The 57671-nt window shown below is 29.7% G+C and carries 50 protein-coding genes and 1 pseudogene (2 of these 51 running past the window's edge); 28 read left to right on the top strand and 23 right to left on the bottom strand.

Features of this window, described 5'->3' with window-relative positions; translation table 11 throughout:
* Nucleotides 1-906: the 3' portion of an SRPBCC family protein gene (locus DAD81_RS01115; protein ID WP_111706382.1), read on the top strand. Its footprint begins 105 nt before the window's first position; 906 of the gene's 1011 nt are visible here — the last part of the coding sequence; its start codon lies off the left edge, out of view; the stop codon is at nt 904-906.
* A gap of 12 nt (nt 907-918) precedes the next feature.
* Here the strand turns inward: DAD81_RS01115 and DAD81_RS01110 are convergent, their stop codons facing one another.
* Nucleotides 919-1482: a DNA-3-methyladenine glycosylase I gene (locus DAD81_RS01110; protein WP_111706381.1), complete on the bottom strand. Its 564-nt coding sequence runs from the start codon at nt 1480-1482 to the stop codon at nt 919-921.
* Nucleotides 1483-1668: 186 nt separating this feature from the next.
* Here DAD81_RS01110 and DAD81_RS01105 point away from each other — a divergent pair, with 186 nt between their 5' ends.
* On the top strand, nt 1669-2070 hold the full coding sequence (locus tag DAD81_RS01105) for a DUF6146 family protein (RefSeq protein WP_111706380.1): 402 nt from the start codon (nt 1669-1671) through the stop codon (nt 2068-2070).
* An 80-nt stretch (nt 2071-2150) separates the two neighbouring features.
* Here DAD81_RS01105 and DAD81_RS01100 read toward each other — a convergent pair whose 3' ends face one another.
* From DAD81_RS01100 to DAD81_RS01085, 4 genes are all read right to left on the bottom strand, one after another.
* Nucleotides 2151-4526, bottom strand: coding sequence for a sodium-translocating pyrophosphatase (locus DAD81_RS01100; protein ID WP_111706379.1), 2376 nt, complete (start codon nt 4524-4526; stop codon nt 2151-2153).
* Nucleotides 4527-4651: 125 nt separating this feature from the next.
* Complete coding sequence (locus DAD81_RS01095; RefSeq protein ID WP_111706378.1) at nt 4652-5203, bottom strand: inorganic diphosphatase; 552 nt, start codon at nt 5201-5203, stop codon at nt 4652-4654.
* A 69-nt stretch (nt 5204-5272) separates the two neighbouring features.
* Nucleotides 5273-7765, bottom strand: coding sequence for a DUF5686 and carboxypeptidase-like regulatory domain-containing protein (locus tag DAD81_RS01090; protein ID WP_111706377.1), 2493 nt, complete (start codon nt 7763-7765; stop codon nt 5273-5275).
* A 60-nt stretch (nt 7766-7825) separates the two neighbouring features.
* Complete coding sequence (locus DAD81_RS01085; RefSeq protein ID WP_111706376.1) at nt 7826-8806, bottom strand: pyruvate dehydrogenase complex E1 component subunit beta; 981 nt, start codon at nt 8804-8806, stop codon at nt 7826-7828.
* Between the two features lie 175 nt (nt 8807-8981).
* Here DAD81_RS01085 and DAD81_RS01080 point away from each other — a divergent pair, with 175 nt between their 5' ends.
* From DAD81_RS01080 to DAD81_RS01050, 7 genes are all read left to right on the top strand, one after another.
* Nucleotides 8982-9728, top strand: a complete 747-nt coding sequence (locus tag DAD81_RS01080; protein ID WP_111706375.1) for an electron transfer flavoprotein subunit beta/FixA family protein — start codon at nt 8982-8984, stop codon at nt 9726-9728.
* A 98-nt stretch (nt 9729-9826) separates the two neighbouring features.
* Complete coding sequence (locus DAD81_RS01075) at nt 9827-10792, top strand: electron transfer flavoprotein subunit alpha/FixB family protein (RefSeq protein ID WP_111706374.1); 966 nt, start codon at nt 9827-9829, stop codon at nt 10790-10792.
* A gap of 90 nt (nt 10793-10882) precedes the next feature.
* A complete protein-coding gene (locus DAD81_RS01070) occupies nt 10883-11494 on the top strand; it encodes a bifunctional nuclease family protein (protein ID WP_111706373.1) in 612 nt (203 codons plus the stop codon).
* A 13-nt stretch (nt 11495-11507) separates the two neighbouring features.
* Nucleotides 11508-12902 (top strand): NupC/NupG family nucleoside CNT transporter, encoded by a 1395-nt coding sequence (locus DAD81_RS01065; RefSeq protein ID WP_111706372.1) that lies wholly within the window; start codon nt 11508-11510, stop codon nt 12900-12902.
* Between the two features lie 66 nt (nt 12903-12968).
* A complete protein-coding gene (locus DAD81_RS01060) occupies nt 12969-13793 on the top strand; it encodes a thymidylate synthase (protein WP_111706371.1) in 825 nt (274 codons plus the stop codon).
* Between the two features lie 52 nt (nt 13794-13845).
* Nucleotides 13846-14241, top strand: a complete 396-nt coding sequence (locus DAD81_RS01055) for a 2TM domain-containing protein (RefSeq protein ID WP_111706370.1) — start codon at nt 13846-13848, stop codon at nt 14239-14241.
* Nucleotides 14242-14249: 8 nt separating this feature from the next.
* Nucleotides 14250-14732 (top strand): dihydrofolate reductase, encoded by a 483-nt coding sequence (locus tag DAD81_RS01050; RefSeq protein WP_111706369.1) that lies wholly within the window; start codon nt 14250-14252, stop codon nt 14730-14732.
* A gap of 62 nt (nt 14733-14794) precedes the next feature.
* Here the strand turns inward: DAD81_RS01050 and DAD81_RS01045 are convergent, their stop codons facing one another.
* Nucleotides 14795-15388: a hypothetical protein gene (locus DAD81_RS01045; RefSeq protein WP_111706368.1), complete on the bottom strand. Its 594-nt coding sequence runs from the start codon at nt 15386-15388 to the stop codon at nt 14795-14797.
* A 692-nt stretch (nt 15389-16080) separates the two neighbouring features.
* Between DAD81_RS01045 and DAD81_RS21210 the strand changes: the two are divergent.
* Nucleotides 16081-16209: pseudogene (locus DAD81_RS21210) on the top strand (dihydrofolate reductase); the annotation flags it as partial.
* Nucleotides 16210-16353: 144 nt separating this feature from the next.
* Here the strand turns inward: DAD81_RS21210 and DAD81_RS01035 are convergent.
* Nucleotides 16354-16947 carry a hypothetical protein gene (locus DAD81_RS01035; RefSeq protein WP_111706367.1) on the bottom strand — a complete coding sequence of 198 codons (594 nt, stop codon included), beginning with the start codon at nt 16945-16947 and terminating at the stop codon, nt 16354-16356.
* A 345-nt stretch (nt 16948-17292) separates the two neighbouring features.
* Between DAD81_RS01035 and DAD81_RS01030 the strand changes: the two genes are divergently transcribed.
* Nucleotides 17293-18174, top strand: coding sequence for an AraC family transcriptional regulator (locus DAD81_RS01030; RefSeq protein ID WP_111706366.1), 882 nt, complete (start codon nt 17293-17295; stop codon nt 18172-18174).
* A gap of 334 nt (nt 18175-18508) precedes the next feature.
* On the opposite strand, the gene sppA is transcribed toward DAD81_RS01030, so the two are convergent.
* Nucleotides 18509-20263 (bottom strand): signal peptide peptidase SppA, encoded by a 1755-nt coding sequence (gene sppA / locus DAD81_RS01025; RefSeq protein ID WP_111706365.1) that lies wholly within the window; start codon nt 20261-20263, stop codon nt 18509-18511.
* A 96-nt stretch (nt 20264-20359) separates the two neighbouring features.
* Between sppA and folK the strand changes: the two genes are divergently transcribed.
* The gene (gene folK, locus DAD81_RS01020; RefSeq protein ID WP_111706364.1) at nt 20360-21487 is read left to right on the top strand and encodes a 2-amino-4-hydroxy-6-hydroxymethyldihydropteridine diphosphokinase; all 1128 of its coding nucleotides are present in this window, start codon (nt 20360-20362) and stop codon (nt 21485-21487) included.
* A 145-nt stretch (nt 21488-21632) separates the two neighbouring features.
* Here the strand turns inward: folK and gldC are convergent, their stop codons facing one another.
* Together gldC and gldB are read right to left on the bottom strand one after the other, a co-directional pair.
* Complete coding sequence (gldC, locus tag DAD81_RS01015) at nt 21633-21968, bottom strand: gliding motility protein GldC (RefSeq protein ID WP_111706363.1); 336 nt, start codon at nt 21966-21968, stop codon at nt 21633-21635.
* Nucleotides 21968-22927 carry a gliding motility lipoprotein GldB gene (gene gldB, locus DAD81_RS01010; RefSeq protein WP_111706362.1) on the bottom strand — a complete coding sequence of 320 codons (960 nt, stop codon included), beginning with the start codon at nt 22925-22927 and terminating at the stop codon, nt 21968-21970. The genes gldC and gldB overlap by 1 nt, the downstream gene beginning before the upstream one ends.
* Nucleotides 22928-22987: 60 nt before the next feature.
* Here gldB and nadE point away from each other — a divergent pair, with 60 nt between their 5' ends.
* Nucleotides 22988-23776: an NAD(+) synthase gene (gene nadE / locus DAD81_RS01005; protein ID WP_111706361.1), complete on the top strand. Its 789-nt coding sequence runs from the start codon at nt 22988-22990 to the stop codon at nt 23774-23776.
* A gap of 9 nt (nt 23777-23785) precedes the next feature.
* Here the strand turns inward: nadE and DAD81_RS01000 are convergent, their stop codons facing one another.
* Nucleotides 23786-24616, bottom strand: a complete 831-nt coding sequence (locus DAD81_RS01000) for a universal stress protein (protein ID WP_111706360.1) — start codon at nt 24614-24616, stop codon at nt 23786-23788.
* 157 nt (nt 24617-24773) lie between these two features.
* Between DAD81_RS01000 and rimP the strand changes: the two genes are divergently transcribed.
* The 3 genes from rimP to infB are packed head-to-tail and all read left to right on the top strand — an operon-like array spanning nt 24774 to nt 29491.
* Nucleotides 24774-25238 (top strand): ribosome assembly cofactor RimP, encoded by a 465-nt coding sequence (gene rimP, locus DAD81_RS00995; protein WP_111706755.1) that lies wholly within the window; start codon nt 24774-24776, stop codon nt 25236-25238.
* 12 nt (nt 25239-25250) lie between these two features.
* The gene (gene nusA, locus DAD81_RS00990) at nt 25251-26510 is read left to right on the top strand and encodes a transcription termination factor NusA (protein WP_111706359.1); all 1260 of its coding nucleotides are present in this window, start codon (nt 25251-25253) and stop codon (nt 26508-26510) included.
* 56 nt (nt 26511-26566) lie between these two features.
* Nucleotides 26567-29491, top strand: a complete 2925-nt coding sequence (gene infB / locus DAD81_RS00985) for a translation initiation factor IF-2 (protein ID WP_111706358.1) — start codon at nt 26567-26569, stop codon at nt 29489-29491.
* Between the two features lie 46 nt (nt 29492-29537).
* Here the strand turns inward: infB and rlmN are convergent, their stop codons facing one another.
* The 7 genes from rlmN to DAD81_RS00950 all read right to left on the bottom strand — a co-directional run bounded on the left by rlmN (nt 29538) and on the right by DAD81_RS00950 (nt 34940).
* Nucleotides 29538-30578, bottom strand: a complete 1041-nt coding sequence (gene rlmN / locus DAD81_RS00980; protein ID WP_111706357.1) for a 23S rRNA (adenine(2503)-C(2))-methyltransferase RlmN — start codon at nt 30576-30578, stop codon at nt 29538-29540.
* 70 nt (nt 30579-30648) lie between these two features.
* The gene (queA, locus tag DAD81_RS00975) at nt 30649-31698 is read right to left on the bottom strand and encodes a tRNA preQ1(34) S-adenosylmethionine ribosyltransferase-isomerase QueA (protein WP_111706356.1); all 1050 of its coding nucleotides are present in this window, start codon (nt 31696-31698) and stop codon (nt 30649-30651) included.
* Nucleotides 31699-31865: 167 nt separating this feature from the next.
* Nucleotides 31866-33080, bottom strand: coding sequence for a 3-phosphoshikimate 1-carboxyvinyltransferase (locus tag DAD81_RS00970; RefSeq protein WP_111706754.1), 1215 nt, complete (start codon nt 33078-33080; stop codon nt 31866-31868).
* Nucleotides 33081-33224: 144 nt separating this feature from the next.
* On the bottom strand, nt 33225-33467 hold the full coding sequence (locus tag DAD81_RS00965) for a hypothetical protein (protein WP_111706355.1): 243 nt from the start codon (nt 33465-33467) through the stop codon (nt 33225-33227).
* Nucleotides 33467-33793: a nucleotide pyrophosphohydrolase gene (locus tag DAD81_RS00960; RefSeq protein WP_111706354.1), complete on the bottom strand. Its 327-nt coding sequence runs from the start codon at nt 33791-33793 to the stop codon at nt 33467-33469. Before DAD81_RS00960 ends, DAD81_RS00965 begins: the two co-directional genes overlap by 1 nt.
* Before the next feature lie 53 nt (nt 33794-33846).
* A complete protein-coding gene (aat, locus tag DAD81_RS00955) occupies nt 33847-34482 on the bottom strand; it encodes a leucyl/phenylalanyl-tRNA--protein transferase (RefSeq protein ID WP_111706353.1) in 636 nt (211 codons plus the stop codon).
* An 83-nt stretch (nt 34483-34565) separates the two neighbouring features.
* Nucleotides 34566-34940 carry a DUF3127 domain-containing protein gene (locus DAD81_RS00950; protein ID WP_111706352.1) on the bottom strand — a complete coding sequence of 125 codons (375 nt, stop codon included), beginning with the start codon at nt 34938-34940 and terminating at the stop codon, nt 34566-34568.
* A gap of 224 nt (nt 34941-35164) precedes the next feature.
* Between DAD81_RS00950 and DAD81_RS00945 the strand changes: the two genes are divergently transcribed.
* Complete coding sequence (locus DAD81_RS00945; RefSeq protein WP_111706351.1) at nt 35165-36313, top strand: sensor histidine kinase; 1149 nt, start codon at nt 35165-35167, stop codon at nt 36311-36313.
* A gap of 92 nt (nt 36314-36405) precedes the next feature.
* Here DAD81_RS00945 and DAD81_RS00940 read toward each other — a convergent pair whose 3' ends face one another.
* Together DAD81_RS00940 and greA are read right to left on the bottom strand one after the other, a co-directional pair.
* Nucleotides 36406-36795, bottom strand: a complete 390-nt coding sequence (locus DAD81_RS00940) for an HIT family protein (RefSeq protein WP_111706350.1) — start codon at nt 36793-36795, stop codon at nt 36406-36408.
* A gap of 80 nt (nt 36796-36875) precedes the next feature.
* On the bottom strand, nt 36876-37349 hold the full coding sequence (gene greA / locus DAD81_RS00935) for a transcription elongation factor GreA (RefSeq protein WP_111706349.1): 474 nt from the start codon (nt 37347-37349) through the stop codon (nt 36876-36878).
* A gap of 48 nt (nt 37350-37397) precedes the next feature.
* On the opposite strand from greA, the gene DAD81_RS00930 reads away from it, so the two are divergent.
* The 6 genes from DAD81_RS00930 (at nt 37398) to DAD81_RS00905 (ending at nt 43007) form a co-directional block, all read left to right on the top strand.
* Nucleotides 37398-37886, top strand: coding sequence for a hypothetical protein (locus tag DAD81_RS00930; RefSeq protein WP_157961050.1), 489 nt, complete (start codon nt 37398-37400; stop codon nt 37884-37886).
* A gap of 49 nt (nt 37887-37935) precedes the next feature.
* A complete protein-coding gene (locus DAD81_RS00925) occupies nt 37936-39081 on the top strand; it encodes a 5-(carboxyamino)imidazole ribonucleotide synthase (RefSeq protein ID WP_111706347.1) in 1146 nt (381 codons plus the stop codon).
* 7 nt (nt 39082-39088) lie between these two features.
* Nucleotides 39089-39580 (top strand): 5-(carboxyamino)imidazole ribonucleotide mutase, encoded by a 492-nt coding sequence (gene purE / locus DAD81_RS00920; RefSeq protein ID WP_111706346.1) that lies wholly within the window; start codon nt 39089-39091, stop codon nt 39578-39580.
* Nucleotides 39581-39833: 253 nt separating this feature from the next.
* Nucleotides 39834-41864, top strand: a complete 2031-nt coding sequence (locus DAD81_RS00915) for a M3 family metallopeptidase (protein ID WP_111706345.1) — start codon at nt 39834-39836, stop codon at nt 41862-41864.
* A 404-nt stretch (nt 41865-42268) separates the two neighbouring features.
* A complete protein-coding gene (locus DAD81_RS00910) occupies nt 42269-42769 on the top strand; it encodes a CAP domain-containing protein (protein WP_111706344.1) in 501 nt (166 codons plus the stop codon).
* Between the two features lie 55 nt (nt 42770-42824).
* The gene (locus DAD81_RS00905; protein WP_111706343.1) at nt 42825-43007 is read left to right on the top strand and encodes a hypothetical protein; all 183 of its coding nucleotides are present in this window, start codon (nt 42825-42827) and stop codon (nt 43005-43007) included.
* Between the two features lie 239 nt (nt 43008-43246).
* On the opposite strand, the gene DAD81_RS00900 is transcribed toward DAD81_RS00905, so the two are convergent.
* The 3 genes from DAD81_RS00900 to DAD81_RS00890 are packed head-to-tail and all read right to left on the bottom strand — an operon-like array spanning nt 43247 to nt 50154.
* Entirely contained in the window at nt 43247-45163 is a 1917-nt protein-coding gene (locus DAD81_RS00900; RefSeq protein WP_111706342.1) for an OmpA family protein, read from the bottom strand.
* A 20-nt stretch (nt 45164-45183) separates the two neighbouring features.
* Nucleotides 45184-46107 (bottom strand): PorP/SprF family type IX secretion system membrane protein, encoded by a 924-nt coding sequence (locus DAD81_RS00895; protein WP_111706341.1) that lies wholly within the window; start codon nt 46105-46107, stop codon nt 45184-45186.
* Between the two features lie 12 nt (nt 46108-46119).
* A complete protein-coding gene (locus tag DAD81_RS00890; RefSeq protein ID WP_111706340.1) occupies nt 46120-50154 on the bottom strand; it encodes a T9SS type B sorting domain-containing protein in 4035 nt (1344 codons plus the stop codon).
* Nucleotides 50155-50610: 456 nt separating this feature from the next.
* On the opposite strand from DAD81_RS00890, the gene lpdA reads away from it, so the two are divergent.
* From lpdA to DAD81_RS00865, 5 genes are all read left to right on the top strand, one after another.
* On the top strand, nt 50611-52011 hold the full coding sequence (gene lpdA, locus DAD81_RS00885) for a dihydrolipoyl dehydrogenase (RefSeq protein WP_111706339.1): 1401 nt from the start codon (nt 50611-50613) through the stop codon (nt 52009-52011).
* A gap of 67 nt (nt 52012-52078) precedes the next feature.
* Nucleotides 52079-53383 (top strand): aminodeoxychorismate synthase component I, encoded by a 1305-nt coding sequence (gene pabB / locus DAD81_RS00880; protein ID WP_111706338.1) that lies wholly within the window; start codon nt 52079-52081, stop codon nt 53381-53383.
* Nucleotides 53384-53395: 12 nt separating this feature from the next.
* Nucleotides 53396-54742, top strand: a complete 1347-nt coding sequence (gene tilS, locus DAD81_RS00875; protein ID WP_111706337.1) for a tRNA lysidine(34) synthetase TilS — start codon at nt 53396-53398, stop codon at nt 54740-54742.
* Nucleotides 54743-54798: 56 nt separating this feature from the next.
* The gene (locus DAD81_RS00870; RefSeq protein WP_111706336.1) at nt 54799-55167 is read left to right on the top strand and encodes a hypothetical protein; all 369 of its coding nucleotides are present in this window, start codon (nt 54799-54801) and stop codon (nt 55165-55167) included.
* A gap of 379 nt (nt 55168-55546) precedes the next feature.
* Nucleotides 55547-57671, top strand: partial view of a sialate O-acetylesterase gene (locus DAD81_RS00865; RefSeq protein WP_111706335.1) — the 5' portion only. It continues 1121 nt past the right edge of the window; 2125 of the gene's 3246 nt are visible here — the first part of the coding sequence; its start codon is at nt 55547-55549; its stop codon lies beyond the right edge, outside the window.

Raw genomic sequence — 57671 nt, 5'->3', positions numbered from 1 at the left:
ACCATAAAAGCGCCAAAAGAATTAATTTTTAACACAATAAACGACTATAAAACTTGGCAACATTGGGGACCTTGGTACGAGATAGACCCAACAATTGTTGCGTCATATCCTGATGTTACTTCTGGCATTGGAGCCAGTTATAGTTGGATAGGTAAAGAAGGAAATGGATCTATGAAAACACTTTCTTTAGTTCCAAACAAAGAGATTATTCAACAAATAGATTTTGGAACAGGTAGTACGCCTGAAATATATTGGGATATTAATTATACTGAAAACGGAAATAAAGTTACCTGGGGAATGCGTGGTAAAAGCACCTTTACAGAAAAAGCATATTGGCTAACCCAAGGTGGTATAGAAAAAAACATGACTCCAATGTACAATAGAGGTCTTGAATTACTTGAAACCTACCTTTTAAAGGAAATGGATAAACATTCTTTTAAAATTATTGGCGAAGTTGAGCATGGAGGTGGGTTTTATTTATATCAAAAAACAACTTGTAAAACAACTGAAGCTGACATATTAATGGGTAAAATGTTCACTGAAGTACAAGAATATATGACATTGAATTCTATTGACTCTGCTGGTAAACCATTTCTATTAACTCATAATTGGGATGAAACTAACAATTCAACAACGTTTTCGACTTGTATACCTGTTAGTGAAAAAATTAATACTTCGTCTTCTATTCTAACTGGTCTTTTAGAGCCTCAAAAAACTTTTAAAACCATTTACAAAGGAAGTTACCAATATTCCTACAAAGCGTGGGAAGCAGCCTATAAAGCACTTTCTGAACAAGGATTTACCCAATTGGAAAATGGAGAACCATATGAAGTTTATAAAATAAGACCTATTGATAATCCAAACCCTGCAAGTTGGATTACAGAAATTTATATTCCAATAGAATAGAGGCTCATTTAACTAAACTTGATTGTATCTAAAACAACTGGAAACGTGATCATTAATCATTCCAGTTGCTTGCATATGTGCATAAATTACTGTTGAACCAACAAATTTAAAACCTCTCTTTTTTAAATCTTTTGAAATTAAATCAGAAATCTTAGTAGTTGCAGGCACATCATTTAAATCTTTCCAATTATTTTTTATTGATTTTCCATTGGTGAAACCCCAAATATATTTTGAAAACGAGCCAAATTCTTTCTGAATTATCATAAAAGAACTAGCATTGGCTATTGTTGCTTTTATTTTAAGTTTATTTCTGATAATTCCGGCATTATTAATTAATTCTTCAAACTTATCTTCCTTATAATTTGCTATTATTTTATAATTGAAATTATCAAAAGCAGCTCTAAAATTTTCTCTTTTCCTTAAAACAGTTATCCAACTTAATCCAGCTTGAAATGTTTCTAAAATTAAAAACTCAAATAATTTCTCATCATCATAAACCGGAACTCCCCATTCTTTATCGTGGTATTCAATATAAAGTGGGTCATTTCCACACCATGCACATCTAGTTTTATTCATACTTATACAATAATTTATAATGTTTTTTAATCTAACTCAGAAAACAACTAATATTTAGATAGATAAATTTAATTTAAATATACGTACCTTAATATCATATTAAAATACCCAGCTAATTATTTTTAAATAATATACTTCTTTACTGGAACGATTTTTGTTGAAATTAAATAGTTAAATACCATAGTCATGAAAAAAATAATATCATTTATTGTAATCCTATCATTCATAATTAGCTGTGGTTCAACCACCAAAACCGCACCCAGCGAAAAACAACTTCCGGAAGGAGCGGTTAGAATAGCAAATGATAAATTAGAGTACGAAATAATAATTATAGATCCTGGTTTTCAAACATATTTAATTTCTATTGCTAAACCTAAAAATTTCTATTCTCAAAATTATTATGAAATAAGAAATAATTTTTATGTTACCGAATGGAATATTAGACATAAAAATCCTTTAAAATTTAATAGTAACATTTATGAAAATGAAATAAACTATGATGTACATACAGATTATGGATTAGAAGTGAATTATAAACTCTATAATTATTTTAAATTTGTTGAATACAAATACAAACAAGTATTCTAAAAATAGCATAAAAAAGACCCACAAATTGTGGGTCTTTTTTATATTGAATAAAACCTAACTAGTTAAAATGAAAATTTCAATTAAACTTTTTCAGCAACTGAAACTTTAACATTCTTTAAAGCTTTTATTTGTTTATTTACAACCTCCTCAGGTCCTTCAAACACTTGTTTTTCAACTATAGATTTACCATTTTCAGTAATAGAAGTTATGACAGTAGCTTTTACTGTTCCATCAACATTAGACTCCATTTCTACTTTAATATCTTTTGTAATTTGCTCAGACACTAATTCAGTAGCTTCACTTTCAGATGAATATTCAGCTAAATCAGTTGAACTAATAGCGATACTTGGTGCAATTACCAAAGCTACAACAGACATTAACTTTAACAAAATATTTAATGACGGCCCTGATGTATCTTTAAATGGATCCCCAACAGTATCACCAACAACAGACGCTTTATGAGCATCCGTTCCTTTTCTACCATCTTCTTCTATTGTTTTTTTAGCATTATCCCAAGCACCTCCTGCATTTGACTGAAAAATAGCCATTAAAACACCACAAGTTGTAACTCCAGCCAGTAATCCTCCAAGCATTTCAGCACCACCAATAAAACCTACCGCAACTGGAACTAATATTGCTAATAAACCAGGTAATACCATTTCTCTAATAGATGCTTTCGTAGAAATATCAATACATTTTCCGTAATCTGCAACACCATCAGCAGCATCAAAAATTGCTCTATCTTCTTTAGAAGCTTTTGTCATATCAGAATCATACTTACGCATAACTCCTAAGGCTGCTTTTAACTCAGGAATATCTCTAAATTGGCGGCGCACTTCCTCAATCATTGCCATTGCAGCTCTACCTACAGCATTCATTGATAATGCAGAAAATACAAATGGTAACATTCCACCAACTAGTAAACCTGCCATAATTTGAGGCTGAGATACATCAATAGCAGTAACATTAGCCGTTTTCATAAAGGCAGCAAATAAAGCCAAGGCAGTTAACGCTGCAGAAGCAATAGCAAACCCTTTTCCAACTGCTGCGGTTGTATTACCAACAGCATCTAATTTATCTGTACGTTCACGAACTTCCTTAGGTAATTCTGCCATTTCAGCAATTCCACCAGCATTATCACAAATAGGACCATAAGCATCAACTGCTAATTGAATTCCTGTATTTGCTAACATACCCACTGCTGCAATTGCAATACCATATAATCCTGCAAAATAATGTGAAACCATAATTGCTGCTGCAATTAAAAGAATTGGAATAGCTGTACTCATCATACCAACACCTAATCCTGCAATAATATTTGTAGCTGCTCCTGTTTCAGATTGCTTTACAATTGACATTACTGGTTTTTTACCAGTAGCCGTATAATATTCTGTTATTTTTCCAACACCCAAACCTGCAACTAAACCTGCTATGGTTGCCCAAAACACACCCATTGCTCCAAAAGGCAAACCTTCTACAGCTTCTGGAATTAATGCATTAATTATAAAGTAAGATGCTACAACCATTAATGCTGCTGATCCAAACTCTCCTATATTCAAAGCTGTTTGAGGATTACCACCATCTTTTACTTTTACAAAGAATGTTCCTAATATAGACATTAAAATACCTACAGCGCCAAGTACTAAAGGCAAGTATACGGCTCCTAACCCATCCAAATTAGGTGTTAAAATAAAAGCTCCCAATACCATAGTACCAATAATTGAACCTACATATGATTCAAATAAATCAGCTCCCATACCCGCAACATCTCCTACATTATCTCCTACGTTATCTGCAATAGTAGCAGGGTTTAACGGGTGATCTTCAGGTATCCCAGCTTCTACTTTACCCACTAAATCTGCTCCAACATCGGCCGCTTTGGTATAAATACCACCACCCACACGAGCAAATAAGGCTATAGATGAAGCTCCCAATGAAAAACCTGAAAGCACATTTAAAACCATTGATAAATTTTCAGCTCCAGGCCATAAGCTTTGGTATAACATAAATAAACCACTTAAACCTAAAATACCTAAACCTACAACACCTAAGCCCATTACAGCACCACCAGCAAAAGCAACTTCTAGTGCTTTCCCTAATGATTCTTTAGCAGCTTGTGTTGTTCTAACATTTGCTTTAGTTGCGACTTTCATTCCTATGAATCCAGCTAAAGCTGAACATACAGCTCCAATAATAAATGATACTGCTACCATTCCGTTTGAACCTACTTCATTTGATCCTTTAAAAAATAACAATATGGCAACTGCTACTACAAAAATAGCAAGTACTTTATATTCTGCTTTTAAAAAGGCCATTGCTCCTACAGCAATATTTTTGGCTATTCTAGCCATTTTCGCATCTCCTCCGTCTTGTTTTGATACCCAATTATTTTTGAGAAAAACAAACGCAAGAGCAACAACCCCAAATAAGGGTAAATAATTTACTAATAAATTCATTTGATTATTTTGTTAATTTAATTAATTAATTTTGGTTGGTTAAATGTAACAAAATGGAATTAATAAAAAAAACCACCTTTAAAAATTAAAGATGGTTCAATGTTATTTGTAAATTCTTAGGAATCTTATATTGTAAAGGTTCTTTTCTTTTTGTGTTCACTATTTTCATAGCGTTCAATACATTCATGATAAATTTTAATCGCTGCCTCTGCATCTCCCCAACCACCTGTATCAACTTTCTTTTCCTCTAAATCTTTATAAACTTGAAAAAAATGTTCTATTTCTTTTAATCTATGAGGGTTTATATGAGATATATCTAGTCTTTTACTCCAAATAGGGTCAGAAACGGGTACACAAATTATTTTTTCATCTGGTCCTTTTTCATCAGTCATATAAAAAACTCCAATTGGTCTAACTTCCATAACAACCATAGGGTAACTTGGCTCAGAACATAAAACTAATACATCTAGTGGATCTTTATCCAATGCTAAAGTTTCAGGAATAAATCCATAATCTCCAGGATACATCATTGATGAAAATAACATTCTATCGAATCTAATTTTGTGTAAAGTAAAATCATATTCATATTTATTTCTACTTCCTTTTGGAATCTCTATTAGTACATCAAATGTTTCAGCTTTCTTTGTTTTTACTTGCTCTTTTTCTTTACCACTCATATTTCTTATGATTTAATTTCTGCAAAAATACAAAAACGTTACATTTTCTTTGTTAATAAAACTTAAATTTTAAAAATGAAATCCAAAAGCTCCTTTGATTGCAAAATTATTGGCGCCAGGCACATCTTTATAATTACCTCTCCAGCTAAAATCAATTCTAAAAACTTTTAATATATTACCAATACCTACGCTATATTCGTAATAACCATCAGTTGGGGCTACATAATTTATGTTTGAAGCATTTAAAGCTAAATTTTCTTTTGAAATTTCTCCCCAAACACCTTTTACACCTACTATTTCTCTTAAATTTAATTTTCTTAATAATGGAATCCGTGACAAAAACCTACCATTAAAACTATGCTCAATATGAAGAGAAGCATACGTATCTGTTACAAATTCGTAATAATTTAATAATGAATAAGTATTTTCAATTGTAAAATATGATTGATTTCCTGGAACAACATTTAATAAACCTAGAGGAACTTCTCCAAAGGTTTTACCAACTTCAAAGGTTGTGAACATTCTTCCAAAACCTCCAATTAATATTGGCTGTCTATAATAAAATTGTAATTTTTGATAATCAAAATCACTATTAATAACCCCTTTAATTCCTTGAGAATAATTTAAAAATAATGTTGAGTAAGTATCTGAAACTTCATTACGTTCTACCCCATAACCTATGGTTTTTCTATTTGGTGTAAATTTAATTGAAAAATTAACTTCAGATTGAATTAAATCTGATCTACTTATGTTATTTACTTTATCAACCCAATAATCCAAATTAAAGGTATCTGACGATGCCGATTCTAAAGTTCTATATGATGCTCCTAATTTAAATTTAAGGTTCTTGCTTGGCTCAATAGACATAAAAACATTTGATAAATTAATTGAAGTTAATTTACTATTGTCTCCACTTGCAAAAAATGAAGATGAAGCAAAACTTCTTCCTAAAATATCATTTGTAGTGGTTAAACTTACTCCTATTTGTTCAACATCTCTCCTATTCCCACCTCCAATGGTAAACCTACTTTTTGGATTTACCATCCATTTACCAGACATTCCATATTTAAACTTATTATCATCAAAACCATAAGCCGTATAACCTTGTAACCTCCAAGGTTCATTTCCCCCTAAATAGGTTCGCCCACCTGCTCTTAGTCTTAAACCTTCAACATCATTTTTTCCAATTGTTGAATAAATTGATCCAAAATCAAAGTTATTAAACTCTATATATCCAGAGCCCAATATTGAAATTGTGTTGTATATTTTTTTAAATTTAGGAACTGTTGTTAGTGTATCTAACATTTTATAAATACCTAATTCATTTTTATTTAGCTTTTCTTGCCTATTTTCGCTCCAATAATCATTGGCTTTATTATATATTTTTTTATCGTAAACATCTACCTTCTCAGCATAAAATTTTGAAGGTTTCTCTTCATTAAATTTATAATCCTTATACATTGTTGTTCTCCTACCGTAGACTCCTTTTGATTTATCTTTTTTATTAAGACTAAAATCAGAAAGCATATGATCTCTTTTCAATAAAAAAACTGAATCGTTTAAAACATCAAATTCTTGCTCTATATAAATATCCTTTACCCAGTTAATGTTTGCACTTCTGGTAGCTTGCATATTAATTTCTTTAACTGCAAAAGTTGAATCGTTTACCCAAAAATCTCCTTTAAACGTTAATTCTCCTTTCCTTCTAGGATAATACAAAATGTTATAACACCATTTATTATCTATATAAGCACTATCTGTTAAAACGTAATTATAAGTAGAAATACCAGAAGCCTTAGAAATTGGACTCACAAAACTTTTATCAAAAATTTTAATATAGCTATCGTAAATATCATAATCTACATATAAATCTTTTATAAAAGCAATAACATTTTGATTAGAATTAAACCCTGAATTTTTATTTGCTTTTAAATCTTCTCTTAACTTATGCCCTCCCTTATTTTTACCATAAGAATCATAAACAGATTCATTTATAAAAATTGGTAAAAAAGCTTTACCGGTAATTCGTGAAGTATCAATACTTTCAAAAATAAACTCCATACCTTTAAACAGCTTTTTCTCCATCATTACACTGTCTATATTATTCATATCAAACTCTAACTTCTCGTACTTTTCGTACTGATATTGATCGAATAAATGAATACCGTTTTTACGCTGCTTCTCCCAAATTTTCTTAAGAATTGCAATGGCTGGATTCCCTTTTTTCTTTACTTTCCCTGAATAAATAAAAACTTCTTTTAATTGAGAAGCTGCCTCTTCAAGTGTAATTACCATTTTAAAATCTCTACTTTTTACAGGGATAATTTTAGTTTCGTACCCTAAAAAAGAGACTTCCACTTCATTATATGTTTTGTTAGATTCTAGATAAAATTTTCCATTCTCATCAGATACGGTACCAATAGTTGAACCTACAAATAAAATATTTGCAAATGGAATAGATTCATTTTGAGCATCTATTACTGTTCCACTAATTTTCACCTGAGAGAAAACTGTTGCACTAACTACAAACAGTATACAAAATAAGTAATATTTGTTTTTCATAATAAAAAAATTCCTTCCAAGATTAACTTGAAAGGAATTATTAACGCAAATTTTATGCCTTTATTTTAAATACATTACATCTTTTACCGCTTTAACAACATCGTTAAAGTTTGGCAACCATTCTTCCATTAAAACAGGAGAATAAGCTGCTGGAGTATCTGCAGTTGTAATTCTTCTAACAGGTGCATCTAAATAATCAAATATATTTTCTTGAACTTGAAAAGTAATTTCTGAAGAAATACTAGCAAACGGCCAAGACTCTTCTAAAACAACCAAACGATTTGTTTTTTTAACTGAAGTAAAAATAGCTTCAAAATCCATTGGTCTAATAGTTCTCATATCAATAATTTCACAAGAAATTCCTTCTTTTTCTAAAACGTCAGCTGCTTTATATGCTTCTTTAATAATTTTCCCCCAAGAAACTATGGTAACATCTGTACCTTCTCTTTTAATATCTGCAACTCCAATAGGAATAATGTAATCTCCTTCAGGAATATCCATTTTATCACCATACATCTGTTCAGATTCCATAAAAATAACAGGATCATCATCTCTTATTGCTGCCTTTAATAAACCTTTTGCATCATAAGGATTTGATGGTATAATAACTTTTAAACCAGGTGTATTTGCAAACCAGTTTTCAAATGCTTGTGAATGCGTAGCTCCTAATTGACCGGCAGAACCAGTTGGACCTCTAAATACTATTGGACAATGTAATTGACCTCCAGACATTTGTCTGATTTTTGCTGCATTGTTAATTATCTGATCAATACCGACTAAAGCAAAATTGAACGTCATAAATTCAACAATTGGCCTGTTACCATTCATTGCAGCTCCAACAGAAATACCTGCAAAACCTAATTCCGCAATTGGAGAATCAATAACTCTCTTTGCACCAAATTCATCTAGCATTCCTTTTGAAGCTTTGTATGCTCCATTATATTCAGCAACTTCTTCACCAATTAAAAAGATAGATTCATCTCTTCTCATCTCTTCGCTCATTGCTTCACAAATAGCTTGTCTAAATTGTATTGTCTTCATTATATAATTTTTATGGAATTGCAAAAGTAATGAATTCTGAATTTACATTCAAAAAAATAATACTTTATAAAATTTTACTATGCACGCATAGTATTTTTTAAAAAAAGTAGTATATTCGTAAAAATTAAATGCGTAAGTCATTAATCTTACACTAAAAATCTAAAAAAATATCAAAATGAAAATATTAGTCTGTATTAGTCATGTACCCGATACAACATCGAAAATTAATTTTACGGATAACGACACAAAATTCGATACTAATGGCGTACAATTTGTAATTAATCCATATGATGAATTTGCATTAACTAGAGCCATGTGGTTTAAAGAAAAACAAGGTGCAACTATAACTGTTGTTAATGTTGGTAATGCTTCTACAGAACCTACTTTGCGTAAAGCATTAGCAATTGGAGCAGACAATGCTATTAGAGTAAATATGGAAGCTATTGATGGTTTTTCTGTTGCACAAGAACTAGCTGAAGTAGTGAAGAGCGGAGAGTACAATCTTGTTTTAGCTGGTAAAGAATCTATTGATTATAATGGAGGAATGGTTCCTGGAATGCTTGCTTCTATACTAGATTATAACTTTGTAAATGCATGTATTGGTTTAGAAGTTGAAGGAGATAAAGCAACTATCTCTAGAGAAATTGACGGAGGAAAAGAGATTCTTTCTTGTAATTTACCTTTAGTTATTGCGGGTCAAAAAGGTTTAGTTGAAGAAAAGGACTTAAAAATTCCTAATATGCGAGGTATCATGATGGCTCGTAAAAAACCACTTTCTGTAATTGAACCTGTTAGTTCTGAAACTACTACTTCTACTAAATCATTTGATAAACCAGCAGCGAAATCTGCTTGTAAAATTGTTGAAGCAGATAATGTTGAAGAACTAATAAATTTACTTCATAACGAAGCAAAGGTTATTTAAATTTTCAATTTTAATAACATATAAGTATTATAAAAAATCAAAAATAACATTTTAGAAAAAGAATTAAATTCTTAATCTAAAATCTAAAACCTAAAAATATGTCAGTTTTAGTTTTTGCCGAATCAACTTCGGAAGGAAAATTTAAAAAAACCTCGTTTGAAGTAACTTCTTACGGAAAAAAAATAGCAGAAGAATTAGCAACTAACTTGGTAGTTTTATCCATAAATGCATCTGAAAATGAAGCATTGTATAAATATGGAGCAGAAAAAGTACTAAATGTCTCAAATGCTGAGCTTTCTTCATTTAATGCTAAAAATTACACATCTATTATAGTGCAAGCTGCTGAAAAAGAAAATGCGCAAGTTATTATTATAGACTCAAATGCAAATGGATTATATATTGCGCCAATGGTTGCAGTTAATTTAAAAGCAGGATATGCAAGCAATGTAGTTGAAATTCCAAGTTCCACTGCTCCTTTTACAGTTAAACGTAAAGCTTTTTCAAACAAAGCTTTTAACAATTGTAGTATTTCAACAGATGTAAAAATTATTGGTTTAGCTAAAAATTCTTACGGTCTTTTTGAAAATGAAGTTTCAGGATCTATAGAAGATTTTTCTCCAGTAATAACAGAAAACAACTTAAAATCTGAATCAATTGAACAAACAACAGGAAAAGTTACTATCGCCGATGCCGATATTGTTGTTTCAGGAGGTAGAGGATTAAAAGGACCTGAAAATTGGGGAATGATAGAAGAATTAGCTTCTATATTAGGAGCTGCAACAGCATGTTCTAAACCAGTTTCTGATTTAGGTTGGAGATCTCACAGCGAACATGTTGGGCAAACAGGAAAACCAGTTGCAGCAAATTTATACATAGCAATTGGAATCTCAGGAGCAATTCAACATTTAGCTGGTATTAATTCATCTAAAGTAAAAGTAGTGATTAATACAGACCCTGATGCTCCGTTTTTTAAGGCTGCCGATTATGGAATTGTAGGTGATGCTTTTGAAGTTGTTCCTAAATTAATTGAAAAGTTAAAAGAATTTAAAGTAAATAACGCATAATTTTATTAAATTGTGCCTCTTAACAAGGCTGTCTAATTTTTTGACATTGTTGTCCTTAAATTAGACAGTTTTTTTTGCTAATTTTAACTTATGAGTTTAGTTCGTCTAAATATAAAAGGAATATCTTACAGCCAAACACAAAGCGGCGCTTACGCTTTGGTTTTGAGCGAAGTAAAAGGAAACAGAACATTACCTATTGTTATTGGAGCATTTGAAGCTCAATCTATTGCAATTGCATTAGAAAAAGAAATAAAACCTCCAAGACCATTAACACATGATCTTTTTAAAACTTTTGCTGATAGATTTCAAATTATTATAAAACAAGTTATTATTCATAAGCTTGTAGATGGTGTTTTTTATTCTAGTTTAATTTGTGAAAGAGATAAAATAGAAGAAATAATAGACACCAGAACTTCTGATGCTATTGCTCTTGCAACTAGATTTGATGCCCCTATTTTTACTTATGAAAACATTTTAGATAAAGCTGGTATTTATTTAAAGATGAAAGATGAATTAAATCCGGGTACTGAAGATGAAATTGAAATTGAAAAAATACTTGAAACTACAGAAACTGTTGAAAAATCATCTTTTACAGGAGACAGTTTAAAGCAATTGAACGAAAAATTAGAACAAGCAGTTGAAAATGAAGATTATGAATTAGCTGCCAAAATTCGCGACGAAATTAACAAACGCACAATTTAACCAACAACACAATATGTTTAAAAAAATTGGGATTTCATCCCTTCTCTTTTTTAGTGTAATCTCTGCAAGTGCTCAAGATATAACAACTTCTACAATTATTGATAATCAAGGATTCTCCTTTAATTCATTATGGAGAGGAATTTTAGGTATGATTTCTTTAATTGCCATAGCCTACTTATTTAGCAGCAATAGAAAAGCAATTAATTGGAAAACAGTTGGAGCAGGATTATCTGCACAACTTTTAATCGCTGTGGGAGTATTAAAAATCCCATTTATTCAAGCCATATTTGAATTTGTTGGAGGGATTTTTACAAATATTTTAGATTATACTGCAGCAGGAAGTGAATTCCTTTTTGGAGGATTAATGAATATTGACTCCTATGGATTTATATTTGTTTTTCAAATATTACCAACAATCATTTTCTTTTCAGCCTTAACTTCATTACTTTTTTATTTAGGAATAATTCAGATTATAGTGAAAGGATTAGCGTGGTTATTAACAAAATTATTACATATATCTGGAGCAGAAAGCTTGTCAGTTGCAGGAAACATCTTCTTAGGTCAAACGGAAGCCCCATTAATGATTAAAGCTTATTTAGAACGTATGAATCGTTCTGAAATTTTATTAGTTATGATTGGTGGTATGGCAACAGTTGCTGGTGGTGTACTTGCAGCCTATATTGGCTTTTTAGGTGGAAATGACGAAGTATTACGCCTTCATTTTGCTAAACATTTATTAGCAGCATCTGTTATGGCGGCACCTGGTGCTATTGTTATTTCTAAAATGCTCTACCCTCAAACAGAGCCTATAAATACTGATGTAAAAGTTTCACAAGACAAAATTGGATCTAACATTTTAGATGCCATTGCCAATGGTACTACCGAAGGTTTAAAACTGGCAGCTAATGTTGCCGCAATGCTTCTTGTTTTTGTTGCAATTATTGCAATGTTGAATGGTATTTTAGGTTGGGTTGGAGATATAACTAATTTAAATGATTGGATGGTAACAAATACTCCATATCAAAAATTCACTTTAGAATCTGTTTTAGGAACTATTTTTGCACCTTTAATGTGGTTAATTGGTGTAGCAAAAGAAGATGTTATGTTAATGGGACAATTACTAGGTGTTAAACTAGCTGCTAGTGAATTTGTAGGCTATATACAGTTAGCAGAATTAAAAAACATGGCAAATGTTACACATTTAACTTACAATAAATCGGTAATTATGGCAACTTACATGCTTTGTGGATTTGCTAACTTTGCTTCTATTGGAATTCAAATTGGAGGAATTGGATCACTAGCTCCTGGTCAAAGAAAAACTTTATCAGAATTTGGTTTAAAAGCTTTAATTGGTGGATCAATAGCTTCTTTATTATCAGCAACTATTGCAGGAATGATAATTGGTTAAATTATAGTAATTTTGCTTAAACTTAACAGCAAAATAATTTTCACTTATTAAACGATTTAGAATTTAATGAAACAATATTTAGATTTAATTAAACACGTTCAAGAAAACGGAACTTTAAAAGAAGATAGAACAGGAACGGGAACTAAAAGTATTTTTGGATACCAAATGAGATTTGATTTAAGTGAAGGTTTCCCAATGGTAACTACTAAAAAATTACATTTAAAATCTATAATTTATGAACTTTTATGGTTTTTAAAAGGCGCCACAAATATTGAATATTTAAAAGAAAATGGTGTTAAAATTTGGGATGCCTGGGCAGATGAAAACGGAGATCTTGGACCTGTTTATGGACATCAATGGCGCAATTGGAATAGTGAAGGAATTGATCAAATTAAAGACGTTATAAATACAATTAAAACAAATCCTGATAGTAGAAGAATGATAGTTTCAGCGTGGAACCCAAGTGTATTACCTGACACTTCTGTTTCTTTTTCTGAAAATGTAGCTAACGGAAAAGCCGCTTTACCTCCTTGCCATGCTTTTTTTCAATTTTATGTAACTGACGGGAAATTATCTTGTCAATTATACCAAAGAAGTGCCGATATATTTTTAGGAGTACCTTTTAATATTGCTTCTTACGCCCTATTAACTATGATGATGGCTCAAGTTTGCGAATTGGAATATGGCGATTTTATTCATACTTTTGGTGATGCTCATATTTATAGTAATCATAGTGAGCAAATTAAATTGCAACTATCTAGAGAACCAAAAGATTTACCTACTATGGAAATCAACCCAAACATAAAAAACATTTTAGATTTTACTTTTGAAGATTTCACTTTAGTAAATTATAATTCTCATCCACACATAAAAGGAAAAGTTTCAGTTTAAATAAACGTTTTATTTTGAATTAAATAATTATTAATCGTATAAAATTATTTCTATGAACGAACAACACGAAATTTACGAAAATGCACGCAAACGCGTTAAGCAAAAAAAACGATTATATTTTCATTTTGTCTTATTTTTAGTAGGATCTGTATTTCTTATTGTTTTAAATAAAATTTTAAAAGTTGGTGAATCTTACTTTGAAGATTGGTTTGTTTGGGCTATTGTTCTTTGGTTATTTTTATGGGTACTACATTTTGTAAACGTCTTTATAACCAATAAGTTTATGGGTAAAGATTGGGAACGTATTCAAACGGATAAATTAGTTTTGAAACAAGAAGTAAAAATTGCTAAACTTGAAAAAGAAATTGCTAAAAAAGCACAAATAAAAGCTGAAAGTAAAAAATTAGAAGATGAAACTCCCGATAACGAGACTCCATTAATCAATTAAAAAAATAAATGATAACAATAATAGCAGCAATAGCAAATAATAATGCCTTAGGTAAGGATAATAAATTGATTTGGCATTTACCAGCCGATTTAAAAAGATTCAAGAAAACGACTTCAAATCACCATATAATAATGGGTAGAAAAACGTTTGAATCTTTAGGAAAACCATTACCAAATAGAGTTAATATTGTTATTACAAGAAATAAAAATTATATAGCTGAAGGCTGTTTAGTTGTTAACTCTTTAACAGATGCTATTGAAGCGGCAAAAGCAGATGAAAACCCTTATATTTTAGGTGGAGCTGAAATATACAAACAAGCTTTAGAGGTTGCAGACAAACTAGATTTAACTTTTGTTCACCATACATTTGAGGCTGATGTATTTTTTCCTGAAATTGATATGGATATATGGGAAGAAAAAAGTAGAGAGTTTTATAATGCTGATGATAAAAATGCTTTTGCATTTAGCTTTGTTACCTATTTAAGAAAATAAAAAAGACCCCATATAAATGGGGCCTTTACCAAACTTAAATTAATATAATAACAAATATTTTTTTAGATAGAAATTGTTTTGTAGAATGTTTTTTCACCATTCCTTAAAACTATTTTATAAGTACCTGATTCTAGATTCTTAAAATTTAACATTCTCTTTAAAGTCTTTTCTTTAGATTTTAAAACTTCAGCATAAACCTGATCTTCATATTTATTAAATACTGATATTTCTAAACTTTCATTTTCTAAAGCCAATTGACTAATTAACACCATATTATTATTTAAAACAACCACTGGTTTATTATAAACTTCTTCATGATCTTTATTAAAATTCACAGTGTTTTGTGAAACTTTAAAAGGAATTGTTTTAATATTTGTAAGGCTCTCTACAACTAAAGAATACTCACCTTTAGGTAAAGAAGCTAAATCAAATTTTCTTGATATATTTAAGTTCTGTACAGTTTCAGTATGTAAAATAATACCATAACTATCTTTTACAGAAAGTTCTACACTATTTAAATTCCCTTTCATTGTAAGATGAACCAATTTTGATTTTACAACATCAACTGTTATACTTGGGTCATTACCTTTTGCCATTGCGATAGAACATGTTACTAACATCGCTATCAATAAACTTTTTCTAATTAAATTTTTCATAATTAATAATTTTTCAAATTAGTATGGTACAAATGTATACCTGTTTATCAAATAAAATTGACAGCTAATTTGCTGCTTTATGTTTTATTTTATCCTAAACATAGTGTTAAATTAATGTTAAGTTAATTTAGAGTATTTTTAAGTGAAGAATGATTAGTTTTATGAATTATTCAAATTTAATATGTATATAATATTTGAGACTACAACTACTTTCATATGTTATAAACCAATTAAAAATTTAACCTTTAATTGAATTACATAAAATATTAAAAGTTGATGACTCTTGCATCAAAGAATAATATGCCCTGTTATTATTCTTTCGTTATTCTTATTGGTACTACTTTTTATAAAAGACTTAATAAGACACTAAAATTATATATAAAGACTAATTTGGTGGAAAAAAACCAAAAATTTTAGTAGATAAACAGAATGATTACAACCGCAACTGTAATTACAAAAATTAACGCTTTAAGAAAAGTCAATAAATTTATTTGGTATTACCTTCGGGTTTAAAAAAGTAATGTTTAATAATCAAATAATAATAGTCTGAAAAAAATTTAAATTTTTAGGTTGACCGTTTCAAAAGAGAACAAACATAATAATTACTCTAAATAAAAATTAAAAAGTTGAAGATTGTTTTGGTGTATTTATTCTAAAAAAAGTTATCAACGGGTCTACCACAAAATGAAAATCCTTATATTTTAGGTGAATCTGAGATATACAAACAAGCTTTAGAGGTTTCAGACAAACCAGATTTAACCTTTGTTCAACATAAATTTGAGGCTGATGTATTTTTTTCTGAAATTAATATGAATATATAGGAAGAAAAAAGTAGAGAGTTTTATAATGCTGATGATAAAGATGCTTTTGCATTTAGCTTTGTTACCTATTTAAGAAAAATAAAAAAGACCCCATATAAATGGGGCCTTTACCAAACTTAAATTAATATAATAACAAATATTTTTTTAGATAGAAATTGTTTTGTAGAATGTTTTTTCACCATTCCTTAAAACTATTTTATAAGTACCTGATTCTAGATTCTTAAAATTTAACATTCTCTTTAAAGTCTTTTCTTTAGATTTTAAAACCTCAGCATAAACCTGATCTTCATATTTATTATATACTGATATTTCTAAACTTTCATTTTCTAAAGCCAATTGACTAATTGACACCATATTATTATTTAAAACAACCACTGGTTTATTATAAACTTCTTCATGATCCTTATTAAAATTAACAGTGTTTCGTGAAACTTTAAAAGGAATTGTTTTAATATTTGTAAGACTTTCTACAACTAAAGAATACTCACCTTTAGGTAAAGAAGCTAAATCAAATTTTCTTGATATATTTAAGTTCCGTACAGTTTCAGTATGTAAAATAATACCATAACTATCTTTTACAGAAAGTTCTACACTATTTAAATTCCCTTTCATTGTAAGATGAACCAATTTTGATTTTACAACATCAACTGTTATACTTGGGTCATTACCTTTTGCCATTGCGATAGAACATGTTACTAACATCGCTATCAATAAACTTTTTCTAATTAAATTTTTCATAATTAATAATTTTTCAAATTAGTATGGTACAAATGTATATCTGTTTATCAAATAAAATTGACAGCTAATTTGCTGCTTTATGTTTTTTTTTACCCCGTATACAAGGTTAAATTAATATTAAGTTAATTTAAGACAGTTTTAAGTAAAGAATGAATAGTATTACGAATTATTCAAATTTAAAATTCAGCTTTAACATAATTATTCAAATTAGCACACTTTTTATATGTTATATTCCCTTTAAAAATTCAACCTTCAGCAGTTATAAGTTAATTTAAAACACAAAAAAGACAAAAAAATATAGATAAACAGATAATTAATACTTAATTTTGTCTTCAATGTTTTACTATGAAAAATATTAAACCTACATTTAAACGATTAAATCCAGAATTTGGAAGCTCAATTCGTGTTAAACAGAATTCAATAAAAACTGGAAATGAATTACCTTTTTGGCATTTTCATCCAGAATTAGAATTAATTTATGTTAATAACGGAAAAGGGAAAAGACACATTGGTAGTCACTTATCATATTTCAACAATAGTCAATTAATATTAATTGGCGCCAATTTACCTCACAGTGGGTTTACAGATCGGTTTACAACACACGGATCAGAAACTGTAATTCAATTTAAAGAAGATTTTTTAGGTGAAAATTTTGTAAATCTTCCTGAAATGACTCAAGTAAAATCTCTATTTGCGAAAGCAAAAAAAGGAATCATATTTAATGTTGAAGCAAAAAAAGAAATTGGTCCCAAAATAGAGGCATTATTAGAACATGACGGAATTGATAGAATAATTCATTTTTTAGAAATATTAAAAGATTTAGCGGTTACTAAAAACTATTCATTATTAAATGTTGATGGGTTTGCCTTTGAAATTGAACCTCAAGACAACAAGAAAATTGATATAATCTTTAGTTTTGTTAGTCATAATTTTAAGAGATCTATTCCTTTAGATGAAATTGCAGAAAAAGTGAGTATGACAGTTCCTGCTTTTTGCCGATATTTTAAAAAATCAACAAATAAAACGTTTACTCAATTTGTAAATGAATTTAGAATAGTACACGCAACAAAATTACTATCTGAAAGTCAATCAAGTATTACTGAAATTTGTTTTGAAAGTGGATTTAATAACTTTTCTCATTTTAATAAATTATTCAAAAAATTTACTGGGCAAAGTCCTTTAAAATATAGAAATGAGATGAAACAACTTCTAGTTCAAGAAGATTAACTTAACACTAACTACATACTATATTCAGTTCAAGAAACTTATACTTTTTTGAACTGATTTTTTATTTAGAATGTATATGTATTTAAAAACGGAAAGTTTGTGAAAAAAAAAATGGGGTCTAAAAACCACTTAGACCCCATTTAACAAGTTAACCAAATATATAATAGTATTATGACGTATTTCTTTACAAATACCTTAATTATTACACTACAAAGGTATGTTGAGTTTCAAGTTTATACTACATCATAATTCGCTACTTTATATCCTATTTTACCTTAAAAGAAATTCACTTAAGTTTTAACGTTAATTTAACATATAATTCAAGTGCTTTATTTTATTTAATATCAATAACATATGGAAGCCTTGCTTGAATTCCTCTTAGTTTTGACAACTGTTTTACGTTCTCATAAATTCTATAATTACTTTCACCTAATTCTTCTAGTAATAACTCTTTTTTTGAACTTATAAAAGGTAAACTTTGAAATTTCTCTTCTAAATCAATATTATAATTTGGATAATTTCTAATTTTATAATCTGAAATCTCTGCCAAATCTGCTGCGTATAAAACGGCATCTTCTAAATTTCCTAGTTCATCAACTAGTCCTTTTTCTTTAGCCTCAATTCCAGACCAAACACGACCTTGAGCAATACTATCTACATCAGCAATTGACATATTTCGCCCTTTTGATACTCTCTCTAAAAAAGTAGTGTAAACTCTTTCCACCCCCTCAGAAGTTACCAATCTAAATTCATCCGTCATAGGTTCAAAAAGACTATAAGAAGGGCTTTTATTAGTACTCACTTGTTCTGCATTTAATCCAATATTCTTAGCTAATTCACTAGCGTTAGGAATAACTCCAAATACTCCAATTGAGCCAGTAATTGTAGTTGGTTCAGCAAATATTCTGTTTGCATTACAAGATATATAGTATCCTCCAGAAGCTGCTACATTACCCATTGAAACAACAACAGGAAGTTCCTTTTTTGTTAATTCTAATTCTCTCCAAATTAATTCACTTGTTAAAGCACTTCCACCAGGTGAATTTACACGTAAAACTATAGCTTTAACATTTTTGTCTTTTCTTGCTTTTTTTAATGATTTTATAATAAGCTCTTGACCAATTAAGTTTTCATCTCCCTTTCCATAAATAATCTCACCTTGAGCAAAAATTACAGCAATTTTATTAGATGCAGACGATCTTATTCGTCCTTTTCCTGAAGATATATAATTAGATAAACTAATTTTATTTAACTTACTATCACTTGAGATTTCAACCATTTCCTTTAGTTTACTTTCATATTCATCATAATACAATTTTCCATCAATAATTTTATTTTCAATTGCTAAGTCAGCATTTCGCGCATTCAGATTATCAGCTATTTCATTTAATTCATTAATGTTTTTATTTCTACTTTCACCAATATCACTAAGCATAGCAGTCCATATAGAACTTAAAAAAGCCTTTGTTTGTTCTCTATTATTATCACTCATTTTATTCAATAAAAATGGTTCAACGGCACTTTTATATTTCCCATGACGTATCACTTCCATTTTTACACCAGTTTTATCTTCTAAATCTTTATAGTATAAAACTTCAGAAGACAAACCTTTAAAATCAACACCACCAAAAGGATTCACAAATATAGAATCCGCAACAGAACTTAAGTAATAACTTTTCTGATTATACATATCTGCATATGCATAAACAAATTTTCCTGATTCTTTAAAATCTAAAAGTTTATCTCTAATAGCCTGCGTTTGAGCCACACCGCTTCTTAAACTTAAAACACTAATACTAATCCCTTTAATATTTTCATCTGTTTTTGCATTTTCTATGGCATTAATAATCTCATTTAATCCTATTTTACCTTCATTAAAACCAAAAATTTCAGCAATTGGATCATCATTTTTTGGCGCATAGTCTTTAATTTTATCATTCAGTTTTAATTCTAAAACTGTATTGGATTTTACATTTATAATTTCGCTTTCTGAGACTACAGAAGCTATTAAAATGAACAGCATAAAAATAACGCCTAACGCTATTAAAGTTCCTATTATGGATGCTAAAAGGTTTCTTAAAAATTTCATGAAATACTTGTTTTATAATTAAAAACTTAAATGTTTATAAGTTGAAGAACAAAGATATATTTTTAAATAATACTTTTCTTTTCTTTGCAGTGGTTTATGAAAATATTTAGAACAACATATTTATCATTAGGAAGCAATCAAGGCGATAAACTTCAAAATTTGCAAGAAGCAATATATCTTATTGCTGATAATATTGGGGTAATTTCTAAAATATCATCGGTATACAAAACTGCAGCTTGGGGGTTTAAGAGTGACCAATTTTACAATATTTGTATAGAAATATCTACAAGTTTAAATCCGGAAACTCTTCTTTTAGAAATTCATAAAATTGAAACTAAACTTGGCAGGTTGGCAAAATCTGGTTCTGAATACCAATCGAGACCCATTGATATTGATATTTTATTTTTTGAACAAGAAATAATATTCTCAAAAGACCTTATTGTTCCTCATAAAGATTTATTAAATAGAAAATTTGTGCTTATTCCATTAACTGAAATCTCACCAAATTTCATTCATCCTATTGAAAAACAAAGAATTGAAACATGTTTAAAAAATTGTTCTGATACTTCCGAAGTTGAAAAAACAAACGAAATTCTTAACAAACCAATTACTATTTCTGAAAAATACAATTACATAGCAATTGAAGGAAACATTGGAGCAGGTAAGACAACGCTCACTAAAATGATTGCGGACGATTTTAATGCGAAAAAAATATTAGAACGCTTTGCTGATAATCCCTTTTTACCTAAATTTTATAAAGATAACGAACGCTATGCTTTTCCATTAGAAATGAGCTTCTTAGCAGACCGATATCAACAACTTTCAGATGATATAGCTCAGTTCGATTTATTTAAAAATTTTATTGTTTCAGATTATTATATATTTAAATCACTAATATTTGCCCAAGTAACTTTACAAAAAGATGAATACTATCTTTATAGAAAAATGTTTGACATTATGTATAAAGAAATTGCAAAACCCGATTTGTATATTTATTTATATCAAAATACGCCAAGACTTATAGAAAATATAAAATATAGAGGTAGAGATTTTGAACAAAACATTGAACCAGAATATTTAAATAAAATTCATGAAGGTTATGTTCGTTTTATTAAAACCGAAAAAAACTTAAACACTTTAATTATAGATGTTTCTGAATTAAATTTTGTAAATAATCCGGAAGATTATAAGACTGTGATTAAACAAATTCAAAAAGGAATATAATTAAACTTTATTATCTGCTTAAAAATTAAATCCTTGTAATCTCTTTAGTTCCCAGCCTACTTCTTCATTAATCTTTTCAGCCAGTTATATTAAAAATTCACAAATTATATAAATTTATCAAAAACTAAATAAATAAAACAGTAATCTATTTCTTTAGTTCTAACTTTTCTGCAAAATAATCACAAAAATCGCGCATTGTAGCACCCATTTTTTCATCATTTGTAGCACGTTCAAAAGTATTAGCCATAGAAACTAAGGTTTGATGATAAAATTGTTTCATCTCATCAATAGGCATATCTTTTGTCCATAAATCCATTCTTAAAGTATCTTTGGCCTTTGAATCCCAAACTGAAATCATAAAAGCCTTAGCTTCTTCATCAGAAATTCCAGCTTCCTCAGCACTCCAGTTTAATTTTTCTGGAACTTTATTTTCGTCCAACCCTACGTTAAATTCAATTTTAGACTTATGAATTACTGCCATTATTTCTTTGGTTTATATTTTGATTTTTTAAATATTTCTTCTGCATCCTTTTGCAAAAGTTGCTGCAAAGTTACATTATTATTTTTCATATACGATCTCACAATTTGCCAACCTAACCATATACCAATTCTACCTGGAGATTCTTTATCTATATCTATAAAAAACTTTGAAAATGGAGCTTTATCAATAAACCGAGAACTCAATTTATTATCAGAACTATAAAGTAATTCATTCTCAACAAAGTACTTCCAAATTTGACTTTCATTAGCTGAAGCCCAAGATAATTCCTTCTGTGAATAACCAATTTTAACATTATCAGTTAACTGCGGCAAATACGCATCAAGTAAAAACATTTTCCTTCCTTCATCTACCAAAATTTCAATAAATTGTCTTTTATTACCTGAATGAAAATATTTAAGACCAATTTCTTTTGCAATCTCTACTTGCAGTTGAGATTTATCAAAATTTCTTGATATATAAGCTGGAAAATCATTGTAACACTTCTCTCCTGCCCCTAAAAACATATCTAAACCAACAAACAATAAACTATCAGCATAAATAACTTTGTTTGTATAATCTAAGTCTGTAATTAATGTAATAACCTTAGGCGATTTAAAATTAGGATGATAGTATTTTATATGTTTAAATAAATTCTTTATATTATTCTTTTCCTCCTGAAAATCACCAAAAACCTGTTGTGATTTGTCATATAATTCTATTTCATCTTTATTATTACTCTTTTGAAGCCAAATACTATCTGGCGTAAACTTTGGAAATAAAAAAGGAAATTCTTTTTTTAAATCTTGTAAAGATTCTAAATTCATATTATAAAAATGCTCCTCAAACCTCTCAACCTTAAGGGATACCACTATATTTGAAACATCAATATCTTCAATTTTATCTTCTTTACAAGAAACAATTGAGTAGAATATTACAACTAAAACTAAAATTTTGCTCATTAATTTTTATATTTACACTTCCATTTTTTAAAACGATAAAAATACTAAAATAGTTTAATTATGAATTCAGAAAAAATTGTTGATCATATTGTATCTTGGTTAAAAGAATATGCTACTAATGCCAAAGTAAACGGATTTGTAATTGGAATTTCTGGAGGAATTGATTCTGCCGTAACTTCAACTTTATGTGCAAAAACAGGATTTCCTGTATTATGTGTTGAAATGCCTATTCACCAAGGAGAAAACCAGGTAAGTAGAGGAAAAGAACACATTACTCAATTAAAAAATCGCTTTGAAAAGGTAGAAACTATAGAAGTTAATTTAACTAACACTTTTGAAGAATTTAAAAATGTAGTTCCTATAACAGATAATATTGCAACCTTAAATATGTCTTTAGCAAATACAAGAGCTCGTTTAAGAATGAGTACTTTATATTATTTTGCTGGCTTACATGGCTATTTAGTTGCAGGAACAGGAAACAAAGTAGAAGATTTTGGCGTTGGATTTTTTACAAAATATGGAGATGGAGGTGTAGATTTAAGTCCTATAGCCGATTTAATGAAATCTGAAGTTTATAAAATTGCAGAATATTTAAATGTACCAACAAGTATTCAAAAAGCCGCACCTACAGATGGTTTATTTGGCGACAGCCGCACAGATGAAGACCAAATAGGCGCAAGTTATAATGAGTTAGAATGGGCTATGACGCAAGCTGAATTGGGTAAAACTATTGCTGAATTTTCAGATAGAGAAAAAGAAGTTTTCACTATTTACAAACAAAGAAATAGTGCAAACAAGCATAAAATGATTGCAATTCCTGTTTGTGAAATTCCTAAAAACCTGAAATAATAAATATTCTTAAAGCTTAAAGGTAACCACGGGCATTTTGGCATGATTAGCTAAATCTTCTCCAATACTGCCTACAAATAAATGTGCCAAACCTCGTCTACCATGAGTATTTAATATAATAATATCTGCTTCAATTAATTTTGAAAAGTTTAAGACACCCATTTCAACTGTAATGTCATTATATATATTTAAAGTATAATCCTTAAGATCATAATTGTTTATATAATTTCTAATTGCATCACTAGAATCTTTTGTAGTTTCAAAATTATGAATGGTATTAATTTTTAATAAATGTAATTTAGCATTAAACTTGGCTGTAAAATCTAAAATATTTTGAAATGATTTTTTATTTTCAGATTTAAAATTTGAAGCAAATACTATATTTTCAATTTTAAAATTATCTGTATCTTCTTTAATTACAAGCACAGGAATCTCTGAATTTCTAACAACTTTCTCAGTATTAGACCCTACTAAAATCTCATCTAAACCTGAAGAACCCCTTGAGCCCATTACTATTAAATCAATATTGTTTTTTTTACTTTCGCTTATAATTCCTTCAAAAGCTTTTTCAAATTGAACATTATCTTCCATCTCTATTCCTTCAAAAAAAGGCAATCTTTTAAACTCATCAAATCTTTCACGAGTTCTTTGCATAAACAATAAGGCCGTAGGACCATTACTTGTTGCACCAAAATTTGAAGGATCTATTACACCAGAAGGCAACTCAAGCATATGTAATAAATAAATTTTAGCATTCGTTTTTTTCGCTATGGAAGCCGCTACTTTAGCTGCATATTCTGACTGAACTGAAAAATCTACTGGAACTAATAATCTTTTCATAAATACTTCTTTTTGGTTATGTCTTATACGTAAAGTTAAGAATTTTAAATTAAAAAAGAATGATTTTTTACCAATTAAAAAATTGTTAGTATATTTGCACCGAATTACAAGAGAAATGAAGATTGGAGGGGACATAAAGTCCCCTCTTTTTATAGTGATGGATAAAACAAAGATTAAGGATTTAGTAAGTAGCGCAATAGAAGAAAACCCAGAGTTATTCTTAATTGATCTACATTTCCTACCCGATAATAAGATTTATGTTGAGGTAGATGGTGACCATGGAATTTCATTACAAGAATGTATAAGAATTAGTAGGACAGTAGATAATAATTTAGATAGAGAAGAAGAAGACTTCTCTTTGGAAGTAACTTCACCTGATATAGCTACACCTTTAAAAGTCAACAGACAATACATTAAAAACTTAAATCGAATACTAACTGTTAAATCTAAAGACGCAACAGTTTACGAAGGAACACTTAAAAATGTAAGTGAAGAAAGTATTGATTTAGAATGGAAAGCAAGAGAACCTAAACCTATTGGGAAAGGAAAAATTACAGTTGAAAAAAAAGCTACAATACCATTTAATGATATTTTAGAAACTAAAGTGAAAATAATATTTTAATAAACAGAGTGCATGGAAAATATAGCATTAATTGAATCATTTTCTGAATTTAAAGGAGATAAAAATATTGATAGGGTAACCTTAATGGCCATCCTTGAAGAAGTGTTTAGAGCAGCTTTAAAAAGAAAATTCGGATCAGATGATAACTTTGATATTATTATTAATCCAGATAAAGGAGATTTAGAAATTTGGAGAAACAGAGTTGTAGTAGCAGATGAAATGTCTGAAGACGACAACGAAGAAATTGAATTATCTGAAGCTCGAAAAATTGAACCTGATTTTGAAATTGGTGAAGATGTATCAGAAGAGGTTAAATTAATTGATTTAGGAAGAAGAGCTATTTTAGCTTTACGCCAAAATTTAATTTCAAAAATACATGAACACGATAGCACAAATACTTTTAAACATTTTAAAGAATTAGAAGGAGATATTTATAGTGCAGAAGTTCATCATATTCGTCATAATGCAATTATTTTATTAGATGATGATGGGAATGAAATAGTATTACCTAAAAGTGAACAAATTCGTTCAGATTATTTTAGAAAAGGTGAATCTGTTAGAGGAATAATTAAAACTGTTGAGTTACGTGGTAACAAACCAGTTATAATTCTTTCTAGAACATCTCCACAATTTTTAGAAAAACTTTTTGAACAAGAAATTCCAGAGGTATTTGACGGTTTAATTACAATTGAAGGTGTTGCACGTATTCCTGGAGAAAAAGCAAAAGTTGCTGTTGATTCTTACGATGATAGAATTGACCCAGTTGGTGCTTGTGTTGGTATGAAAGGATCTCGAATCCACGGAATTGTTCGTGAATTAGGAAACGAAAATATTGATGTAATTAATTTTACAAAAAACCAACAATTATTTATTGCTCGTGCCTTAAGTCCTGCAAAAGTGGTTTCTATGAAAATTCACGAAGAGGAAGGTAGAGAAGATGGTAAAAAAGGTAGAGTTGATGTATTTTTGTTACCTGAAGAAGTTTCAAAAGCAATTGGTAAAAATGGAGTTAACATACGTTTAGCTTCTCAACTAACAGGATATGAACTAGATGTACAACGCGAAGGCGTTGAAACTGAAGATGATGTTGAATTAACAGAATTCTCAGATGAAATTGAAGCTTGGGTAATTCAAGAATTTAAAAATATTGGTTTAGATACAGCACGTAGTGTACTTGAAAAAGATGTAGCTGAACTTGTAAAAAGAACTGATTTAGAAGAGGAAACTATTTTAGATGTTCAAAAAATATTAAAAGAAGAGTTTGAAGATTAATATTAATTAATAAATTCTTAAACTTTTCAACAACAAATAGGCTAAAAATAAATTATATGGCTGAGAACAAAACATTGAGACTAAACAAAGTATTACGAGAACTAAATATCTCACTAGATAGAGCTGTTGAGCACTTAAGTAGTAAAGGGATTGAAATTGACGCAAGACCTACTACAAAAATATCTGGTAAAGAGTATGAAGTATTACTTGATGGTTTTCAAACAGATAGAAGCAAAAAGGCTGCATCTAAAGAGGTAGGCGAAGAAAAGAGAAAAGAAAAAGAAGCTCTTAGAATTGCTCTTGAAGAAAAGCAAGAAAAGCAACGCCTTGAAGAAGAAGCCAAAAAAGTTGTTGTGAAGGCCAAAGCTGAAAAAATGGAGGTTAAAACTGTTGGGAAAATTGATATTGGACCAAAAAAGGAAGAAGTTCCAACTCCAAAAGTAGAAGAGCCAAAAGCTGCTGTTGTTGAAGAAGTCAAAAAAGAAGAACAGCCTCCAAAACCTGAACCTATTAAAGAAACTCCTAAAGCTGAGGAAAAGCCTATTGAACCAAAAGCTGAAGAAGTTCCTGTAAAAATAGAGCTTCCTATTAAAAAAGAAGTTCCTGTTATAAAAGAGGTTCCTGTTAAAAAAGAGATAGCAAAGGAAATTGAAATTAAGGCAAAACCTAAAACAGAGCAGCCAACTGTGAAAAAGGTAGCCCCTAAAAGTAGAATTGAAAAAGAGCTAATTAAAAAAGAAATGCCTAAAGTTAAGGCTAAGGTAGAAGAACCTAAACCTTCTGAACCTGCTGTTTCTCAAACAATAGAAACTCAATATAAAAAACTATCTGGTCCAAAAATTACAGGTAAAAAAATTGATTTAAAACAATTTGAAAAACCTAAAAAGAAAAAACCAGATCCTGCAGCTAAAAAAGCAGGTGATAAAACTGCTGACGCAAATAAAAAGAAACGTCGTAGAATTAAAAAAGCACCAATTACAGGTGCAGGAGGTCCAAGAAGACCAGGTGGCCCAAACAGAGGTCCAAATAGAGGCCCTCAAAGAGGTCCTAGAAAACCTATAGTAAAAGAAGAGCCTTCTGAAGCTGAAGTACAAAAACAAGTAAGAGAAACTTTAGAAAAACTTCAAGGTAAATCTAAAAAAGGAAAAGGAGCCAAATATAGAAGAGATAAAAGAGATCAGCATCGTCAACAAACAGAGATTGATCAGGAATTACAAGCAATTGAAAGTAAAGTACTAAAAGTAACAGAATTTGTTACTGTTAGTGAAATTGCCACAATGATGAGTATTCCTGTAACCAATATTATTTCTACTTGTATGTCTTTAGGAATGATGGTAACTATGAATCAACGTTTAGATGCAGAAACTTTAACAATTGTTGCTGAAGAATTTGATTATACTGTTGATTTTGTTGGAGCTGAAGTTGAAGAATCTATTGAAGAACATTTAGATACTGAAGAAGAATTATTAACAAGAGCACCTATCATTACGGTAATGGGTCACGTTGATCACGGTAAAACATCTTTATTAGATTATATACGTGAAGAAAATGTAATTGCTGGTGAATCCGGTGGAATTACACAACACATTGGCGCATATGGAGTTGAACTTAAAAATGGACAAAAAATTGCATTTTTAGATACTCCTGGTCACGAAGCCTTTACAGCTATGCGTGCACGTGGTGGACAAGTTGCTGATATAGTAATTATTGTTGTTGCGGCGGATGATGATGTAATGCCTCAAACAAAAGAAGCAATTAGTCACGCTCAAGCAGCTGGAGTACCTATTATATTTGCTATAAATAAAATAGATAAACCACACGCTAACCCAGATAAGATTAAAGAACAATTATCTCAAATGAACTTATTAGTTGAAGATTGGGGTGGTAAAATTCAATCACACGATATTTCCGCAAAAATGGGAACTGGTGTTGATGAATTATTAGAAAAAGTTCTTTTAGAAGCTGAAATGCTTGATTTAAAAGCAAACCCAAACAAACGTGCTGTTGGTACTGTTGTTGAAGCATTGTTAGATAAAGGACGTGGATATGTATCTACACTTTTAGTACAAGAAGGTACTTTAAAAATTGGAGATTATATGTTAGCCGGTAAACATAGTGGTAAAGTAAAAGCTATGTTTGATGAACGAGGTAAAAGTATGGATGTAGCTGGACCTGCAACACCAGTTTCAATTTTAGGACTGGATGGTGCACCTCAAGCTGGTGATAAATTCCACATATTTGAAGATGAAAAAGAGGCTAAACAAATTGCTTCTAAACGTTCTCAATTACAACGTGAACAATCTGTTAGAACTCAACGTCATATTACACTTGACGAAATTGGAAGACGGATAGCTTTAGGAGACTTTAAAGAATTAAATATTATTCTTAAAGGTGATGTTGATGGTTCTGTAGAAGCATTAACTGATTCATTCCAAAAATTATCTACTGATGAAATTCAAGTAAATATTATTCACAAAGGTGTTGGTGCAATTACAGAATCTGATGTATTGTTAGCTTCTGCATCTGATGCAATTATTGTTGGATTTAACGTAAGACCTTCTGGAAATGCCAGAACATTAGCAGACAACGAAGAAATTGATATTAGAACATATTCTATTATTTATGCAGCTATTGAAGATCTTCGTGATGCAATGGAAGGTATGTTATCTGCTGAAATTAAAGAAGAAGTTACAGGTAATGTTGAAATTAGAGAGATTTATAAAATTTCTAAAGTTGGTAACATTGCAGGTTGTATGGTTGTTAGTGGTAAAATCTTAAGAAGTTCTAAAATTAGAATTATTAGAGACAGTGTTGTAATCCACTCAGGTGAACTTACTGCCTTAAAACGATTTAAAGATGATGCTAAAGAAGTAACTAAAGGTTATGATTGTGGTATTCAGATTAAAAACTACAATGATATTGCGGTAGGTGATGTTATTGAAGCTTATCACGAAGTTGAAGTTAAAAAGAAACTTAAATAATAAAAATAATTAAGTATCAAACAAAAAAAAAGCTAGATTTAAAAATCTAGCTTTTTTTGTTTGCTAACTGCCCACAGGCAGCATCAATATCTTTCCCTCTGCTCCTCCTCACGTTTACAATAATATCATTCATTTCTAAAATACTAATATAATCATCTATAGCTTGTGGTCTTGCTTGTTGAAACTCACCATCATCAATAGGATTATATTCTATTAGATTTACCTTACAAGGAATATACTTACAAAACTTCACTAATGCCATAATAGATTCTTTATCATCATTAATTCCATTCCAAACAACATACTCATAAGTTACTCTACTTTCTGTTTTACTATACCAATACTCAAGCGATTCTTTTAAATCTTTTAAAGGAAATGCTTTACTAAAAGGCATAATTCTACTACGAATTTCATCAATAGCAGAGTGTAATGATACTGCTAAATTAAATTTCACTTCATCATCAGCTAACTTTCTTATCATTTTTGGAACTCCAGAAGTTGATACAGTGATTCTTTTAGGAGACATTCCCAAACCTTCAGGTGAAGTTATTTTCTCAATAGAAAGCAATACATTTTTATAGTTCATAAGAGGCTCTCCCATTCCCATATAAACAATATTAGATAATTTACGATTAAAGTATAATAAACTTTCTTGGTTAATTGCAGCAACCTGATCGTAAATCTCATCCGGATTTAAATTACGCATTTTCTTTAACCTTGCTGTAGCACAAAACAAACAATCTAAACTACAACCAACCTGACTAGATACACAAGCCGTAGTTCTTGACCCTGTTGGAATTAATACAGATTCCACAACTAATCCATCATGCAGTCTTACAGCGTTCTTAACAGTTCCATCAGAACTTCGCTGCATATCATCAACTTCTATATGATTAATCACAAAATTATCTTCCAACATTTTACGTGTTTCTTTCGAAACATTTGTCATATCTTCAAAAGAATGCGCACTTTTACTCCACAACCATTCATATACCTGATTTCCACGAAATGCCTTATCTCCATTATCAACAAAAAAATCTCGTAATTCATCTTTTGTTAATGCTCGAATGTCCTTTTTTGAAATCATATTAAAATTGATTTTATAAAAAGATTCCCGCAAAAACGGGAATCCAAATATTTTTAATAAATATAGTTTATTAGATTATTAACATGGCATCACCATATGAATAAAACTTATAACCTTCTTTAACAGCTTCTTCATAAGCCTCCATTAAAAAATCATAACCTGCAAAAGCAGCTGCCTGCATCATTAAAGTAGATTTTGGTATATGAAAATTTGTAATCATACAATTCGCAATACTAAATTCATATGGAGGAAAAATAAATTTATTTGTCCAACCATTAAACTCATTTAAGCGGTGATTAGATGATACTGAACTTTCAATAGCACGCATAGCAGTTGTACCTACTGCACAAACTCTTTTTTTAGTATTAATAGCATTATTTACAACTTCAGCTGTTTCAATTGAAATAATTGCTTGTTCTGAATCCATTTTATGTTTAGATAAATCTTCAACTTCAACAGGGCTAAAAGTACCTAAACCAACATGTAAAGTAACTTCTGCAAAATCAACACCTTTAATTTCTAAACGTTTCATTAAATGCTTTGAAAAATGTAGTCCTGCCGTTGGAGCAGCAACTGCACCTTCATGCTTTGCATAAATTGTTTGGTAACGCTCTTCATCACTTTCTTCAACTTCCCTTTGAATATACTTTGGAAGTGGAGTTTCTCCAAGCTCTTCTAATTTAGTTCTAAACTCTTCATAAGAACCATCATATAAGAAACGTAAAGTTCTTCCTCTTGATGTTGTATTATCAATTACCTCAGCAACTAAACTTTCATCATCACCAAAAAATAATTTATTCCCTATTCTAATTTTTCTTGCAGGATCAACTAAAACGTCCCATAATCTGCTTTCTGCATTTAATTCTCTTAATAAAAAGACTTCAATTCTTGCTCCAGTCTTTTCTTTTTCCCCATACATACGTGCAGGAAATACTTTTGTATTATTAAGAATCATTAAATCTCCTTCATCAAAGTAATTAATTACATCCTTAAACAATTTATGTTCAATTGTGTGTTCTTTTCTATTTAAAACCATTAAACGAGATTCATCTCTGTGCTCCGCTGGGCGCTCTGCCAATAACTCGTCTGGTAATTCAAATTTAAAATGTGATAATTTCATGTATCTTATTTGTTTTAAAATAGCTTTATAAATAATTCTAACTATACTTTTCAATAGAAAAAGTAGTACACAATTATTATTTACTAATTTCTCGAATGAGCGCAAATATACAACATCGGCATAGGCGTTGTCAAGTGATTTGCAATAAAAGTTTGTTTTTGAGTTTTTTAGAGCGTTGTTTTAGCTAAATCTTGCCAAAAAGTAGGGTACGATTTTGAAACTACATTTGCTTCTTCAATAATAATTGGAACCTTAACTGCCAACGGAGCAAATGCCATTGCCATTCTATGATCATCATAAGTTGCAATATTAATATTCTCGTTAATTTTTATTGAAGCACTTAAAGATAAAGTTTCATTAGTAATAGAAACTTTTCCTCCAAGTTTTTCTATTTCATTTTTTAAAGCAACTAATCTATCAGTTTCTTTAATTTTTAAAGTATGAAGTCCAGTTAAATAACATTCCATTCCCAAACCAAAACAGGTTACAACTATTGTTTGTGCAATATCTGGAGCTCCAATTAAATTTAAATCCATCAATTTTGAACCATTTAATTTTCCTGTGTTTTTTAATAAAATTGAATGATCTTTAAATGTTGTTTCAACACCTAAGTTCTTATAAATTGAAGTTAATACAGCATCTCCTTGTAAACTAGTTTTTTTATATGAAGATAACGTTACTTCAGAATTTGCACTTAAGGCAATTAAACTATAATAATATGAAGCTGAACTCCAATCTGATTCAACAACAATTGTTTTTGGTTCTATTTGTGGTTTTGGTTGAATGATAATAGTATCATCATCCCAAGAAAGTTCAACACCAATTTCTGCCAACAACGTTAGTGTCATTTTTATATAAGGTACAGATGTTATTTTCCCTTTAAACTTTAATTTTAATCCATTTTTTAAGGTTGGTGCAATTAACAATAAAGCTGTTATATATTGGCTACTTACATTGCCTTCAACTTCAACAGTACTATTTGTTAATTTTTTACCTTTTATTTTTAAAGGAGGGAAACCTTCTTTTTCTAGATAGCTAATTTCAGCTCCTAGTTCTCTTAAAGCATCAACCAAAATTTTTATTGGCCTATCTTTCATTCTATGAGAGCCTGTTAAAACAATCTCAGAATTTTCTTTCACAGAAAAATAGGCTGTTAAAAACCGCATGGCAGTTCCTGCATGACCAATATTTATTTCATTTGAATCACTTTTTAAAGCATTTTGCATTAAAACGGAATCATCAGAATTTGAAATATTTTCAACTTTTAAAGTTGGATAAAATTGTTGTAAAACCAATAACCTATTAGTTTCACTCTTAGAGCCAGTTATTTGTATATTTCCTTTAACAGGTTTTGTTATTTTCGCTATTTTCAAAGGTTCCATTCTATCTTTAATTTCAATGAGCAAAGTTAATGTTCCAAAAGTAGTATCCAAATTTATAGTTGTATATTATAAATTATGGCTACAACCACTTTTTGGTTTTCCTTCAACCGTAAAAATATTGAAGAATTATTAATGAATTTAAACTTATTTTTTAATAAACTTATAATAACCAGCCATAAACAGCCCATAAAATAAAGCCCCAAGAAAAAGCTGCATGATAAATTTATACCAAGTTTCAGGACCAAAATATTCGGCAATCATTAGATCAAAACTACCAGTTCTAATAATCTTTAACCCTATTTTCACTATTGAAAATAGCACTAAAAATCCAGCTCCAAACTTTATTGTTAAGTGTAAAAAAGATACATCTTTATATTGACTACTCATTATTTTAATTTTTTATTATTATGATGGCGATCGTGATCACGTTTTGTTTTAACATCCATTTTATCATCAAAGGCAGCTTGTAAATCAATCCCTGTTTGATTTGCCAAACATAAAACTACAAAAACCACATCTGCTAACTCCTCTCCTAAATCTTTGTTTTTGTCGCTTTCCTTTTCGCTTTGCTCTCCATATCTGCGCGCAATAATACGAGCAACCTCCCCTACTTCTTCAGTTAATTGAGCCATATTTGTTAGTTCATTAAAATATCTAACTCCATGTTCTTTTATCCAATTATCTACAACTAACTGTCCATTTTTCAAATCCATTGTGTTTTATTTTTTAGTTTTCAAATATAATGAACTTCTTCTTATATTATATTCTATTTTAAGTAAGTTAAAAATTCCTTGCGTGGTATTTCTTCGGCTCCTAAACTTGCTAAATGATTATTGTATACTTGACAATCTATTAAACAATAATTTTCTTTTTTCAATTTTTGAACTAAAAAAATAAATGCCATTTTTGAAGCATTACTTACCTTACTAAACATACTTTCACCACAAAAAACAGTTCCCAAATCTACTCCATATAAACCGCCAACCAATTCATTGTTTTTCCAGACTTCTACAGATTTTGCAATACCTAATTTATTCATGTTTATATAAGCTTCTTGCATTTCATTTGTTATCCACGTTTGCCCCTGGTCTGAAACTCTATAAATATCCTTACAACTTGAAATTACTTTACTAAAATTTTGATTGTAGGTAACCTTAAATTCATTTTTTCGAATTACCTGTTTCATGCTTTTCGAAATTTTTAATTTATATGGAAATAAAACCATTCTAGGATCTGGACTATACCAAATTATTGGCTCTCCTTGATTGTACCAAGGAAATATGCCGCTTTTGTAGGCCAACAACAACCTTTTTGCTGTTAAATCACCTCCAATAGCTAACAAACCATCTTCATTTGCCAAATGAACTGGAGGAAACACTAAATCTTTTGATAGCAAGTACATTTATCTAATTTTTCACAAATATAGTTAAACAAAAAAAGAGAAAAACTTTCGTTTTTCTCTTTTAAATATTATTAAAAACTTACTTAAAAAGGTAAATCATCTGGTTCTGTATCATCAGTTTTAGAAACTGTTTCAAGATTATCTAAAGGTGCCATTGGAGGTACTTGAGCCGATCCTTCAGGTTGCGCAGCTTCAATTCTCCAACCTTGAATAGCGTTAAAGTATTTAGCAACACCTTCTGGATTAATCCATTCTCTACCTCTTAAGTTAATTGAAACTTTTACATCTTGCCCTACTTGATAACTGTTTAATAAATCACATTTATCTTGTACAAATTCAATAAGTATCATTTGAGGATATTGTTCATTAGTTGTAACAACTAATTCTCTTTTTCTAAATCCACTTGCACCAAACGTTTGCTCCTCGTTTATTAATTTAATTTTTCCTGTAACTTCCATATTTCAAATTATTTCATTAACGGTGCTCAACACACCAATACCTTCTTCTATTAAATAGATTGTACAAATGTAATTTTTTTACAATATCCATTCCAACAATTTAATAGGGATATTTTCTAAACTTATTAACATCAAAATTAATTTACCTTGTAAATAATAGCTAACCATTAATAATAAGACTTCATATTTTCTGTTATATAATGCATAAATTCTATATTTGAAAAATGGCTTCACATAAAAACGCACAAATAATAAGATGGGCTGTAATAATAACTTCATTTATTATTGTAGCTCTAATTTTATGGAATACATATGACTTTTTTCAAAAATTTAAGAATGAAGAGCGAGCTAAAATGGAAATTTTAGCTGGAGCTTATCAACGCTTTAGTGATTTTGATTTAAATGCAGATTTTTCTTTAGAAGACAAGATTATTGGAAAAAACAACAATATCCCAATGATAATTACCAATGAAAAAGATAGTATTACTCTATGGGCTAACTTAGATTCTATTAATATTAATAAAGCGTCCTATTTAATTAAGCAATTACAAATAATGAAAAGTCAAAACTCACCTTTAACCGTGAGTCATAGACGAGGAAATACTAAACAATTTATTTATTACAGAGATTCTGATTTACTTACTAAATTAAAGTATTATCCGGTTGCACTTATTTTAATTTTAATCTTATTTGCCAGTGTTATTTATTTATTTTTCAAATCTAATAAAATAGCTGATCAAAACAAGTTATGGACAGGAATGGCTAGGGAAACTGCACATCAAATAGGAACTCCACTTTCTTCTCTTTTAGGTTGGATAGAAATTTTAAGACTTGAAAACACCGATGAAAGTACAGTGCTTGAAATAGAAAAAGATGTACATAGACTAAACACTATTGCTGAGCGATTTTCTAAAATTGGCTCAATTCCTGTATTAAAAAAACACAATATAGTTGAAGCTACCGAAACCTCTTTTAATTACTTAAAATCTAGAAGTTCAAAACAAGTTAATTTTATTTTTAATTCTGAAGAATCGAATATTTTAATAGATCTAAATCTTCAACTTTATAGTTGGGTTATTGAAAATTTGGTTAAAAATGCCATAGATTCAATGAAAGGAAAAGGAAAAATATCACTTTCAATTATAGACGATCCTAAAATTTTAAAAATTCAAATTTCTGATTCAGGGAAAGGAATTTCAAAAAGCTTGCAACAAAAAATATTTTCCCCAGGGTTTACAACAAAAAAACGTGGATGGGGTCTTGGTTTATCATTAGCCAAACGAATAATTGAAGACTACCATAATGGTAAAATTTCTGTTTTAAAATCAGAATTAGGAAAAGGTACTACTTTTGAAATAATACTAAAAAAGTAATACCAACTTAACATTAAAATATGGTATCATTAAATTTGAATTATTTTTCATTCAAATTACACATAACATTTTAATGTTAAATTGGTATAATATTATAAGTTTTCTGCAATTTTTTTTGCAATTGCCTCAAACTCTTCTGGCTCTAACTTTTCTTTTTTCTTAAACTGAATATCTTCCATCTTTTTAAGAGGAATTAAATGCACATGTACATGCGGAACTTCTAACCCAATTACAGCCATTCCTACTCTATTACAAGGAATACATTTTTCAATAGCCAATCCTATTTGTCTAGAAAAACTCATTAACTCATTATAAAGAGACTCTTCTAAATCAAAAAGTTTATTAACTTCCTTTTTAGGCACAACTAGTGTATGTCCTTTTGCATTAGGATTGATATCTAAAAAAGCATAAAAATTTTCATTTTCAGCAACTTTGTAAGATGGTATTTCACCATTTATTATTTTTGTAAATATAGAACTCATAAAATCAATTTTACTCAAAAATAAGAAACCCTTCTCAATTAAAAAACTGAAAAGGGTTACAAATTATTTTATTAATTATTTTATCTAGAAATTTCTACAATTTCAAATTTCATAACTCCACTAGGAACTTGAATTTCTGTAATATCACCAACTTTTTTTCCTAACAATCCTTTTCCAATAGGAGAATTAACAGATAATTTACCTTCTTTTATATTGGTTTCAGAATCAGCAACCAAAGTATAAGTAAACTCCATTTTGTTTGCAGTATTTCTAATCTTAACTATAGAATGAATTAATATTTTTGAGGTATCTAATTTAGATTCATCAATAATTCTGGCGTTTGAAATAACACCCTTTAATTTAGCTATTTTAAATTCTAAATGAGATTGTTCCTCTTTTGCTGCATGATATTCAGCATTTTCACTTAAATCCCCTTTATCTCTGGCCTCAGCAATATCATTACTCACCCTTGGACGCTCAACACTTTCTAAATGTTCTAATTCGCCCTTTAACTTTTTCATTCCTTCTTTGGAATAATATGAAATTTCGCTCATAACTTCTATTTTTATTAAAGACAAAAAATCTCAAAACTGGAACCCAGAATGAGATTTATTACAAATGTACAAAATATTTGTAAATTGCAGTCGTTTACCTATAAACATGAAATTTTTATAATGAGAAGCTTCCTTTTCTTAATACTTATTGTTTCTTTCATTTCTTGCGAAAAAAATGAAACAAATGACATTCTGCCAGATTATAATTTTAACATTACAGTAAATCTAAATTTACCTGAATTTATTAATTTAAATACACCAAGCGGATGGGCAAACGCCAACGGTGCAATTCAAGGAGTTATTATTCAAAATACAGGTATAGGGAACCCGCCGTTTAAGGCTTTTGAGAGAGCTTGTCCAAATTACGATTGTACAACACCAATGACCTTTGATGGAAGCTTAAAAATGAAATGTTCCTGTGATAAGAGCGAATACAGTATATATGATGGGTCTCCTCAAACATCTGGAAATAATCATTTTGCACGAGAATACAGAGTTACCCAAAATGGCTCTATTTTAAATATTACAAATTTTTAAGCATTCAATTAAAATCATAATTACTATTTTTGTCCGAAAGCACAAAAAAGTGAAAAATTATTTCTCAACAGATTTTAGATTAGGCGTATTAGGAGGTGGACAATTAGGTAAAATGTTACTTACCGAAACTCAAAAATTTGATATTTACACCTGTATTTTAGACAGTGCTAGTGATGCACCTTGCGCACAAATTTGCAATGAATTTCATTTAGGAAGCCTAATGGATTTTGATACTGTTTACAATTTTGGTAAAAAAGTAAATTTATTAACTATTGAAATAGAACATGTAAATATAGATGCTCTCATAAAATTGGAAGAAGAAGGTTTAGAAATTTACCCACAACCAAGCGTCTTAAAAATTATTCAACACAAAGGAAAACAAAAAGATTTCTTTGTAAAAAATAATATTCCAACATCTCCACACAAACGTTTTTCAACTTTAAAAGATTTATTAAAGGAAAACTTATCATTTCCTTTTGTATGGAAATCAGCTCAATTTGGTTATGACGGTACAGGAGTTAAAGTTGTAAAAAACACAGAAGATTTAAAAACTTTAGTTGATACAGATTGTATTATTGAAGAATTAATTCCTTTTAAAAATGAATTAGCAGTTATTGTAGCTAGAAATAAAAGTGGTGAAATAAAAACATATCCAGTTGTTGAAATGGAATTTCATCCAGAAGCAAACCAAGTTGAATATGTTATTTGTCCTGCAAGAATATCTGATGAAGTTGCTTCAAAAGCTAGAGAAACAGCTTTAAAAGTAGCCGAATCATTTGAACATATAGGTTTATTAGCTGTTGAATTATTTCAAACCGATAATGATGACATTCTAGTAAATGAAGTGGCTCCTAGAACACATAATAGTGGACATTATAGTATTGAGGCTTCCTATACTAGTCAATTTGAACAACATGTTAGAAGTATATTAAACTTACCTTTAGGAAACACCAACAGTAAAGTTGCTGGAATTATGGTAAACTTAGTTGGAGAAGAAGGGTTTTCTGGAAATGTAATTTATGAAGGTATGAACGAAATTCTAAAAATGGATGGAGTTACACCTCATATATATGGAAAAAAACAAACACGTCCATTCAGGAAAATGGGACACGTTACTGTAGCTAATAATAATATAGCAGAAGCAAGAGAAATTGCTGAAAAAGTTAAAAATACAATAAGAGTAATAAGTAAATAATTTAATTATGAGTAAAGTAGGAATAATTATGGGAAGTGACTCTGATCTTCCAATTATGCAACAAGCAATAGATATTTTAAAAAGTTTTGATATAGAAACAGAAGTTGATATTGTTTCTGCTCACAGAACTCCTGAAAAATTATTTGACTATGCAAAAAGTGCACACATAAAAGGAATCTCTGTAATTATTGCTGGAGCCGGTGGTGCAGCACATTTACCAGGTATGGTTGCTTCTATGAGTCCACTACCAGTTATAGGAGTGCCTGTAAAATCTAGAAATTCTATTGACGGATGGGATTCTGTATTATCAATCCTTCAAATGCCTGGAGGTGTTCCTGTTGCAACAGTTGCCCTAGACGGAGCGCAAAATGCAGGAATATTAGCTGCACAAATAATTGGTAGCTCCGATAGTTTGGTTTTAAATAAAATAATAGCTTTTAAAGAAAGTTTAAAAACTAAAGTATTAAAAGCTGCAGAAGGTTTGAAAAATAAACTATAAAGCTACAAGTGCTTTAGGCTTAACAATTTCTCCGCTTTTATTTTTATAATTGAAACCAGGAATAATCGTATTAATTTCTATTTTATTAGTTGAGTTTTTCATTTTCTTATACTTATATATTTTTATAACGCATCTTTTTATAAAAAATTATTTCTTTCATTAAAAATAAATTATAGATGTTTTTAAAATTTAAAAATTTTAAAAACATCTCATTATGTAATACCTTTACAATAAAATTAGTATTAAAATAATTATGAAAAATCCTCTATTAGAATCTTTTGAAACTAACTATTCAACTGCTCCTTTTTCAAAAATAAAAAACGAACATTTTAAACTTGCATTTATTAAAGGTATTGAATTAGCAAACGAAGAAATTGATAAAATCACAACTAATGAAGCTGAACCAACTTTTCAAAACACTATTGAAGCGTTAGATTTTACAGGGCAGAAATTAGACGCAATCTCAAGTGTTTTTTTTAATTTAAATTCTGCTGAAACAAATCCAGAAATTCAAAAAATAGCGCAAGAAGTTTCTCCTTTACTTACAGAGTTTTCAAACGATATTACCCTTAATAAAAAACTTTTTAAAAGAATTAAACTAGTTCACGATAAAAAAACTGAATTAAATTTAAATAAAGAGCAAGAAATGCTTTTAACTAAAAAGTATAAAAGTTTTGTTAGAAATGGAGCAAATTTAGAAGAACTCAAAAAAACTGAATTAAGAGAAATTGACGCTAAACTCTCTAAATTAAAATTACAATTTGGTGAAAACATACTTGAAGAAACCAATGCTTTTAAACTTCAATTAACAAATAAGTCTGATTTAAAAGGTTTACCTGACGGAGTTATTGAAGCTGCAAAATTAACAGCTAAAGAAAAAAAACTAGAAGGATGGGTTTTTACATTAGATTATCCAAGCTATGTTCCTTTTATGACTTATTCGAGTAATAGAGAACTTCGCAAAAAAATGGCTATTGCATTTGGGGCAAAATCGTTTCAAAATAACAAAAATGACAACCAACAAATAGTATTAGATATTGCAAATTACAGACATAAAAGAGCTATTTTACTTGGGTACAAATCACACGCTCATTTTGTTTTAGAAGAAAGAATGGCTGAAAACCCACAAAATGTAAAGAATTTTTTAAACGATTTACTTATTAAAGCTAAACCAGCGGCTAAAAAAGAATTTGAACAACTTTCTGAAATTGCTAAAAAAGATGGAATTGATCAAATTGAAAAATGGGATAGTGCTTATTATTCAGAAAAATTAAAAAAAGAACTTTTTGATTTAGAAGAAGAAAAATTAAAACCTTATTTTAAATTAGAGAATGTAATTAATGGTGTATTTGAAATTTCAACAAAGTTATTTGATTTAAAATTTGAAGAAATATTTGATATAGATAAATACCACAATGATGTAAAAACTTTTAAAGTAACAGATATTAAAGGTAACTATATTGCAATACTATATGTCGATTTTTTTCCAAGAAGCGGAAAAAGAAATGGCGCTTGGATGACATCTTTTAAAAGTCAATGGAAAAAAGATGGAGAAAATTCAAGGCCACACATTTCAATTGTTTGCAATTTCACAAAGCCAACAGAAACAAAACCTTCCTTATTAACCTTTAACGAGGTTACAACTTTATTTCACGAATTTGGACATGCTTTACATGGAATGTTAGCAAATACAACATATCCTAGTTTATCAGGAACAAATGTATTTTGGGATTTTGTTGAGCTTCCAAGTCAATTACTTGAAAATTGGTGTTATGAAAAAGAGGCTTTAAATATATTTGCTAAACATTATGAAACTAATGAAGTAATTCCAATGCAATTAATTAACAAAATTAAGGAATCTTCAAATTTCTTAGAAGGTATGCAAACACTTAGACAATTAAGTTTTGGAATATTGGATATGAATTGGCACGGTAATGATCCTTCTTTAATTAAAAATGTTAAGGAATTTGAATTAGCATCATTTGAAGATACTCAATTATATCCAGACACAGCTGAAAACTGTATGAGTACATCCTTCTCTCATATATTTCAAGGAGGATATTCTTCTGGTTACTATTCCTACAAATGGGCTGAAGTTTTGGATGCTGATGCTTTTTCTCTTTTTCAAGAAAAAGGAATATTCAATAAAGAAACTGCCAAAAAGTATAAATCATCTATTTTAGAAAAAGGCGGTACTCAAAAACCTTTAGATTTATATATAAAATTCAGAGGAAAAAAACCTAACAACCAAGCTTTGCTAAAAAGAGCTGGCTTATTAAAATAAATTAGAAAAATCTCTTCAAAAAAATCGATATTCGTAAAGTATATCGATTTTTTTATACCCAAAAAACAGAATAAAATGCACGATTTTACAGATAAACGGTAATTAAAACCCATACAATTGTAATAAATTACCCTTCAAATTACTTGTTTTAAGATGTAAATGACACGTTTTATCAAATAAACGGTTTGTTTTCTTGCTTAATACGAATATAAATCCTAGTTTTACATTGTAAATAATTCAAAACCCCAATAATTAATTATAAGTTCTTTTAAATAAATAACCCCAATTTTTATAAATTTTAAGAACAAAACCAATAAGTTAATTTAACTTATTGGTTTAAAATTAAAAAATAAAAAATAATGTATAAATAAAAAAAATATAAACCCCAAAAAATCCCCACGACTATGAAATCCCCACTTTTTTCCGCAGTTATATTTACTTTTTTATTGTTTTCATGTTCTCAAGCCGACGAGGGTTTAAATCTATTTGCTAAAGTAGACAAAGAAACTATTTCTAACGAAGCTACTTATTCTGAATTAGAATCAGAATTACTAGTTCTAGTTAATAATTATAGAGTTGAAAAAAACCTCCCATCTCTTGAGGTCTTAAATCAAATTTCTAACGTTGCGGATGAACATACTAACTATATGATTTCAACAGGAGATGTAAGTCATGCTAATTTTGAAGAAAGAGCATCAAATTTAATTAAAAATGCGGGAGCAAAGAAAGTGTCGGAAAATGTAGCTTATGGGTATAGCACCGCAAAATCAGTATTAAATGGATGGCTTAATAGCCCAGAACATAAAAAAATAATTGAAACTTCTGATTTTACTCATTTTGGTATTTCAACTGAATCAAACAGTAAAGGACGAAATTATTTCACTCAAATATTTATAACAAAATAAAAATACGCAAATTCCCCACAACAAATACTTTTAATGAATTAAAATCTCGAATATTATGAACACATCAAGAATACAAAGAGAAAGTTTAAATGACACTTGTTTAAAAGTTGTTAAACCATCATTAAAAAAAAGTAGAAATGATAATAATAATAATATTGTCATTTCTACTTTAACACCTGGTTTTAAATATAAAAATCACAAAGGTGAGTTAGTTATTCCATCATCAGGAATTAAATAAATAGAACCAGTCGCATATTTTAAAGTCTTGAGAATTTTGTCGTCCCCACAACGTAATCTTTATTCAAGAAGTATTCTAATATAACGACTGCTCTAAATATTAATTATTGCAATAATAATAAAAACTAATTAAAATTTATGAATTTATTATAAAAATAAGCAGTCGCATATTAATTCTCGAGAAAATTGTCGTCCCCACAACGGTAGTAAATCAAGTAATTAATAATACGACTGCCTTTATTATTTCATTTTTATGATTATAAATTCAGTTCTTCTATTTAACTGATGTTCTTCGTTTGAGCATTTAACACCGTTAGAACATTTATTAACTAATTGTGTTTCTCCAAAACCTTCATAATTTGATATTCTTTCTGGAGTTATACCCTTAGAAATAATATATTCATAGGTAGCTTTTGCTCTATTATTTGAGAGTATCATATTATATTGATCATTTGCTCTACTATCTGTATGGGATTCTAATCTTATTACCATATCTGGATAATTTTTTAATAAGGCAACAACCTTATCTAATTCAACGGCTGCATCTGGCCTTATATTGTATTTATCTAGATCAAAATAAATATTTTCTAAATCTGCTAAGACAACCACATCTTCAATTGGTTTCATTGCTATATTTAAATCAACTATTAATTCTTTTTTCTTTTCTAAACCAAAAGAACTAAAGTTTTTTGCTATATCCTGGTATTTTTCTTTTGCCCCTTTTAGAACAAAATTTTCATCTCTAGGAATTATATGCTCATAAGTTCCATCTTCTTTTGTTATAAAATAGGCTAATTCTTCTCCGTTTTCTCTTGCTAGAACAACTTTTCCTCCAGCTATTGGTTTGTTGTTAACAGCATCAAAAATAGTTCCTTTTAATGTTAAAGGTGGAATTCTTGTAAATGAATAAATATCATCGCCTCCTTTTCCTCCTTTTCTGTTAGACGAAATAAAACCACTAAAACCGTCTTTAGCTAAATAATATCCTATATCATCTTTTTTACTATTTATTGGTTCTCCAAGATTAATAACATTAACTATTGTATTGTTTTTATCTTTTACAGATGCAAACACATCCATTAATCCCATCCCAACATGTCCATCAGAAGAAAAATACAATGTCTCTTCTTCATTATATATAAATGGAAAAGCTTCATTTCCTTCTGTATTAATAACATCCCCTAAGTTTTTTGGAGCTCCTAAAGTGCCGTCTTCCAAAATGTCAGAAACATAAATATCAGTTCCTCCTTTACCTCCTGGCATATCTGAAGAAAAATACAATTTTTTACCATCTTTACTAAGTGAAGGATGATATACAATATAATTTGGGTTGTTTAAATTGGTTGGCTTTATATTTACCCATTTTCCATCTTCTAAATCAGCACTGTATATTCCAACCTGCATAATTCCATTTGGATCATTAATTTTTTTTGATCCATGATAATTATTTCTTGAAAAATACATTTTTGTACCATCACTATTAAACGTTGCTGGTCCTTCGTGATGAATTGTATTTACATTTCCGTTAATAGGTGAAGTAGATTCCACTGAACCATCCTTTGCTACTTCATATAGATCTAACATTGGTTGTTTATCCCATGAGTATAATCTTTTTATTGAAATCCCCTCATCTCTTGAAGAACTAAAAACAATTTGATCGTTTAATTCTACAGCTCCAAATTCGTTAAATTTTGTATTGATTTCAAGCTTTTCAATTGTATTTTTTTCTGAAGAATTAAAAATTGCACTAGCCAAATCATCATTTTTAAAAAAGCTTTTTACTCTTGAATCTTCACTATTCCCGGCTTCTTTAAATTTTTTCATCCATTTTTTAGATGCTTCATACTTTCCATTTGCTCTTAGCGTTTGGGCATAATACAAATAATATTCAGAAGGAACATTTTCTTGTTTTACAACCTCTTTATAAATTTCTAATGCTTTTTCTGGCTGTCTTAACATTATATATGCATCACCTAATTTACGCAAGGCATAATGTTTATTAAAACTAGTGTCTATTAACTTTTCATAAGTACTTATAGCTTTTACAAATGAAAAGTTGTTAAATTGTCTTTCAGCTCTTTTTTGCTTAGCTGTTTGTCCAAATATTGATGTGCTTATTAAAACCAAAGCAACAAATAAAACATTTATATTTTTCATAATTTTTATCATTTATTTGGTTAAAAATATCTAGGAGATTTTTGTTTTCTCTTTAAAAATCTAAATTCATACATTAATAATATTTCGTGAGAACCTGATGTATAAGGTCTAATTTCTCCTGTTGGAATTTCATAAGTATAACCAACTCTAAATTGATCGGAAACTTGAAAATCCACCAAGGCTCCTAAAGCATTCTGATCTCCGTTAAACCTATAAGAGCCTCCTAACCAAAACTTCTCATAAAATAGCAAGTTCGCAGTTAAATCAACCGATACAGGAGCTCCTTTAGTATATTTAAACATAAAGGATGGTTTTAATTTTAAATTTTCATTTAAATCAAAAACATATCCTCCAATTGCATAATAATGAACTCTTTCTAAGGCTGCATAATCCGTATCATTATTTAAATCATGATTAATCATTTTTGGAACAGATAAACCTGCGTACCATCTATTAGAATGGATTAAAATACCAGCCCCAAAATTCTCATTCCATCTATTTAATTTTTCGTTAAAATAAGGATCTTGGCCAACTTTTAAATCGGTATACAATTCATCTGATAATTTATAATGCGTCATACCTCCTTTTAAACCAAAACTTAAGTTTAACTCTTCAGCAATCTTCAAAGTATATGAAAAATCTGCATAAACATAAGTGAAATTTTCATAACCGGTTTTATCATTTATTAAAGACAACCCTAATCCAATCTTTTCATTTCTAAGTGGAGAATGAATAGACAGTGTTTGTGTTTGTGGTCCTCCATCAAATCCCGCCCATTGATTTCTATTTAAACCTACAATACTTAAGGCGTCTCTACTACCTGCATAAGCAGGATTTATAGCAATAGTATTGTACATATATTGTGTAAACTGTGGTAACTGTTGCGCGTTAGAATATTCCAATCCTAATACAACCATTACTAAAAAGATAATTATACGCTTCATAGTTTTATTTTTTTAATGAGTACCTAAATATATATATCCTGTAATTGGTTCAATTCCTACAACTTTTACAATATAAAAGTATGTTCCTGTTGGTAAATTAGAACTAGTTCCAATTGTTAAACCTCCGGTATTAGTATGTCCATCCCAATTGTTTTGATAATTATCAGATTGATATATCATTTTACCCCACCTATTAATTATTTGAAGATTAACTGTAAAACCACATTCATCTGCTCCAAGAACTTCAAAGTAATCATTATAGCCATCACCATTTGGAGTTAATACTTTTGAAATATCTAAATCTTCAGGTGAAGAACACGGTAAAACTTTACAAGTTTGGATAGTCAATTCAGAAATACAACCATTATCATCCGTATATTCAAAAATGTAACTTGTACCTGTATTATCCTTTATAACATCAAACATATTTCCATTCAGGCTGAATTCATTACCAATACTAACCCAAGTTCCAATATTATCTTCAGCTGAACTTAAGTAATCATTAAGATTAACGGTTAATATTTCTCCAAACTTAACGTCAGTTAATTCATCACAAATATTAGCTTTCTCATTAACACCTGTTAAATTTTGAGTTATTTCAACAATTTCACTTGTATTAGAACATCCATTATCTAAATCTGTTACTGTTACACTGTAATCTCCCGGTTCTGTAACATCTATAGTTGCTGTTATTGCTCCTGTGTTCCATAAATAACCAGCTGTTCCTTGAACTGTTGAACTACCTGCATCTAATGTTACACTTGTAGTTGAACAAGTCAACTCTGAATCTCCTGTTATTACAACTTCTGGCTCAATAATATCTTCTGTTACTGCGAATACCTCACTTGTTGCATCACATCCATTATCTAAATCTGTTACTGTAACACTATAATCTCCGGGCTCAATAACATTTATAGTTGATGTTATTGCTCCTGTACTCCATAAGTAACTTGCGGTTCCTTGAACTATGGAACTACCTGCATCTAATGTTACATTTGTAACTAAACATGTCAACTCTGAGTCTCCAGTAATTTTAGCATCTACTACCTCTATGTCTTGAGAAACCTTAAAAATATCACTAGTACTTGAGCATCCATTTTCTGAATCTGTTACTGTTACGCTATAATCCCCAGGTTCTTCAACATTTATAGTTGATGTTGTTGCTCCTGTACTCCATAAGTAACTTGCTGCTCCTTGAACTGTTGAACTACTGGCGTCTAATGTTACACTTGTAATTAAACAAGTTAACTCTGAATCTCCTGTTATTACAACTTCTGGTTCTTTAATATCTTCTGTTACTGCAAATACTTCACTTGTTGCATCACATCCATTTGCTAAATCTGTAACTGTTACACTATAATCTCCAGGTTCTGTAACATCTATAGTTAATGTTGTTTCTCCTGTACTCCATAAGTAACTTGCTGTTCCTTGAACTGTTGAACTACCTGCATCTAATGTTACACTTGTAGTTGAACAAGTCAACTCTGAATCTCCTGTTATTACAATTTCTGGTTCTTTAATATCTTCTGTTACTATGAATACTTCACTTGTTGCATCACATCCATTTTCTGAATCTGTAACTGTTACACTATAATCTCCAGGTTCTTCAACATTTATAGTTGATGTTGTTGCTCCTGTACTCCATAAGTAACTTGCGGTTTCTTGAACTATTGAACTACCGGCATCTAATGTTACACTTGTAGTTGAACAAGTCAACTCTGAATCTCCTATTATTACAACTTCTGGCTCTATAATATTTTCTGTTACTGTAAATACTTCACTTGTTGCATCACATCCATTTGCTGAATCTGTAACTGTTACACTATAATTTCCAGGCTCAGTAACATTTATAGTTGATGTTGTTGCTCCTGTACTCCATAAATAACTTGATATTCCTTGAACTGTTGAACTACCTGCATCTAATGTTACACTTGTAGTTGAACAAGTCAACTCTGAATCTCCTGTTATTACAACTTCTGGTTCTTTAATATCTTCTGTAATTGTTATTATTTTTGTTTTCGAACATCCATTATTAGAATCGGTTACAGTTACACTATAATCTCCAGGCTCTTCAACGTTTATAGTTGATGTTATTGCTCCTGTACTCCATAAATAACTTGCTGTTCCTTGAACTATTGAGCTACTTGCGTCTAATACTACACTTGTTGTTGAACAAGTTAATTTTGAATCACCTTTTATTACAACTTCTGGCTCTTTGTTATCTTGAGTTATTCTAATAGTTTTCATTTTTGAACAACCATTAGAAGCTTTTGAAACAAATACATAATAATTTCCTGGATCAGTAATGGTAATTCTTGAAGTTGTTTCTCCTGTACTCCAATAAAAACTATCTCCACCAGTACTTGCACTTGCATCTAAAACTATACTTTTCACTAAACATGTTAATTCCGTTGTTTCAGCAGTTAAAACTGTTATTGGTTTAGTAATATCTTTATTTACTATGACAGTATCACTATCTGAACATCCTGATTCAGTACCCGTTACAGTTAAAGTATATATTCCAGATTGACTAACAGTTGGTGTTAATGTAGTTGCTCCACTATCAATAATACCATTTGAAGTAGTCCATAAATATGTAACATTTTGATTATTTGAACTTCCATTTAAAACAACCGTATCATCCCTACATGTAATTTTTTTACTTGGGCCCGCCTCAGCATTAACATCTATCCGCCCCTCTATCTTTAGGTTTGCAGCATCGGAAACACATCCTGCTGCATTGGTTTCAGTTAAAGTATAATTTCCAGAATTCAAATTATTAAAAATAGTACCTGTTCGTATAGTTGTAGCTGGAGATGGTCTTGTTAATGTATAAGTAGATCCGGTAATTGGAGAACTTACTGAAATACTTCCTGTTGAAACAGTACAAGTAGGATTTGTAATAATTCCAACTGGTGTATCTGGATGTAAAAATGATAAAGTAACTTTTGCAGTTTCACAAATTGAACCATTTGAAGCTGGTAAACATACATCATACTCAAATTCAAAATCTCCTACAAAATTAGGATCTGGAGTATATGTATAAGTACCATCCGTATTTAAAATAACTGCAGAATCTGATACATTACCATATGTAGAACCTTCAGGAACATTATTATCAATATTAAGATCTCCATTAATAGGTATTCCTTTACAACCTACCTTTTTTTGATCTACAGCATATGTTTGTAAAATAAAAAATTTACCATCTCCATTGTCCGCTGAAGCAGCTGTAAATTCTACTCTTGTAATTTTAGAACCCGTAGGGGCTAAACTATTTAATTTGAATAATGCTATTCCAATAACCTGTCCATTGTTTTGTAAACGTCCAGATCTAAAATAATCTGAATCTCCTTCTGGATCATGAAGAGTCCAATCATTCCACCAATCCTGACCACCATCCCTAACAAATGTATCTCCTAATTTATGTACTGCATTATTACTTGCAGTTGTTCCCCAAACCTCTATATAATAACAATTATTTCCTCCACGCTCCGTAACAGCTAAAAGCCCATTTGAATTTGACGGAATTGCAGGGTCATAATATATTGTTTGCTTTTGAGCTGCTAGAGGGTCAGTTGAATCAAGATAACGCGAATTAAAAACTTTGCAAAAATCTCGTCCATTACCGTTTGACTCAAAATAATGATTCAAATTCTGATCCCTAAAAGCCTCAATAGCTCTATCATCCCAACTATTATTATCATATATATCCATAGTAGCAGAAGCACTTGTTAAGGTAGGACCTCCACTCAATAACTTCACACCATTTTCATATATATGATTATAATCATCCCCGTAAGGTCCTACCTTAGTTAATTGGTAGTATGCAGGAACAACAAAAGTGTTATAATTATATACTTCGCCATCTAAAGGATTAATATACTTCACAGCCTTAATAGTTACAGGCAGATCATAGTCTGCACTCTGATAATCAGACCACTCAAACGTAACACCTGACCTTAATGATGGTTCTTGTTGACCAATTTGCGCCGAAACACTCTTACAACAGAAAGCTAAAAAAATGAATAAAGTAATTTTTTTCATAATCTTTTTATTTTAGTTAAAATTAACCATCAACTCCATATCTAATTTTCAAATTAGCTATGTAAAAACATTTTACTAAATGAAAAATTAAAATATAGAATCTCTTATTATAATTATAAGTGGGGTTATAATTAAATAATTTTATTGGGTAAAAAAAAATAGTGAGTTTTGTGGGGGGACCTTTCTCAATAGAACAAAGATAGGGCAAACCTTATTATATCAATAAATATAGGGTGTCTTTTTTGTGAAAACTTAACAGATTGAAGCAAAACATTAATAAATGGTCAAATTACAATAATAAATTCCCAATATTTTTTTAAAATATTACTACAGTCTCCAGCAACTGATTTTTAGATATTTATAATAATTACAATTTGATTCAACCTGAATATAATATTCCTTAGGTTTAACTAATTATTTTCCTATTTTTGTCTTTCAATATCTTAAATAAAATATATGAGCAAATATGATGTAGCTGTAATAGGCTCTGGCCCTGGCGGATATGTTGCTGCAATTAGATGTGCACAACTTGGATTAAAAACTGCTATAATTGAAAAATACAACACACTTGGCGGAACTTGTTTAAATGTAGGTTGTATTCCTTCAAAAGCTTTGCTAGATTCATCGCATCATTATTACGATGCTACTAAACATTTTAAAACTCACGGAATTGAAGTAAAAGGTTTAGAAGTAAACTTTGAACAAATGATTACCCGAAAAAATGAAGTAGTTGCTCAAACATCTGGTGGTATCAACTACTTAATGGACAAAAATAAAATTGAAATACTGCAAGGTTTAGGTAGTTTTAAAGACGCTACACATATTACTATAACAAAACAAGATGGTTCTTCAGAAGAAATTGAAGCAGGAAAAATTATTATAGCTACGGGCTCAAAACCATCAACCTTACCTTTTATTGAATTAGACAAAAAACGTGTTATTACGTCTACTGAAGCTTTAAGCTTAACTGAAATACCAAAACATTTAATTGTTATTGGTGGTGGAGTTATTGGTTTAGAATTAGGTTCGGTCTATAGCAGATTAGGATCACAGGTTTCAGTAATTGAATATATGCCAACAATTACTCCAGGAATGGATGCAATGCTTTCAAAAGAATTGCAAAAATCATTAAAAAAACAAGGAATTAAATTCTTTACAAGTCATAAAGTAACTTCTGTTGTAAATAATGGAGATGAAGTGGTAGTTACTGCAGATAACAAAAAAGGAGTTCCAACTGAATTTAAAGGAGATTACACTTTAATCTCTGTTGGAAGAAAACCATATACAGAAGGATTAGGATTAGAAAACGTAGGAATTAAAGTTTCTGATCGTGGTCAAATAGAAACTAACGAGCATTTACAAACAAATGTTTCGAACATTTATGCTATTGGAGATGTTGTAAAAGGTGCAATGTTAGCTCATAAAGCAGAAGAAGAAGGAACTATGGTTGCTGAAATTATTGCTGGTCAAAAACCACATATTGATTACAACTTAATTCCTGGTGTTGTTTATACTTGGCCAGAAGTTGCTTGTGTAGGTAAAACTGAAGAACAATTAAAAGAAGCTGGCGTAAATTACAAATCAGGATCCTTTGCTATGCGTGCATTAGGTAGAGCTAGAGCAAGCATGGATATTGATGGACAAATAAAAGTATTAGCAGATGCTGAAACTGATGAAATTTTAGGAGTTCATATGATTGGTGCAAGAGCTGCAGATATGATTTCTGAAGCTGTTATTGCAATGGAATTTAGAGCCTCTAGCGAAGATATTGCACGTTCATCACACGCGCACCCAACATATACAGAAGCTTTTAAAGAAGCTTGTTTAGATGTTAATGACAGAGCTATTCATAGTTAAAAATAAAATACAGTATTAAATATAAAAAGTCCTTTCAAATTGAAGGGACTTTTCTATTTTTGCGACAATGCAACGTACAAACCAAATAATTCAGATCTCTAATATTTCTGAATTTAAATCGAATCTTTTAAAATGGGCACAACAGTTTAAAACTGCTGTTTGGCTAGATAGCAATAACTATCATCAAAAGCATTCAAATTTTGATGCTGTGCTTGCCGTTGATTCTTTTTCTGAAATTAATTCAACATCTAAAAATGCATTTAAAAAACTAAAAGAATATCAAACCAAAACAAATGATTTTATTTTTGGGTATTTAGGTTACGACTTAAAAAATGATGTAGAAAACCTTCAATCTAATAATTTTGACGGTTTACATTTCCCTGATTTATTCTTTTTTCAACCTAAAAAAATATTTTTCATTAAAGAAAATACGGTTGAAATTAAATATTTAAAGACCTTATCTTCAGAAATTGAAAAAGATTTAAAAGAAATCAGTCATCCAGAAAGCAACAACCAAAAACAAGCAACCACAAATCCAATTAAAATTAAACTTCGTATTCATAAAGACGAATATTTTCAAAAAATAAATTCGGTATTAAATCATATTCATCGTGGTGATATTTATGAAGCTAGTTTTTGTCAAGAGTTTTATTGTAAAAATTCAACCATAAATCCTTTAGAAATTTATCAGAATTTAAATAAGATTTCTAAACCTCCGTTTGCAACTTTTTTAAAACTAGAAGATAAATATTTACTTTCAGCATCACCCGAACGTTATTTAAAAAAGGAAGGAAATACTGTAATTTCACAACCTATTAAAGGGACAGAGAAGAGAGCTACCTCAGAAAAAGAAGATTTTAAATTAATTTTAGCATTAGAAAAAAACGAAAAAGAACGCGCTGAAAACATTATGATTGTTGATTTGGTTAGAAACGATTTATCGCGTTCAGCAATTAAAGGTTCCGTAAATGTTGATGAGCTATGTAAAGTGTATACTTTTGAACAAGTACATCAATTAATTTCAACAATTTCTTGTAAAGTAAAACCAACTATTCATCCTGTTGATATTATTAAAGATACTTTTCCGATGGGAAGTATGACTGGCGCTCCAAAAATTTCAGCAATGAAAATTATTGAAGAATTGGAAGAAACAAAACGAGGTTTATATTCTGGTGCTGTTGGCTATTTTACTCCAAATGGAGATTTTGATTTTAATGTAATTATAAGAAGTATTTTATACAATGCTTCTAAAAAATATGTTTCTTACTCCGTTGGCGGAGCTATTACAGCTAAATCTATTCCTGAAAAAGAATATGAAGAATGTTTGCTAAAAGCTAAAGCAATGAAACAAGTATTATTAAACACAAAATAGTATATTTATACAATGCAAACTATTGTTGAAAAACACATAAATGAGAACCTGCCATTTTTAAAAGGTAAAAAATTATTAGTAGCCATTTCTGGCGGAATAGACAGTGTAGTTTTAACTCATATTCTTCAAAAATTGGATTATAATATTTCTTTAGCACATTGCAATTTTTCTTTAAGAGGAAAAGAAAGCAATAAAGATGAAGTTTTTGTGAAAGAATTGGGTGATAAATTAGAAATACCAACGCACACAATTAAATTTGACACAGACAAATACGCCTTAGAAAATGGTATTTCAACCCAAATGGCCGCTAGAGATTTACGGTATAATTGGTTTCAAAAAATAAAAGACAATTATAGTTTAGATTATATAATTACGGCACATCACAAAGATGATATTATAGAAACCTTTTTAATTAATTTAACCAGAGGAACTGGCTTAAACGGACTTACTGGCATCCCTGAAATTAACGGAGATATTATACGTCCTTTTCTTCCGTTCGATAGAAATGATATTTTAATACACGCTACAAAAAACAAACTTAAATGGCGAGAGGATGAAAGTAATTCATCAATTAAATATGTTAGAAATAAAATTCGTCATAAAGTAGTACCGTTTTTAAAAGAAATAAATCCAAATTTATTAGATACTCTTAATTCTACACTTGAAAACCTTAGAGGTAGTCAAGAAATTATTAACGATTCTATTTCAAAAATTAGAGAAAAAGTAGTAATCACTAAAAACAATCAATTACACTTTAACATAGCTAAATTAAAAGAGTTAAACAATCCTAAAATTTACTTATACGAACTACTAAATGCGTATAATTTTACAAATTGGAAGGATGTTACTAATTTACTAGATGCCCAAACAGGAAAACAAGTATATAGTAATACTCATAAACTTTTAAAAGACCGTGATGTACTTATTCTTTCTGAATTAGTTATTGATCAAATAGCCAATTATTTTGAAATTCCAGAATTTACTTCAAAAATAAAAATACCAATTAAACTAAAATTTGAAACTGTTGATATACCTTTTGATACAAAAAACCATTCAACAAAAATATTTAGCGAATTAATATTAAATGATTCAAATACAATTTCAATAGATTATGACAAACTCAAATTTCCATTAACTCTTAAAAAATGGGAAAAAGGAGATTTCTTTTATCCTATTGGTTTAAATGGAAAAAAGAAGTTAAGTAAGTTTTTTAAAGATGAAAAATTATCATTGCTAGAAAAAGAAAGTGCTTGGCTACTTTGTTCTAATAATGAAATAGTTTGGGTTATTGGTAAACGTTTAGACGAACGTTTTAAGGTAACTAAAACCACATGTAAGTTATTAAAAATAAAATTTTAATTTGGGTTACTATCTTATTTTAATTAAATTAGTAATTAATCTTGAACTTTAAACTGATGCCTTTAAAGAATCTTTTTTTATTAATAGTTGTTTTCTTTTTTTCTATTGGAACTAGTTTTTCTCAAAAAATAAATAGAGACTCAGAAAACACTTCTCTTCCTAAAAGTATTTATTCTCTTAATATTTCAACAGAAATTAATAGTCTTTTAAACGTTAAAAACAACTTAAATTCAGATGAATCTAAATTTGTTTTTTTAGACCTACAAAATATTAGCGAAGGTTATTTTACAATTCCGCTTAAAAATATAGCAAAACGTAGTGATTTTATTTTTAAAACCTACAAGGATAAATATGATAGACAAAATTTAGAAAAAAGCTTTTTTGATCTCTCTAAAATTTATCTTCCGCACTTACCTGAAAAATAAAAGCATACACAAAAAATATTTTCATTAAAATAATATTATAAAACGCTTTTTTTTAGAAAATTTTTATGCTTCTCACCATTAAAACAAGCTAATTTTAATGGCGAAAAACAATCAAAATATAAGACTTAATATAGTTTTCTTTCCCCATTAATTTCATACTGAAATCAATATTTATATTTTACTTTATTTATTTTAAAAAGTATGATTTTTAAATAGTAAAAAACAATAAATAAATGGGCTAAATAAAGCCATATTATTATTGAAAATTATATACAAACACACCTTATTAAGAAGCATTAAAAACTACATGAAAAGTTCTTTTTTTTCAGTTCTTATTTACCCCGTTAACCTATATTTGTCAGTCAATTAACCAAATATTATGACCTCAAAATTATTTACAAGATTCTCACCCTATTTAGCCATTTTATTTCTTTTAGGATTTCAGAGTTTGACAGCTCAAACTTATAATTTCAATTCTGATACAGAAGGTGCTTTACCCGCAAATGTTGCTCAGGGAAATAATGGTACAACCACAAATGATGGTACTGTAGTTGTTTCAGGTTACGATACAACGGACAGAGGCATGGAAGCAACCGCTAAAGGATCCAAAAATACTGCTGTTGTAGACATGTCCTTATTTTCTTCTGATTCAGATTATTCAATTACTTGGAAAGAAACATATACAACTGCGAGAAGAAGTGGTTTTATTTTAAGAGCAAATGGGACCACTCCGAGTGATGCATATACAGGCGTGAAACAAGGCTATTTATTTCAAGTAAATGGCGAAGGAATACCAGCTGCAAATACTCTAAGAATATACGTGGTTACTGCTAGTGGTTTTGGCACTCAAATAAAAGAGGTTAGTTTAACAGCTCCAGGTACAAATATTGCCAGATGGTACAGAGCTACTGTTAATGGTGATGCCTTAAAATTTGATTATTCCACTGATGGGATTACTTGGATTAATAAAATTGAAACAACTAACACTACTCATGCAAGCGGAACTGTTCAGTACACTCAGGGTTTTGGAGCGGAAACTGGAGGTTTGTATGTTGATGATATTACCAAGGAAGGCGTAGATGGATTTACTCTTTCGGAAACTACTTTATCAATAGGTGAAAATGCCGGTACAGACTCTTTTACCGCTGTCTTAAATACCCAACCAACAAACGATGTAGTTATTAACTTTACTTCTGATAATATAAATAAATTAACTGTTTCGCCAAGTTCCTACACTTTTACTTCCACAGATTGGAATACTCCCAAAATAGTTACTATAACAGGTGTAAACGACGATTTGGCCACACCAAATGACCCGGTAACTATCACAGCAAATGTAGACGATGCCGCATCAGATAACAATTTTGATGGAGTTCCAGACCAATCTGTATCGATTACAGTAACAAATGATGACATCACATCTTTAATCTACGATTTTGAATCACCAAATACAATAAATAACCCTCCACTTAACATAACTGCAACAAATGGGACCAGTAAAGTTGTTACAGGGCAAGCAATGGAAATTTTAACGTCTTCTGAAGAAAACACTGCCGTATTTACCTTAGATTTAATTTCAACCGCATATGCAGATTATTCTGTAACCTGGAAAGAAAATTACACCACAGCAGGACGAAGTGGTGTGATTTTAAGAGGAACTAGTTCTATTAATGCAATAACACCTGGTGCAAAATTTGGATATCTTGTTCAGGTTAGTCCAAGTGCTAACGATGCACGAATCTATACTTCAGACGCAAGCACTGGTGGTTACACCAAATTAATTTCAACACACCTTTTAGCTCCAGGTAGTGGAGTAGATCGTTGGTATAGGGCTACTATTATAGGGTCAACTATTTCATTTGAATATTCAAACGATGGTACAAATTTTAACACTGTGCACAGTGTTGTAAACTCAACTTATCCAAATGCTGGAGTAACCCAATTTGTACGTGGCTACGGAGGAACAATAGCTGGTTTAAAAGTTGATGATATTAGTTATGGTAATACTCAAGTAAACACCAATGAAATTCAAATTACGAATATTAATGAATATCAAGTATTTCAACGTGATGGAGCTGATCAGGCAGACATTGCGATTTCTGGTACTTATACTGGTACGCCTACTTCAATAGAAGCAAGTTTTAATGGTAGTTCTTTTGTAACCATTGATAGTTCACCTGCTGGAAACACTTTTTCTGGCACTTTAAATAATCAAGCTACAGGGCAAGGAATTCTTACAGTACGTTTTACAAATGAAACAACTATTTCAAGTAATATAAATAATGTGGGGATTGGAGACATTTTTATTATTGCGGGTCAAAGCAATGCCTCCGGAAGAGGAAATACGCTTAATAACTATTCACATGCTAGCTTAAAAGCAACGTTATTTGGCAATGATGATAATTGGAAAGAACTTGCTGATGAGGTTGATTCTAATGCAGGGCAAATTGACGGTGTTAGTTCAGACGGTATTGCAAAAGGTACACCTTGGCCACTAATTGCAA

This window comes from Lutibacter citreus (assembly GCF_003260195.1).
GTDB lineage: Bacteria > Bacteroidota > Bacteroidia > Flavobacteriales > Flavobacteriaceae > Lutibacter > Lutibacter citreus.
This window is presented reverse-complemented; position numbering and strand designations above follow the sequence as displayed.

Excerpts from the sequence above, each read along its gene's own strand:
- DAD81_RS00965 (WP_111706355.1), bottom strand. The coding sequence starts at position 33,467 with ATGAGTAGTCAATATAAAGATGTATCTTTTTTACACTTAACAATAAAG.
- DAD81_RS01035 (WP_111706367.1), bottom strand. The coding sequence starts at position 16,947 with ATGAAAAATTTAATTAGAAAAAGTTTATTGATAGCGATGTTAGTAACA.
- DAD81_RS00940 (WP_111706350.1), bottom strand. The coding sequence starts at position 36,795 with ATGAGTTCTATATTTACAAAAATAATAAATGGTGAAATACCATCTTAC.
- DAD81_RS00915 (WP_111706345.1), top strand. The coding sequence starts at position 39,834 with ATGAAAAATCCTCTATTAGAATCTTTTGAAACTAACTATTCAACTGCT.
- rimP (WP_111706755.1), top strand. The coding sequence starts at position 24,774 with ATGGATAAAACAAAGATTAAGGATTTAGTAAGTAGCGCAATAGAAGAA.
- nusA (WP_111706359.1), top strand. The coding sequence starts at position 25,251 with ATGGAAAATATAGCATTAATTGAATCATTTTCTGAATTTAAAGGAGAT.
- lpdA (WP_111706339.1), top strand. The coding sequence starts at position 50,611 with ATGAGCAAATATGATGTAGCTGTAATAGGCTCTGGCCCTGGCGGATAT.
- folK (WP_111706364.1), top strand. The coding sequence starts at position 20,360 with ATGAAAATATTTAGAACAACATATTTATCATTAGGAAGCAATCAAGGC.
- DAD81_RS01080 (WP_111706375.1), top strand. The coding sequence starts at position 8,982 with ATGAAAATATTAGTCTGTATTAGTCATGTACCCGATACAACATCGAAA.
- DAD81_RS01030 (WP_111706366.1), top strand. The coding sequence starts at position 17,293 with ATGAAAAATATTAAACCTACATTTAAACGATTAAATCCAGAATTTGGA.
- DAD81_RS01075 (WP_111706374.1), top strand. The coding sequence starts at position 9,827 with ATGTCAGTTTTAGTTTTTGCCGAATCAACTTCGGAAGGAAAATTTAAA.
- DAD81_RS01090 (WP_111706377.1), bottom strand. The coding sequence starts at position 7,765 with ATGAAAAACAAATATTACTTATTTTGTATACTGTTTGTAGTTAGTGCA.
- DAD81_RS00910 (WP_111706344.1), top strand. The coding sequence starts at position 42,269 with ATGAAATCCCCACTTTTTTCCGCAGTTATATTTACTTTTTTATTGTTT.
- gldC (WP_111706363.1), bottom strand. The coding sequence starts at position 21,968 with ATGGCAGTAATTCATAAGTCTAAAATTGAATTTAACGTAGGGTTGGAC.
- rlmN (WP_111706357.1), bottom strand. The coding sequence starts at position 30,578 with ATGATTTCAAAAAAGGACATTCGAGCATTAACAAAAGATGAATTACGA.
- DAD81_RS01000 (WP_111706360.1), bottom strand. The coding sequence starts at position 24,616 with ATGAAAAGATTATTAGTTCCAGTAGATTTTTCAGTTCAGTCAGAATAT.
- DAD81_RS01100 (WP_111706379.1), bottom strand. The coding sequence starts at position 4,526 with ATGAATTTATTAGTAAATTATTTACCCTTATTTGGGGTTGTTGCTCTT.
- nadE (WP_111706361.1), top strand. The coding sequence starts at position 22,988 with ATGAATTCAGAAAAAATTGTTGATCATATTGTATCTTGGTTAAAAGAA.
- DAD81_RS01110 (WP_111706381.1), bottom strand. The coding sequence starts at position 1,482 with ATGAATAAAACTAGATGTGCATGGTGTGGAAATGACCCACTTTATATT.
- DAD81_RS01095 (WP_111706378.1), bottom strand. The coding sequence starts at position 5,203 with ATGAGTGGTAAAGAAAAAGAGCAAGTAAAAACAAAGAAAGCTGAAACA.
- DAD81_RS00900 (WP_111706342.1), bottom strand. The coding sequence starts at position 45,163 with ATGAAAAATATAAATGTTTTATTTGTTGCTTTGGTTTTAATAAGCACA.
- infB (WP_111706358.1), top strand. The coding sequence starts at position 26,567 with ATGGCTGAGAACAAAACATTGAGACTAAACAAAGTATTACGAGAACTA.
- DAD81_RS00960 (WP_111706354.1), bottom strand. The coding sequence starts at position 33,793 with ATGGATTTGAAAAATGGACAGTTAGTTGTAGATAATTGGATAAAAGAA.
- DAD81_RS01045 (WP_111706368.1), bottom strand. The coding sequence starts at position 15,388 with ATGAAAAATTTAATTAGAAAAAGTTTATTGATAGCGATGTTAGTAACA.
- DAD81_RS01050 (WP_111706369.1), top strand. The coding sequence starts at position 14,250 with ATGATAACAATAATAGCAGCAATAGCAAATAATAATGCCTTAGGTAAG.
- sppA (WP_111706365.1), bottom strand. The coding sequence starts at position 20,263 with ATGAAATTTTTAAGAAACCTTTTAGCATCCATAATAGGAACTTTAATA.
- aat (WP_111706353.1), bottom strand. The coding sequence starts at position 34,482 with ATGTACTTGCTATCAAAAGATTTAGTGTTTCCTCCAGTTCATTTGGCA.
- greA (WP_111706349.1), bottom strand. The coding sequence starts at position 37,349 with ATGAGCGAAATTTCATATTATTCCAAAGAAGGAATGAAAAAGTTAAAG.
- DAD81_RS01070 (WP_111706373.1), top strand. The coding sequence starts at position 10,883 with ATGAGTTTAGTTCGTCTAAATATAAAAGGAATATCTTACAGCCAAACA.
- DAD81_RS01060 (WP_111706371.1), top strand. The coding sequence starts at position 12,969 with ATGAAACAATATTTAGATTTAATTAAACACGTTCAAGAAAACGGAACT.
- DAD81_RS00970 (WP_111706754.1), bottom strand. The coding sequence starts at position 33,080 with ATGGAACCTTTGAAAATAGCGAAAATAACAAAACCTGTTAAAGGAAAT.
- pabB (WP_111706338.1), top strand. The coding sequence starts at position 52,079 with ATGCAACGTACAAACCAAATAATTCAGATCTCTAATATTTCTGAATTT.
- DAD81_RS00890 (WP_111706340.1), bottom strand. The coding sequence starts at position 50,154 with ATGAAAAAAATTACTTTATTCATTTTTTTAGCTTTCTGTTGTAAGAGT.
- DAD81_RS00895 (WP_111706341.1), bottom strand. The coding sequence starts at position 46,107 with ATGAAGCGTATAATTATCTTTTTAGTAATGGTTGTATTAGGATTGGAA.
- DAD81_RS00950 (WP_111706352.1), bottom strand. The coding sequence starts at position 34,940 with ATGGAAGTTACAGGAAAAATTAAATTAATAAACGAGGAGCAAACGTTT.
- DAD81_RS01105 (WP_111706380.1), top strand. The coding sequence starts at position 1,669 with ATGAAAAAAATAATATCATTTATTGTAATCCTATCATTCATAATTAGC.
- DAD81_RS01085 (WP_111706376.1), bottom strand. The coding sequence starts at position 8,806 with ATGAAGACAATACAATTTAGACAAGCTATTTGTGAAGCAATGAGCGAA.
- DAD81_RS01055 (WP_111706370.1), top strand. The coding sequence starts at position 13,846 with ATGAACGAACAACACGAAATTTACGAAAATGCACGCAAACGCGTTAAG.
- gldB (WP_111706362.1), bottom strand. The coding sequence starts at position 22,927 with ATGAGCAAAATTTTAGTTTTAGTTGTAATATTCTACTCAATTGTTTCT.
- tilS (WP_111706337.1), top strand. The coding sequence starts at position 53,396 with ATGCAAACTATTGTTGAAAAACACATAAATGAGAACCTGCCATTTTTA.
- queA (WP_111706356.1), bottom strand. The coding sequence starts at position 31,698 with ATGAAATTATCACATTTTAAATTTGAATTACCAGACGAGTTATTGGCA.
- DAD81_RS00945 (WP_111706351.1), top strand. The coding sequence starts at position 35,165 with ATGGCTTCACATAAAAACGCACAAATAATAAGATGGGCTGTAATAATA.
- DAD81_RS01065 (WP_111706372.1), top strand. The coding sequence starts at position 11,508 with ATGTTTAAAAAAATTGGGATTTCATCCCTTCTCTTTTTTAGTGTAATC.
- DAD81_RS00870 (WP_111706336.1), top strand. The coding sequence starts at position 54,799 with ATGCCTTTAAAGAATCTTTTTTTATTAATAGTTGTTTTCTTTTTTTCT.
- DAD81_RS00905 (WP_111706343.1), top strand. The coding sequence starts at position 42,825 with ATGAACACATCAAGAATACAAAGAGAAAGTTTAAATGACACTTGTTTA.
- DAD81_RS00930 (WP_157961050.1), top strand. The coding sequence starts at position 37,398 with ATGAGATTTATTACAAATGTACAAAATATTTGTAAATTGCAGTCGTTT.
- purE (WP_111706346.1), top strand. The coding sequence starts at position 39,089 with ATGAGTAAAGTAGGAATAATTATGGGAAGTGACTCTGATCTTCCAATT.